Origin of the sequence: Akkermansia sp. N21169 (genome assembly GCF_029854675.1) — a bacterium.
GTDB lineage: Bacteria > Verrucomicrobiota > Verrucomicrobiia > Verrucomicrobiales > Akkermansiaceae > Akkermansia.
This window is the reverse complement of record NZ_JARWNC010000039.1, coordinates 57,672-115,342: the sequence shown is the minus strand read 5'-3', so window position 1 is coordinate 115,342 and position 57,671 is coordinate 57,672. Positions and strand designations below refer to the sequence as shown.

55 protein-coding genes and 1 tRNA gene (2 of these 56 cut by a window edge) are annotated in these 57,671 nt (G+C 52.7%); 39 read left to right on the top strand and 17 right to left on the bottom strand.

Annotation, left to right across the window (positions count from 1 at the left end):
- The 4 genes from QET40_RS08265 to QET40_RS08250 form a co-directional block, all read left to right on the top strand.
- Positions 1–585 carry the 3' portion of a hypothetical protein gene (locus tag QET40_RS08265; RefSeq protein WP_280126698.1) on the top strand. Its footprint begins 27 nt before the window's first position, so only the last 585 of its 612 coding nucleotides appear in the window; the start codon falls outside the window, past its left edge; the stop codon is at positions 583–585.
- Between the two features lie 240 nt (positions 586–825).
- Positions 826–1,656 carry a hypothetical protein gene (locus QET40_RS08260; protein ID WP_280126697.1) on the top strand — a complete coding sequence of 277 codons (831 nt, stop codon included), beginning with the start codon at positions 826–828 and terminating at the stop codon, positions 1,654–1,656.
- Between the two features lie 33 nt (positions 1,657–1,689).
- Entirely contained in the window at positions 1,690–1,971 is a 282-nt protein-coding gene (locus tag QET40_RS08255) for a hypothetical protein (protein ID WP_280126696.1), read from the top strand.
- Between the two features lie 299 nt (positions 1,972–2,270).
- Positions 2,271–2,474, top strand: a complete 204-nt coding sequence (locus tag QET40_RS08250) for a hypothetical protein (RefSeq protein WP_280126695.1) — start codon at positions 2,271–2,273, stop codon at positions 2,472–2,474.
- Between the two features lie 37 nt (positions 2,475–2,511).
- Here the strand turns inward: QET40_RS08250 and dinB are convergent, their stop codons facing one another.
- Together dinB and QET40_RS08240 are read right to left on the bottom strand one after the other, a co-directional pair.
- Positions 2,512–3,606 (bottom strand): DNA polymerase IV, encoded by a 1,095-nt coding sequence (gene dinB / locus QET40_RS08245; protein WP_280126694.1) that lies wholly within the window; start codon positions 3,604–3,606, stop codon positions 2,512–2,514.
- 86 nt (positions 3,607–3,692) lie between these two features.
- A tRNA-Arg gene (locus tag QET40_RS08240) sits at positions 3,693–3,767 on the bottom strand.
- 353 nt (positions 3,768–4,120) lie between these two features.
- Between QET40_RS08240 and pyrF the strand changes: the two genes are divergently transcribed.
- From pyrF to QET40_RS08155, 17 genes are all read left to right on the top strand, one after another.
- Entirely contained in the window at positions 4,121–4,900 is a 780-nt protein-coding gene (gene pyrF, locus QET40_RS08235; protein WP_280126693.1) for an orotidine-5'-phosphate decarboxylase, read from the top strand.
- Positions 4,901–5,039: 139 nt separating this feature from the next.
- Positions 5,040–5,162, top strand: coding sequence for a hypothetical protein (locus tag QET40_RS08230; RefSeq protein ID WP_280126692.1), 123 nt, complete (start codon positions 5,040–5,042; stop codon positions 5,160–5,162).
- An 82-nt stretch (positions 5,163–5,244) separates the two neighbouring features.
- Entirely contained in the window at positions 5,245–6,474 is a 1,230-nt protein-coding gene (locus QET40_RS08225) for an RtcB family protein (RefSeq protein ID WP_280126691.1), read from the top strand.
- 77 nt (positions 6,475–6,551) lie between these two features.
- Positions 6,552–7,601, top strand: coding sequence for a quinone-dependent dihydroorotate dehydrogenase (locus QET40_RS08220; RefSeq protein ID WP_280126690.1), 1,050 nt, complete (start codon positions 6,552–6,554; stop codon positions 7,599–7,601).
- Positions 7,602–7,614: 13 nt separating this feature from the next.
- Positions 7,615–11,085 (top strand): DNA polymerase III subunit alpha, encoded by a 3,471-nt coding sequence (gene dnaE, locus QET40_RS08215; protein ID WP_280126689.1) that lies wholly within the window; start codon positions 7,615–7,617, stop codon positions 11,083–11,085.
- Between the two features lie 14 nt (positions 11,086–11,099).
- Positions 11,100–11,489, top strand: a complete 390-nt coding sequence (locus QET40_RS08210) for a hypothetical protein (RefSeq protein ID WP_280126688.1) — start codon at positions 11,100–11,102, stop codon at positions 11,487–11,489.
- Between the two features lie 39 nt (positions 11,490–11,528).
- On the top strand, positions 11,529–12,410 hold the full coding sequence (gene dapA, locus QET40_RS08205) for a 4-hydroxy-tetrahydrodipicolinate synthase (RefSeq protein WP_280126687.1): 882 nt from the start codon (positions 11,529–11,531) through the stop codon (positions 12,408–12,410).
- Positions 12,411–12,417: 7 nt separating this feature from the next.
- Positions 12,418–13,158, top strand: coding sequence for a 4-hydroxy-tetrahydrodipicolinate reductase (gene dapB, locus QET40_RS08200; RefSeq protein WP_280126686.1), 741 nt, complete (start codon positions 12,418–12,420; stop codon positions 13,156–13,158).
- A gap of 19 nt (positions 13,159–13,177) precedes the next feature.
- Positions 13,178–13,684, top strand: a complete 507-nt coding sequence (gene folK / locus QET40_RS08195; RefSeq protein WP_280126685.1) for a 2-amino-4-hydroxy-6-hydroxymethyldihydropteridine diphosphokinase — start codon at positions 13,178–13,180, stop codon at positions 13,682–13,684.
- Between the two features lie 35 nt (positions 13,685–13,719).
- Entirely contained in the window at positions 13,720–14,505 is a 786-nt protein-coding gene (gene panB, locus QET40_RS08190) for a 3-methyl-2-oxobutanoate hydroxymethyltransferase (RefSeq protein WP_280126684.1), read from the top strand.
- 13 nt (positions 14,506–14,518) lie between these two features.
- A complete protein-coding gene (locus QET40_RS08185) occupies positions 14,519–15,328 on the top strand; it encodes a M23 family metallopeptidase (RefSeq protein ID WP_280126683.1) in 810 nt (269 codons plus the stop codon).
- Between the two features lie 90 nt (positions 15,329–15,418).
- Positions 15,419–16,429 (top strand): polyprenyl synthetase family protein, encoded by a 1,011-nt coding sequence (locus tag QET40_RS08180; protein WP_280126682.1) that lies wholly within the window; start codon positions 15,419–15,421, stop codon positions 16,427–16,429.
- 53 nt (positions 16,430–16,482) lie between these two features.
- Positions 16,483–17,562 (top strand): alanine--glyoxylate aminotransferase family protein, encoded by a 1,080-nt coding sequence (locus tag QET40_RS08175; protein WP_280126681.1) that lies wholly within the window; start codon positions 16,483–16,485, stop codon positions 17,560–17,562.
- Positions 17,563–17,725: 163 nt separating this feature from the next.
- Positions 17,726–19,003 carry a Gfo/Idh/MocA family oxidoreductase gene (locus QET40_RS08170; RefSeq protein WP_280126680.1) on the top strand — a complete coding sequence of 426 codons (1,278 nt, stop codon included), beginning with the start codon at positions 17,726–17,728 and terminating at the stop codon, positions 19,001–19,003.
- On the top strand, positions 19,000–19,275 hold the full coding sequence (locus QET40_RS08165) for a hypothetical protein (RefSeq protein ID WP_280126679.1): 276 nt from the start codon (positions 19,000–19,002) through the stop codon (positions 19,273–19,275). The genes QET40_RS08170 and QET40_RS08165 overlap by 4 nt, the downstream gene beginning before the upstream one ends.
- A 53-nt stretch (positions 19,276–19,328) precedes the next feature.
- On the top strand, positions 19,329–20,693 hold the full coding sequence (locus QET40_RS08160) for a DUF1080 domain-containing protein (protein WP_280126678.1): 1,365 nt from the start codon (positions 19,329–19,331) through the stop codon (positions 20,691–20,693).
- 79 nt (positions 20,694–20,772) lie between these two features.
- Entirely contained in the window at positions 20,773–21,606 is an 834-nt protein-coding gene (locus tag QET40_RS08155; protein WP_280126677.1) for an FAD:protein FMN transferase, read from the top strand.
- A gap of 33 nt (positions 21,607–21,639) precedes the next feature.
- Here the strand turns inward: QET40_RS08155 and QET40_RS08150 are convergent, their stop codons facing one another.
- A complete protein-coding gene (locus QET40_RS08150; RefSeq protein ID WP_280126676.1) occupies positions 21,640–22,437 on the bottom strand; it encodes a glycosyltransferase family 25 protein in 798 nt (265 codons plus the stop codon).
- A 220-nt stretch (positions 22,438–22,657) separates the two neighbouring features.
- Here QET40_RS08150 and QET40_RS08145 point away from each other — a divergent pair, with 220 nt between their 5' ends.
- Positions 22,658–23,971, top strand: coding sequence for a malic enzyme-like NAD(P)-binding protein (locus tag QET40_RS08145; protein WP_280126675.1), 1,314 nt, complete (start codon positions 22,658–22,660; stop codon positions 23,969–23,971).
- Between the two features lie 99 nt (positions 23,972–24,070).
- On the opposite strand, the gene QET40_RS08140 is transcribed toward QET40_RS08145, so the two are convergent.
- Positions 24,071–24,982, bottom strand: a complete 912-nt coding sequence (locus QET40_RS08140) for a LysR family transcriptional regulator (RefSeq protein WP_280126674.1) — start codon at positions 24,980–24,982, stop codon at positions 24,071–24,073.
- Positions 24,983–25,087: 105 nt separating this feature from the next.
- Here QET40_RS08140 and thiE point away from each other — a divergent pair, with 105 nt between their 5' ends.
- Genes thiE through tilS form a run of 3 tightly spaced genes read left to right on the top strand, consistent with a single transcriptional unit; the run spans position 25,088 to position 27,602 of the window.
- Positions 25,088–25,768 carry a thiamine phosphate synthase gene (gene thiE, locus QET40_RS08135; protein ID WP_280126673.1) on the top strand — a complete coding sequence of 227 codons (681 nt, stop codon included), beginning with the start codon at positions 25,088–25,090 and terminating at the stop codon, positions 25,766–25,768.
- A gap of 59 nt (positions 25,769–25,827) precedes the next feature.
- Complete coding sequence (locus tag QET40_RS08130; protein WP_280126672.1) at positions 25,828–26,541, top strand: type I 3-dehydroquinate dehydratase; 714 nt, start codon at positions 25,828–25,830, stop codon at positions 26,539–26,541.
- 35 nt (positions 26,542–26,576) lie between these two features.
- Positions 26,577–27,602 carry a tRNA lysidine(34) synthetase TilS gene (gene tilS, locus QET40_RS08125; RefSeq protein ID WP_280126671.1) on the top strand — a complete coding sequence of 342 codons (1,026 nt, stop codon included), beginning with the start codon at positions 26,577–26,579 and terminating at the stop codon, positions 27,600–27,602.
- Here tilS and QET40_RS08120 read toward each other — a convergent pair.
- Positions 27,596–28,681, bottom strand: a complete 1,086-nt coding sequence (locus QET40_RS08120; RefSeq protein ID WP_280126670.1) for a phosphate acyltransferase — start codon at positions 28,679–28,681, stop codon at positions 27,596–27,598. The genes tilS and QET40_RS08120 overlap by 7 nt on opposite strands.
- Positions 28,682–28,772: 91 nt before the next feature.
- On the opposite strand from QET40_RS08120, the gene QET40_RS08115 reads away from it, so the two are divergent.
- Entirely contained in the window at positions 28,773–29,612 is an 840-nt protein-coding gene (locus QET40_RS08115; protein WP_280126669.1) for a histidinol-phosphatase, read from the top strand.
- Here the strand turns inward: QET40_RS08115 and QET40_RS08110 are convergent.
- On the bottom strand, positions 29,569–30,537 hold the full coding sequence (locus QET40_RS08110) for a hypothetical protein (protein ID WP_280126668.1): 969 nt from the start codon (positions 30,535–30,537) through the stop codon (positions 29,569–29,571). The two genes, QET40_RS08115 and QET40_RS08110, sit on opposite strands and share 44 nt — an antisense overlap.
- A gap of 181 nt (positions 30,538–30,718) precedes the next feature.
- Between QET40_RS08110 and QET40_RS08105 the strand changes: the two genes are divergently transcribed.
- The 5 genes from QET40_RS08105 to mfd all read left to right on the top strand — a co-directional run bounded on the left by QET40_RS08105 (position 30,719) and on the right by mfd (position 39,170).
- Complete coding sequence (locus tag QET40_RS08105) at positions 30,719–31,864, top strand: hypothetical protein (RefSeq protein ID WP_280126667.1); 1,146 nt, start codon at positions 30,719–30,721, stop codon at positions 31,862–31,864.
- Between the two features lie 18 nt (positions 31,865–31,882).
- Positions 31,883–33,325 carry an MFS transporter gene (locus tag QET40_RS08100; protein WP_280126666.1) on the top strand — a complete coding sequence of 481 codons (1,443 nt, stop codon included), beginning with the start codon at positions 31,883–31,885 and terminating at the stop codon, positions 33,323–33,325.
- A 209-nt stretch (positions 33,326–33,534) separates the two neighbouring features.
- On the top strand, positions 33,535–34,689 hold the full coding sequence (locus tag QET40_RS08095) for a hypothetical protein (RefSeq protein WP_280126665.1): 1,155 nt from the start codon (positions 33,535–33,537) through the stop codon (positions 34,687–34,689).
- Positions 34,690–34,706: 17 nt separating this feature from the next.
- Positions 34,707–35,870 (top strand): hypothetical protein, encoded by a 1,164-nt coding sequence (locus tag QET40_RS08090; RefSeq protein WP_280126664.1) that lies wholly within the window; start codon positions 34,707–34,709, stop codon positions 35,868–35,870.
- Between the two features lie 120 nt (positions 35,871–35,990).
- Complete coding sequence (gene mfd, locus QET40_RS08085; protein ID WP_280126663.1) at positions 35,991–39,170, top strand: transcription-repair coupling factor; 3,180 nt, start codon at positions 35,991–35,993, stop codon at positions 39,168–39,170.
- A gap of 11 nt (positions 39,171–39,181) precedes the next feature.
- On the opposite strand, the gene QET40_RS08080 is transcribed toward mfd, so the two are convergent.
- The 3 genes from QET40_RS08080 to rph all read right to left on the bottom strand — a co-directional run bounded on the left by QET40_RS08080 (position 39,182) and on the right by rph (position 42,265).
- Positions 39,182–40,489: a hypothetical protein gene (locus QET40_RS08080; protein ID WP_280126662.1), complete on the bottom strand. Its 1,308-nt coding sequence runs from the start codon at positions 40,487–40,489 to the stop codon at positions 39,182–39,184.
- 168 nt (positions 40,490–40,657) lie between these two features.
- Positions 40,658–41,392 (bottom strand): prepilin-type N-terminal cleavage/methylation domain-containing protein, encoded by a 735-nt coding sequence (locus QET40_RS08075; RefSeq protein WP_280126661.1) that lies wholly within the window; start codon positions 41,390–41,392, stop codon positions 40,658–40,660.
- Positions 41,393–41,479: 87 nt separating this feature from the next.
- Positions 41,480–42,265 (bottom strand): ribonuclease PH, encoded by a 786-nt coding sequence (gene rph / locus QET40_RS08070; RefSeq protein ID WP_280126660.1) that lies wholly within the window; start codon positions 42,263–42,265, stop codon positions 41,480–41,482.
- 80 nt (positions 42,266–42,345) lie between these two features.
- Here rph and QET40_RS08065 point away from each other — a divergent pair, with 80 nt between their 5' ends.
- The gene (locus tag QET40_RS08065) at positions 42,346–43,719 is read left to right on the top strand and encodes an alkaline phosphatase family protein (protein WP_280126659.1); all 1,374 of its coding nucleotides are present in this window, start codon (positions 42,346–42,348) and stop codon (positions 43,717–43,719) included.
- Between the two features lie 31 nt (positions 43,720–43,750).
- On the opposite strand, the gene hisH is transcribed toward QET40_RS08065, so the two are convergent.
- The 5 genes from hisH to QET40_RS08040 form a co-directional block, all read right to left on the bottom strand.
- Positions 43,751–44,359, bottom strand: coding sequence for an imidazole glycerol phosphate synthase subunit HisH (hisH, locus tag QET40_RS08060; RefSeq protein ID WP_280126658.1), 609 nt, complete (start codon positions 44,357–44,359; stop codon positions 43,751–43,753).
- Positions 44,360–44,370: 11 nt separating this feature from the next.
- The gene (gene hisB, locus QET40_RS08055) at positions 44,371–44,961 is read right to left on the bottom strand and encodes an imidazoleglycerol-phosphate dehydratase HisB (protein ID WP_280126657.1); all 591 of its coding nucleotides are present in this window, start codon (positions 44,959–44,961) and stop codon (positions 44,371–44,373) included.
- Positions 44,962–45,080: 119 nt separating this feature from the next.
- Positions 45,081–46,388 carry a hypothetical protein gene (locus QET40_RS08050; protein WP_280126656.1) on the bottom strand — a complete coding sequence of 436 codons (1,308 nt, stop codon included), beginning with the start codon at positions 46,386–46,388 and terminating at the stop codon, positions 45,081–45,083.
- A gap of 126 nt (positions 46,389–46,514) precedes the next feature.
- Entirely contained in the window at positions 46,515–47,111 is a 597-nt protein-coding gene (locus tag QET40_RS08045) for a 50S ribosomal protein L25 (RefSeq protein ID WP_280126655.1), read from the bottom strand.
- A gap of 129 nt (positions 47,112–47,240) precedes the next feature.
- Positions 47,241–48,173, bottom strand: a complete 933-nt coding sequence (locus tag QET40_RS08040; protein WP_280126654.1) for a ribose-phosphate pyrophosphokinase — start codon at positions 48,171–48,173, stop codon at positions 47,241–47,243.
- Positions 48,174–48,278: 105 nt separating this feature from the next.
- Between QET40_RS08040 and QET40_RS08035 the strand changes: the two genes are divergently transcribed.
- Positions 48,279–48,608 (top strand): CD225/dispanin family protein, encoded by a 330-nt coding sequence (locus QET40_RS08035; RefSeq protein ID WP_280126653.1) that lies wholly within the window; start codon positions 48,279–48,281, stop codon positions 48,606–48,608.
- Here the strand turns inward: QET40_RS08035 and QET40_RS08030 are convergent.
- Together QET40_RS08030 and QET40_RS08025 are read right to left on the bottom strand one after the other, a co-directional pair.
- Positions 48,592–49,344, bottom strand: coding sequence for an alpha/beta hydrolase (locus QET40_RS08030; protein WP_280126652.1), 753 nt, complete (start codon positions 49,342–49,344; stop codon positions 48,592–48,594). The two genes, QET40_RS08035 and QET40_RS08030, sit on opposite strands and share 17 nt — an antisense overlap.
- A 30-nt stretch (positions 49,345–49,374) precedes the next feature.
- A complete protein-coding gene (locus QET40_RS08025) occupies positions 49,375–50,007 on the bottom strand; it encodes an alpha/beta hydrolase (RefSeq protein WP_280126651.1) in 633 nt (210 codons plus the stop codon).
- 139 nt (positions 50,008–50,146) lie between these two features.
- Here QET40_RS08025 and QET40_RS08020 point away from each other — a divergent pair, with 139 nt between their 5' ends.
- From QET40_RS08020 to QET40_RS07995, 6 genes are all read left to right on the top strand, one after another.
- Positions 50,147–50,731, top strand: a complete 585-nt coding sequence (locus QET40_RS08020) for a hypothetical protein (RefSeq protein ID WP_280126650.1) — start codon at positions 50,147–50,149, stop codon at positions 50,729–50,731.
- Positions 50,732–50,750: 19 nt separating this feature from the next.
- Positions 50,751–52,127 carry an FAD-linked oxidase C-terminal domain-containing protein gene (locus QET40_RS08015; RefSeq protein WP_280126649.1) on the top strand — a complete coding sequence of 459 codons (1,377 nt, stop codon included), beginning with the start codon at positions 50,751–50,753 and terminating at the stop codon, positions 52,125–52,127.
- Between the two features lie 48 nt (positions 52,128–52,175).
- Positions 52,176–53,390 (top strand): signal peptidase I, encoded by a 1,215-nt coding sequence (gene lepB, locus QET40_RS08010; RefSeq protein ID WP_280126648.1) that lies wholly within the window; start codon positions 52,176–52,178, stop codon positions 53,388–53,390.
- An 11-nt stretch (positions 53,391–53,401) separates the two neighbouring features.
- A complete protein-coding gene (locus tag QET40_RS08005; RefSeq protein WP_280126647.1) occupies positions 53,402–54,259 on the top strand; it encodes a phytoene/squalene synthase family protein in 858 nt (285 codons plus the stop codon).
- The gene (locus QET40_RS08000) at positions 54,213–56,249 is read left to right on the top strand and encodes a phosphoenolpyruvate carboxykinase (GTP) (RefSeq protein ID WP_280126646.1); all 2,037 of its coding nucleotides are present in this window, start codon (positions 54,213–54,215) and stop codon (positions 56,247–56,249) included. Before QET40_RS08005 ends, QET40_RS08000 begins: the two co-directional genes overlap by 47 nt.
- A gap of 131 nt (positions 56,250–56,380) precedes the next feature.
- On the top strand, positions 56,381–57,253 hold the full coding sequence (locus QET40_RS07995) for an ankyrin repeat domain-containing protein (protein ID WP_280126645.1): 873 nt from the start codon (positions 56,381–56,383) through the stop codon (positions 57,251–57,253).
- Between the two features lie 12 nt (positions 57,254–57,265).
- Here the strand turns inward: QET40_RS07995 and QET40_RS07990 are convergent, their stop codons facing one another.
- A protein-coding gene (locus tag QET40_RS07990) for a hypothetical protein (RefSeq protein ID WP_280126644.1) crosses the window boundary here: on the bottom strand, positions 57,266–57,671 show its final stretch. It continues 1,229 nt past the right edge of the window; 406 of the gene's 1,635 nt are visible here — the last part of the coding sequence; the start codon falls outside the window, past its right edge — the gene reads right to left on this strand; its stop codon occupies positions 57,266–57,268.

The following is a 57,671-nucleotide window of genomic DNA, read 5'->3' as shown; positions in this document are numbered from 1 at the left end:
GATGTCGACATCTGGGGAGCCATCAGTTCTCTCCTTGTTTTGGGCGGCGTTATGCTAATCAGCTGGTTGATAGACTATTTGAAGGAAAAACTCTTCCGACCCAATCCTTCCAAGCAGCACGAAACGGCTGAAGAACGGAAAATCAGGAAAGTCATCGAAAACGCCCGTACCCATGGAAAAATCCCGCCGGGAAGAACAGCCGCCAGTATCCCCCAAGCTTCCCACCATCAGCCGAACAATAACCGGGTACAACATTCCCACCCCATCCCAGTTACCCGGCAGGAATCTACAAACCGCACCGTTTCTTCCCCTTCCCCGGTTGCCGCTGCCACCAGTGAAGAACAGGCAGCCGCCTCCATCCAATCCCTCTCCAATGCGGAACAGGAAGCTCTCGCGAGTCTCCAAAACAAACATGCTACCACCCCGGCGGCAAAACATCAGACGATCCACCACGCCAGCCAACCCGCTGTCACATCAGCCACGGATCTACGGCACGACCTGAACAACATCCAGGCACTCCGCACCGCCATCCTCTACCGGGAAATACTCGACAAACCTGTCGCCCTGCGCGACACCTCCCGATAAAGCTCCTCTCATGACATCCCGCAGTTTCGCTGTTAACAGGTAGCACTCACTAGCAGACAATCAATCTGTTTCCTCTGCTCCATCTGCTCTGGCATTCTGTCCTGATGGCTGTTCTCGGAAAAATTGAGGGAATCATCTACCTTTCTCAATTTATATTGACATTGTATATACACAGTGATTTATATATTGGATTGAAGATAACCCCACTTCTTCATTCAGTCCCTTTCGCCAAATTCTGCTATGAAAACCTACAATTTACTGCACAAATCACTCTTGCAGAACATCGTACAAGCCTCCTGTCTTTCTCTCCTGGTTCTTCTTACCTTACCATCAAGTCTCGCTGACTCGACAACCGACCAACCTCCCTCCGATATCCATGTCGGCCTCAAAAGCTTCCAAATACACTATGGCAGCAAAGATCCTGCTAAAAAAATGGATCTGAATTTACTCTTCGAATCATCCCAGTACGACATTGTTTCCTCACAATGGAATCCGGACACCAGTTCGCCCTTCTACAGAAAGTTGCAATGTTCCGATTCGACAGGAGCCCGATGGTCACTGTACAGCATGGGGAGCTGGAAAGGGAAATGCTGTGCAACCGAACCTTTCACCTATCTGGAAAACCTTGTTAGTGGAAAACTGGCCTCTCCTAACGCCAAGTGGCTCCGTATTGAGGGCTCCATGGATGTGCAAATAGCCAAACGTAGCAAGATCAGAGAAACACAAGCCATAACCGTAGATGTCGACTCTCATTCATCAGCCAATTTAGAGCACTTCACTATCTCCCCTCAACTCATTCCATCCCATCCTAAAGGAGAAATAAATCGCATTGAGCTCAACATCAAAGGAGAGCACAAAGAACTTATCCGTAGAATCATCATTTCATCGGAGACCGGCGAGCAACTTCTCTCTATCCTGTGCTCCAAATTATTTTTGAGTAACAGGGAGGCCATTGAGATTGATGCCAAACATCAGAGAATACAAATCCTATTCGAACTTTGGGATCAAATCGAAACAGTCTCCGTTCCTATCGACATCAAATTCAACCTCGGCCAGGAATCCCACTCCTGAACATACTGCAAGGGCTTCATCAACTTCACCGTCATGAACAGCAATACAAAGTTTCTCCTTTCACTCCTCATCGGCAGCCTGCTCGCCCCCATCACCCCGGCACAGGAAAAAACCACGGAAGAAACCATCCAGGCATCCGTCCAGGAACTGGAGATCGTTTTGATACCCACCATTGATCAAGAAGGGAAAAAAATTAACGAGGACCATCGGTTCTCAATCCAATTCCTCTTCACCTCCCAGCAATACCAGCACATGAAGCTGGCTCTGGATCAGAGTATCAAACTGACACGCCTGGACTCCAATAACAAAACCTGAACCATTACAGGAAACACCCCAAAAGTGTATAGCAACCTCCAAAATCCTACCCTCCAATTATTCTCAGCACAAATCCCATCTCAAGGTTCCACATGGGTTCACATTAAGGGGAAAGTCCCCATGGCTATCGCACAAAAAACGCAAACAACTCTGATCAAGGGATTCCGGCTCGACAGGCCTCTCCAATCGGGTCCATTTTCATTATCTAAGGCAAAAAAATACAGACGGAATATCCGATTGAAATACCCATATCCGGTGTTTCTATCGACATTACCTCTTCGCAAGTTGTTCCAATACAAATGAAAATTTCCAATAAAGAACTCGACCTTCCCTCGGGAACCTGGACCGCAAATAAGAAAAATACCTATTGCCAAAACATCTATTTGCCACATTCCTTCGATAAAAGTACTCCTCTCGATCTCGAAATCAGCTACTGGACACCTCAAATCATCAACGTACCCATCGACTTCACCATCACGCTTGGCAACGCCACACCCCAGTAGGAGGGCAAACGAGAATTGCTCAAGCAAAAGCGACGCATCAATACTCCCCGAAGTCCAGCCAAAGTTGCTCCCAATCCTCCCCGTTCCTATCATCCACAGGATTGGAAACCGATAACCCGAGCAAACGGAACGGACGAGTTCCCGTCTCCAGGCCGTCCAGCAGTTGATGTGCCAAAGGAAGAATATCTTCATACCCCATCAGGCAATCCGTCACCGTCATACAACGAGTCCGCTGCGTAAAATCCGGGAACTTCACCTTGATCGTCAGAGTATTGCCGCGAAACATCGAACGCTCCAGCCTCTTGGTCAATTCCCGGGCCACCTGAAGCAACTCCCTGTGACGGGCAGTATCCGCCGTCACATCCTCCGGAAACGTATGTTCACAACCGACAGACTTCCGCACGCGAACCGCCTCCACCGGACGATCATCAATCCCCCGGGCACATTTGTAATACAGCACCCCGGCCTTGCCGAATTGACGAATCAGGAAATCGAGATCCCGTTCCCTTAAATCCCGTCCATTCGTAATCGACAACGCATGCATCCGCGATGCCGTCGCCTTCCCCACCCCCCAAAACATCTCAATCGGCAACTGGTCAATAAAAGCCTGGGCACGTGATGGATGAATCGTGAACAAACCGTCAGGTTTCCTGAAATCAGAAGCAATCTTAGCCAGGAACTTATTGTACGATACTCCGGCGGAAGCAGTCAGATTCAACTCTTCGGCAATCTCCGCCTTGATCCGGCGGGCAATATCCACAGCAAGCTCAATCCCCGGCTTGTTGAGCGTCACATCCAGAAACGCTTCATCCAGCGACAAAGGCTCCACCACATCCGTATAGCGGTAGAAAATCTCGCGAATCTGTCGGGAAACCGCCTTATAAACATCCATCCGGCCTTCGACAAAAATCAAATGCGGACACAGTCTCATCGCACTCATCGACGGCATAGCCGACCGTACTCCGAACTTTCGTGCCTCATAACTCGCCGTCGACACAACGCTACGCGCGCCTTCGCGTCCCACGGCAATAGGCTTCCCCCGATACTCGGGAAAATCCCTCTGCTCGATCGACGCATAAAAAGCATCCATATCGATGTGAATAATCTTTCTCTGTTCTTCAGGCTCGTCCATACACAGAGCATCTCGTCCCGAGAGCCTCTCCCTCAATTACGACACAACCAACCCCAAACGTCAATCAACCATCGCATTTATGATCTTGGTAGGCCCGGGGGGAATCGAACCCTCATCTTCGGTACCGGAAACCGACGTCCTATCCATTGAACGACGAGCCCACGAAAGCGCAAAAGCGATGCGAGTACCATAAAAATTAGGAGGTCCGGTGCAAGACTTTTCAACGCCATCGCTCAAAATGAATCAGCAAACGGAGAATCCATGCGCAGGAGCGATGCCGTTATCTTTTCATCGTATAGAACTCCTCAATGAGACCATGAAGGTTCGTATTACGGAAGGTGCCGGCTGCGGTATCACGCATGTTCTTACAGTAATTCTTTCCCAAACGGATGACGGAACTCCCGACAACGTATGAGATGGCTCCCGGCACAAGTCTACCTCAGACTCAACTTTTATCTCTGGACATCAATGGGGCTTGCCTGTCATCCCCCTCCTGTGATTCTATAAGTGCCATATGAAGTTCTCTGAAAAGCTTGCCTCACGCATCCGCGACACTCGCTCCGCCCTGTGCGTCGGTCTCGACCCGCGTCCCGAATCGGACGGAGTCGGACAAATTCCTTCTTTCCTTCGCCAAGTCATTGAAGAAACAGCCCCCTATGCCGCTGCCTTCAAACCCAATATCGCCTATTTCGAAGCCATGGGGCTGGCCGGACTTGAAATGCTGGAATCCCTGCTGGCCGATATGCCTCGGGAAATCCCCATCGTCCTCGACGTCAAGCGCGGCGATATTGGAGAAACCCAGAAATATTACGCCCAGGCCTATTTCGAACGCCTGAATGTCGATGCCGTCACCCTCAGCCCCTTCATGGGATACGACACTCTTGCCCCCTTTCTCGACTACGAAGGCAAGGGCGTCTATCTCCTTACTGTCACATCCAACCCCGGTTCCGCCGATATTGAACGCCAACAGCTGGCAGATGGCCGTAAAGTCTATGAACTTGTCGGCGACATGGTGAGCCGTTCGATTGCCGAAGGTCGCAAAACCGATGTCGGCATGGTGGTTGGCCTCACGAACGCCAACAGCGAAATCCTTACCCGGACGCCGGATGCCCCGCTGTTGATTCCCGGCCTCGGCGCCCAGGGAGGCAATCTCTCCAGCCTCACAGGAGCCGGTCGTACGGCACCTCCTCTGATCAATGTCTCCCGCGGTATTCTTTACCGGGATATGGATAAGAGCTTCGCCCAAAAAGCAGCCGCCTACGCTGAAGACATCCGCAAAGCACTCGGGTACTAATCGTCCCCCGAGAAAGCATTCTTGACTCTAGAGTCAAGTTACTTGCAAAAACACCCGGTTTACATTTCCCGAAATATGGTAGGATAGCTCCAGTTGCTCGAAACAGGCAACCTCATCCTCTCACTCGGATACAGAATTCATGAAGAACATGTTCCCCAGCCTCTCCTGTTCCCAAGAAGTCCTACGGGCTTCACTGGGCATGGGCATGTCCGAACCGATTCCGGCCCGGTTTGAAGAACTGCCTGTACAGCATCATCCATAACAATCGAATACCATATTCAAATAAACTCTGGGCCGGACATTGCAGATGCGATGTCCGGCCTTTTTTCAACCATGAAAAAAACATGATGGACAACGTTAAAATATTTACTGACAACGTCGACGAACTGGCGAAGAAACAAATTGCCAGACTGGGACAGGTTCCTGCGTTCACGAACAGCAAGATCCGTATCATGCCCGATGTTCACGCCGGAGTCGGATGCGTCATCGGTTTTACGGCCAATCTAGGCGACAAGGTGATTCCCAACATCGTCGGAGTCGATATCGGCTGCGGCATGTATACTGTCCGCCTCGGGAAGAAACTACCCGATTTTTCGGAACTCGACCGCATTATTCGCGAACGGGTTCCTTCGGGAAGCGACACTCATGAGAATCAAAAGATCGGTTTCCCTGAATTCGACGGCCTGAAGTGTTTTGACTCTTTGCACTACCAGGAGAGGTTGCTCAAGAGTCTAGGAACCCTGGGTGGAGGCAATCACTTTATCGAATTGGATGTCGCCGGGGACGGTACTGCCTATCTGGTAATCCATACGGGAAGCCGCAACCTCGGCAAGCAGGTGGCGGATCTTTATCAGAACGAGGCTATCGAACGCCATAGAACTTCCTATAGAACAACCGACACATGCCTTAAAATAATCGAAAAATACAGGGCAAACGGCCGCCAGTCCGAAATCCAGACTGCGATCGCACGCATCAAGAGGGAAGCTGAAGAACTCCACCCCGATATTCCCCCCGAACTCTGTTATCTGGAAGGTGAAGCCCGCGAACGTTACCTGCACGACATGCGCATCTGCCAGCATTTTGCTACGGTTAATCGCGAAATTATCGCCCGTGAAATTATGGAAGGCCTGCATTTGGCTCCGGAAGATGCATTCCACACCATCCACAACTACATCGACCACGATTCCGGAATCGTCCGCAAAGGCGCCATTTCCGCCCGTAAGAATGAACGCCTCCTCATCCCCATCAACATGAGAGACGGCGCCATCCTCGGAACCGGCAAAGGCAATGATGACTGGAACCAGTCCGCACCGCATGGTGCCGGTCGCATCATGAGCCGTACCGTGGCGCGGAAGACACTCGATATCGACGATTTCCGCACATCCATGAAGGGTATCTATTCTACCTCCATCTCGGAAGAGACCCTGGACGAGGCCCCCATGGTATACAAGGGAATCGAGGAAATCCTCGGACTGATCAGCGATACGGTCGATGTCCGGGACATCATCCGGCCCGTGTACAATTTCAAGGCCCAGGAGAACGGAACTCCTTTTTGGAAAAAGGAGAGAAAATGACGACGGCACCGCGCGGGAAGTCCCATGACATTCCCTTCCTTGACCCGGTGTAGCGGCTTTGTTACACTCCCCGCGCAGTGCATCCCATTCTCTATCATACAGCCAGAAAGTGTCTCTTCCGCCTCAATGCGGAAACCGCCCATGAAGTAACTCTGGTCGGATTGCGCATCGCAGAAAAACTGGGTATCCTGGCCACTCTCGCTGGAGAATTCCCGGAAGATCCCGTTGAAATTCTAGGGTTGAAATTCCCCAATCGCGTCGGTTTGGCTGCCGGAATGGATAAGGAAGCCGACACAATCGACGCTTTCGGCAGACTTGGTTTCGGATTTGTGGAAGTCGGCACACTGACGCCGCGCCCCCAACCGGGCAACGACAAACCCCGCCTGTTCCGTCTCATTCCAAACCGTGCTATTATTAACCGCATGGGATTCAATAACTCCGGCATCGACTCCGGCGTTGAACACGTTAAAAAAGCCGAATACAAAGGGGTCATCGGCATCAACATCGGCAAGAACAAAATCACACCCAATGAAGACGCCGCCATGGATTACCTTGCCTGTCTGAGTGCGGCCTGGCCAGTCGCCGACTACATTGCCGTCAATTTTTCCTCTCCGAACACACCAGGCCTGCGCGATCTGCAACAGGCGGATTCCGCAGCAAGCCTCCTGGCCTCCCTCAAGGCAGAAGCATCCAACCTCTGCCAGGAAACGGGGCGCAACGTTCCTCTCTTCATGAAAGTGGCACCTGATCTGACGGACAGTCAAATCACGGAACTCAGCCACGTGTTCCTTGATGAAGGTCTGGACGGACTCATCGCCACCAATACCACACTCGCACGCACCGGAGTAGAAGAACACCGCTGGAGCAACCAGGCAGGAGGCCTTTCCGGCGCGCCTCTCACCCGCCGTTCCACGGAAGTCATCCAGGCTTTTGCCGCTGAACTCGGAGGAAAGATACCGATCATCGGCGTAGGAGGTATTATGTGTGCCCAAGATGCCGTCGATAAGATCAAGGCCGGAGCCAGTCTCGTCCAGCTCTACACGGGGTTCGTCTACAACGGTCCCCCCCTGATCGTCGATTGTGTCCGGGCCATGCGCGAACAATGTCCGGTAATGACAGCCCACTAACGGTCAGCCAGCCATGGGAACAACTCTGGAAAACTCGTTCGTCCACTTGCACGTCCATACGGAATTCTCCCTTCTGGACGGTCTCATTCTGACGAATGAAATGTGCAATTTCTGTTCCGAATCCGGCATGCCGGCCATTGCCATGACGGATCATGGCAACATGTTCGGCACCATTGAGTTTTACCAAAATGCCACCAAGGCGAAGATCAAACCCATCATCGGCTGTGAAATCTATCTGGCGCCCTTCTCCCTTCAGGATAAAAAACGCTATCCCGGACGCCGCAATGCGACCCATCTGGTACTTCTTGCCGAAAATGACCTCGGCTATCACAACCTCGCCAAAATTGTCACGCGCGGCAATCTGGAAGGCATGTATTACAAGCCTCGCGTCGATTTAGAAACCCTGGAGGAATTTCACGAAGGCATTATCTGCCTGAGCGGTTGCGTCGCCGGCCCCATCAACGAATGGCTTCTACTGGACGACTACCAGAAGGCCAGTGAAATGACGGCTCGCCTTGCCGGTATTTTCGGCAAGGACAATTTCTTCATCGAACTTCAGGATCACGGTATTGCCGAGGAAAAAAAGGTCTTCCCTCAACTCATCAAACTCGCACGGGAGCACAACCTTCCGATCGTCGCTACCAACGACGCACACTTCCTGACACGGGACGACCACGAAGCACATGATGTTCATATCTGCATCGGCATGGGTAAAATGCTCGCGGATCCCACTCGCATGCGCTATTCTCCGGAAGTCTATCTCAAATCCCCTGAAGAAATGAGGGAACTCTTCAAGGATTATCCCGAAGCCTGCGACAACACTCTCCGTATCGCCGAACGCTGCAACGTTACGATCAAACTGGATTCCACCGCCACGGATAAGTATCCTCAGTTCGCCACTCCGGACGGTTCCCCCCGGGAAGAATACCTCCGCAAGGTCTGCGAGGAAGGTCTTGTCATGCGCTACGGTCAGGAACGCGTAGACAACGACCCCGCCCTGAAGGAACGTCTCGACTACGAACTGGGTATTATTAATTCTCTCCGTTTTGCTTCCTACTTCCTCATTACCGCCGACTTCATCAACTGGGCCAAGGAACACGATATCCCCGTGGGACCGGGCCGCGGTTCCGCCGCCGGTTCTATCGTAGCCTATGCGATGAAGATCACGGATATCGACCCTCTCCGCTTCGGTTTGATCTTTGAACGCTTCCTGAATCCGGAACGCGTCAGTCCTCCCGACGTCGATATCGACTTCTGCCAGGCACGGCGCCAGGAAGTCATCGAATACGTTCGCCGAAAGTACGGAGAACGTTCCGTCTCCAATATCATCACCTATGGCACCATGGGCGCCAAGTCGGTCATCCGCGACGTAGCTCGCGTCATGGATATCCCGTACGGCGAGGCAGACCGCATTTCCAAAATCATCGAACCCGGTCCGGGAGTCACCCTCAAGAAGGAATACGAAAGCAAGGAAGAGCTGCGGGCCCTGATCGAAAGTAACGAAACCTACATGGAACTCTGGAAATATGCCACCCGGCTGGAAGGCAAGGTGCGCAATGTCGGCGTCCATGCAGCCGGTGTCGTCATCGGCGACTGTCCCCTTGACGAACACGTCCCGCTGACGCGGGATAATGAAGGAGGCGTCGTCACTCAATACGACATGGGAGCCGTTACCGAGGTCGGTCTGCTGAAGATGGACTTCCTCGGCCTCAAAACTATGACGATGATCAACGACTGCGTCAAATACATCCGCATGGTCGAAGATCCCGAATTCGACATCTACAAGGTTCCCCTCGACGACAAACCTACTCTCGACCTCCTCAACCGAGGTGATACGATGGGCGTCTTCCAGCTTGAATCGAGCGGATTCGTCGAAACTTGTAAACGCTACGGCATCCAGAAGATTGAGGATATCATCGACCTCCTGGCATTGTACCGCCCCGGCGCCATGCAGTTCATGGACGACATGATCAATGTCAAGAAAGGCGTCAAGGAGGCGGAATATGAACACCCTCTCCTTGAAAAGGTCTGTTCGGAAACATACGGCATCATGATCTACCAGGAACAAGTTCAGAATGCCGCCAAACTCCTCGCTGGCTACACGCTCGGGGGCGCTGACCTTCTCCGCCGAGCCATGGGTAAAAAAGACCCGGCAAAAATGGCGAAAGAACGAGCACACTTCATCGAAGGCTGCGAAAAAACCAATGGGATCGAACCCGAACTGGCCGGCAAGATCTTCGACAAGATTGAAAAATTCGCCGGATACGGTTTCAACAAATCGCATTCGGCCTGTTACGGACACATCTCCTACTGGACGGCCTACCTAAAAGCCAACCACCCCGTCGAATTCATTGCAGGATTGCTGTCCAACGAAATGAATAACACGGACAAACTGGGAGTCTTCATTACGGAAGCCAACAAAATGGGCATAGAGGTCCTTCCGCCCAATATCAACCATTCCCAGATCAAGTTCGCCCCGGAACAACTGCCCTCCGGCAAATGGGCCGTACGTTACGGTCTGGCCGCCATCAAAAATGTCGGGGGCGGAGCCATGGAACAGCTAATTGAGGAGCGTAGCCAGAACGGTCCCTTTCAAAGTATGGAGGACGTCTGCAACCGATTGGACTCCAAAAGCGTCAACAAGAAAATTCTGGAATCCCTCATCCGAGCAGGCGCCCTGGACTGGACACATGAGCCGCGCCGCGCCCTTTTCGACCGGGTGGATCTAGCCTTGAGCGGCGCCTCCTCCCTGCATAAAGACCGCGCCATCGGCCAGGGTTCCCTGTTCGACATGGCTTTCGAAGCACCGCCCCCCGCAAAAAAACAAATCCTGGCAGACTGGCCCAAGACACAAAAGATGACCGATGAAAAAGAACTCCTCGGCTACTACTTTTGCGGGCATCCCCTGGATTCCATGCGCGGTGTCATCGACGCCGACCGCTATACGAAAATCGGACTTCTGGACGACCTCGAAACCGAAGACTTGCAGAGGTCCCACCAAATGGCCGGTATGGTTCGGGCTCTCGTCCCCAAAATGAGCAAAGCCGGACGCAAGTTCGCAATCATGATGCTGGAAGACTTCACCGGAGTCACGGAAGTCCTCGTCTGGGGAGACACTTACGATAAAATGATGGCTGCCGACCCGCCTGTCGAGACAGGCGGCTTCATCAAGGCCCGCGTCCGTATCAGCCTGGATGACCGCTCCGGAAGTAAACGAGTATCCGCCAACGCAGTCATACCGATCAGCGGGCGCAAGCGTTCCCTCAGCGACTCCGGCCCATTGAACGTCATTATGTCCCCCACTCGCCACGATTACGGCGATCTGGAAAACCTCCGGGACATCCTCACGCGCTACCCCGGTTCTTCCCCCGTCATTCTGACCGTCAAAGACACCCTCGGACACCTGGCCCAACTGGAACTCGGGGAACGCTTCCGCATCCGTAAATGTCCGGAACTGGATGCCGAACTCTCTATCTACAATTAACCGCTCCGCCTGCCATGTCTCCGTTCGCCTGCGGCAACATGATGGATTCCCTGCCGGACTTTCCTTTGTCAGACGAAGTGTTCACGACTCTTTGTCCAATCGGCAAGGGAAAGATAGAACGCATCGTCTCGGACGGGCAAGCATCTCCTGACGGATTCTGGTACGACCAGGACGAGGACGAGTGGATCATGGTCCTGGCGGGAGAGGCCGACCTGGAGTGGGAATCCCCTCCAATTATCCAGACACTGCGCCCACTGGACTGGGTCCTTATCCCGGCCCATACGCGCCACCGGGTATCCCGAACTCTTCCGCAAACTATCTGGCTAGCCGTCTGGGGAGAAAAAAGCGTTCCGGATACCGACCAATTTCCCGGAGATGACAAGGAGCCTGTCATTCAGTCGTGACAAGAAGGAGGGCTTTTGTTAAGGAGGAGCCGTAAACCCATGAAATTCCAAGGCCTTTATACTGCACTCGTAACTCCCTTTCGCGACGGCCGGGTCGATGAACCCGCTTTCGAAGCTCTCATTGAATCCCAAGTAGCTGCAGGCGTCGCAGGCATTGTTCCCGTAGGAACAACCGGAGAATCCCCCACCCTGTCCGTAACGGAACATCTGGAAGTCATCGATTCCGCCGTCCGCTATGCTGCCGGCCGTGTCCAGGTCATTGCCGGAGCCGGAGCCAACAGCACGACAGAAGCCATCGAACTGGTTAAGGAAGCGGAAAGCGTCGGAGTCGACGGCACTTTACAGGTCTGTCCCTATTACAACAAACCTTCCCAGGAAGGCGTCTATCGCCACTTCCGTACCATTGCCGAAGCATCCGAACTTCCCATGATGCTCTACAGTATCCCGGGGCGTTGCGGTATTGAAATCGCCGTCGAAACTGTAGCCCGCCTGGCCCGCGACTGCAAAAACATCCTTGCTGTTAAAGAAGCAGGCGGCAGCGTCGACCGCGTCAACCAGCTCATCCAGGCAGTACCGGATGGTTTTTCCATTCTCTGCGGAGACGACGGACTTTGCCTTCCCTTTATGTCTTGCGGTGCCTTGGGACTCGTCTCCGTGACATCAAATCTCGTCCCAGCCGCCATGAACAAACTGGTCAATGCCTGCTTGGAAGGCAACTACGGAGAAGCACTCTCCCTCCAGAAAAAGTACTACCCGTTGATGAAGACCCTGATGACTCTCGATGGCAACCCCGTTACCATCAAGGCAGCCATGGCCATCAAAGGCAGCATGACGGGTGAAATCCGCCTGCCTCTCGTTGAGCTGTCAGAGGACAAAAAGAAGATCCTCTCCGGTGTACTCTCCCAGTTCGAACTCAACTAATCCTCTCATGTTATCCATCCTCGTTACCGGCCTTACCGGCCGAATGGGTCAGGCAGTCAAAGCCGCCGTCGAACAAAATCCGGACACCCGTGTCGGCGGAACGCATGACATCGGCCAGGAATTGTCCGATTCTCTGCCTTCCTGCGATGCTATCATCGACTTTTCCCATCACACTTTTACCACGTGCATGCTGGAAAAAGCAGTCGCCTTCGGCAAAAACGTCGTCATCGGCACAACGGCTCACACTCCGGAAGAACGTGCCGCCATCGTGGAAGCGTCCAAGAAAATCCCGGTCGTGTTCGCCTCCAATTTTTCTGTCGGCGTCAACACTCTGTTCTGGTTGACCCGCAAGGCAGCCGGCATCCTCCAGGACGGCTTTGACATGGAAATTGTGGAAATGCATCACCACAACAAAATCGACGCTCCCTCCGGCACCGCCCGATCCCTCGCTGAAATCCTCTGTGACGTTACGGGAATGGACTATGAAAAAGACGTTTCCCATGGCCGCTTGGGCAACATCGGAGCCCGTCCGGAGCGGGAAATTGGCATGCATTCCCTGCGTGGGGGCGATGTGGTCGGAGACCATACAGTCATCTTTGCCGGCGACGGAGAACGCCTGGAACTGACGCATAAGGCCTCCAGCCGCATGACCTTCGCCCAGGGAGCAGTAAGGGCGGCTCTTTGGCTTCAGAACAAGCCAGCCGGTCTTTACGACATGGAAGACGTCCTGGGGCTGAAGAACATGTAATCTCTCCACCAAACTCATCATGAGAAGGGCCGGCATCGCTCTCGGCTCCAACTTGGGAGCCAAGGTAACTTCGTTGAAAACCGCACGCGACTTTTTCAGCGGAATAAATGTTCAAGGCAACTTGTTCCTTCAGTCCCGCTTGTACTCAACGGCTCCTGTCGGTTGTCCGGAAGGTTCCGAAGACTACGTCAATGCCGTTCTTGAATTCACATGGCCCGGTACGGCGGAAGAACTCCTGCTCCACTGTCAAGACATTGAACAAAAGCTGGGCAGGGTACGTTCCCACGTTCGCAATGAACCCCGTACCGCCGATGTCGATATCATCTATCTGGGGGATCTGCTCATCGCATCACCATCCCTCACCATCCCCCACCCCAGGGTGCACTGTCGCAAATTTGTCCTTTGTCCGCTGGCGGATATCCGGCCCGACCTCATCCTGCCGGGACAGGTTCTCACCGTCGTGGATTTACTCAACAATCTGGATACCGACGAGCCAGCCCCCATCCCCATGCAGGATGCCTGGTAAAGAACACTATACCAATAATACTTATGAACCAAGCCATGGAAAAAGCAGAAGCCATCCGCAACAGCAAAGGGGGAACCCCGTTGACGATGCTGACGGCTTACGACTACCCTACAGCCAAAATCCTTGATGCAGCCGGAGTTGACATGATCCTCGTCGGAGATTCCGTCGGAATGACTCTCCTCGGGTTTCCCGATACAACACACGTTACTCTCGCCCACATGGCCCATCATGTCGGAGCCGTCGCAAGGGGAACCAGCCGGGCTTTCCTCATCTGCGACTTGCCCATCAACACCTACACGACAGTAGAACAGGCTCTGGAAAGTGCCAGGACACTCGTCAAGGCCGGGGCGGAAGCAGTCAAACTGGAAGGCGGCGTAGCTATTGAAGCCCAAATCGCCGCCATCGTGGCAGACGGCATCCCCGTCGTTGCCCATGTCGGCCTCCTCCCTCAGAAGGTGTTGGAAGAAGGCGGCTACAAAATCAAAGGCAAAACCGACGACGAAATTACTGCCTTGATGGATGACATTGATGCAGTCAACCGCGCAGGGGCCTGCTGCTGCGTCGTGGAAGGGACCCGTCCCCATGCCGCACGGATGGCCACGGAGCGTTCCGTTATCCCAACCATCGCCATCGGTTCCGGCGAAGCCACATGCAACGGCAGTGTCGCCGTCATTACCGACCTGATAGGAGGTTTTCCATGGTTCGTCCCCGGATTTATCAAACCCAAGGGCAATGTTGCCGGCATCATTGAACAATGCGCCCGTGAGTGGATGTCTGAAATCCGCGCTTGGAAACTTCCCCAGGACAGCCTGCCCAGCTAACCCATCTCTCGTCATGCCGGACCGTACAACCACCCGTGTCGTTTTTGGATTCCTCCTTTTGGCAGGTATCCTCATCCTTGGATTTGCCTGGCTCATGGCCCGCCGTGACGCCACTCCGAAGTTAACGGCTCAAAGGAACATTTACGATGCCGACATCCCGGTTCACGCTCAAGTGCCATTCGATCCGCGCATGATCCTTCTGACACCCTACGACTGTGTCAAAGCCCCCCTCGCGGATGTCTTCACGTCTCCGCTCGGCAGTGAAAGCGGAGCATTCACCTACGATGCCCAGACATGGGGAGAACCGAACAACAAGCGCGGCGGCCCTCACTGGGGCGTCGACCTCAACGGCATCGGCGGAGAAAACACCGATCTGGGGGATCCCGTTTATGCAGCAGCCCGGGGCAGGGTCATCTTCTGCGGAGAACCTAGTGAAAACTGGGGCAACGTCATCGTCCTTCTTCACCGCATGCCGGATGGTTCCCTGATGCAAACGCTCTACGCCCACTTGGACAAAACCCTTGTCCGGGTCGGAGATACCGTCCCCCGCGGCAAAATCATCGGACGAGTCGGCAACGCCCATGGCAATTACATGGCTCATCTGCATTTTGAAACCATCCCATCCATCGCCATCGAAGCCGGCATGCCCGCATACGGAGCCACCCTGGGAGGAAGGCTCAACCCTCATGACATCCTGAAACGTTATGCTCCTGCTTCCGAGGTTTCCATCCCGGATCCCCTGCCCTTGATGGAAGAAATCCAGAACGAGCTGGACATGGAAAACATGACCATCAGCATCACGCCTCCCGCGACTGCCAAGTAAGGAGTGAATTCTTCATCTTCATCATTGCCAATCGGCGTACTACGTGCATAATGAATCCGCGCTATCGCGCCTGTATCGCTACAAGATTCCATGCCCATTCCGTTTTTCTCAAAACTTCGCAACCACAAGCATTACTATGATCTTGTGCGGCCAGCCCTGAAACAAGTCGAGGAACTTATCGAAGCCCAGACGGAAAGTTTCGAACCCACAGTAGCCGACTACATGGAAACAATCTGCAAGTCGCGCGGAAAGCTTCTAAGGCCGGCTCTAGCCCTCTTAATGGGGGGAGCTACCGGAGGCATCAAACCGGAACACATCCGGTTGGGCGCGATTCTGGAAATGGTCCATCTGGCATCCCTTGTCCATGACGACGTCATTGACCGGGCCGATACACGCCGAAACGAACCCACGGCAAATGCCCTATGGGGTAATAATCTCGCCGTTCTACTCGGAGACGCCCTTTTCTCCCATGCCATGGTTTTAGGAACGGATTTCGGCAGTGTGGACTTTTGTAAAAGGCTTGCGGTCATCGTCCGTGACGTCTGCCAAGGCGAAGTGGAGCAGTCCAGCCGTCTGTTCGATCTGGACATGACTCGTGAAGACTATTTTGAAATCATCCGCAAAAAGACGGCATCTCTGTTCTCCGCGGCCACGGGTGGGGCATCCTGGATCTCCGGGGTCAACGAAGAACTTGAAAGCACCATGTACCGCCTCGGCGTACTGATCGGCTCCGCCTATCAAATTTACGACGATTGCCTGGATATGGTCGGCGACGAAGACGATGCCGGCAAAACCCTGCATACGGACGCAGAAAAAGGTAAATTGACTCTGCCTATCTTCAACCTTCTGGACAGCGATGATGAGGCCATTGGAGAAATGGTGCACGATGCCCTTGAACGTCGTCAAGCTCCCGACTACGAACATATTTCCCGGACGGAAGCCTACCGCGAAGCTATCGGCAAAGCCGTTCAGGACGCCCTCCGCATGACGGAGGAAGCCCGTGAAATCCTCTGGCTTCTGCCCCAGACTCCCTACCGGGAAGCCTTGGCAGAAATGACCTTCTACATGGACGAACTCCTGGAAGACTGTTGCGGACACTGACACACTGCCCGAAGCAGACGGAGGAGCCAGGCCAATCTCCCAACCTCCCCTCCATGGATCAAAGAACCTTGTTTATCCCCGGACCAACGTGGGTTGACCCTGCGGCTCGCCTCGCCATGTCGGCAGACATGATCGGTCACCGTTCGCCGGCCTTCTCCGAGCTTGTAGCGATTTCCCAGCCGATTTTGAAGGAAATGGCAGGTACGATCCGGCCCATGTATCTAGCCACCTGCTCCTCCTGGGGCATGATGGAAGCCTGTCTTCGCAATTTGGTACGCCCAGGGAAACGGGTACTTAACTGCTGCAACGGGGCTTTTTCCGATCGATGGCACGATGTCTCCCTGCGCTGCGGCCTCCAGGCGGACGCCCTACGTACCGATTGGGGGACCCCTATTGATCCTGCTTCTGTCACTCAGGCACTGGCCTCCCATACCTACGATCTGGTCACTCTCGTTCATGCAGAGACATCCACGGGTGTTCTGAATCCCCTCAAAAAGATAGCGGAAATAGTCAATCGTTATCCAGGAACCCTGCTGGCAGTCGACACCGTTTCATCCTATTCGGCCACACCTCTTATGATGGATGCCTGGGGCATAGATGTCATGCTGGCCGGTACCCAGAAAGCCTTAGCCCTCCCCCCAGGCCTGACCGTGTGCGCCGTTTCGGAACGGGCGCTCTCCCGGGCGGGAGAAGTTCCGGGGCGCGGTTTTTATATGGATTTCCTGGAATATGAAAAAAATGCGTGCAGAGACATGACCATTTCCACACCTGCTATCCCTCTGATTATGGGACTTGCCCACCGGGCTCGCGAAATCAACGCAGAGGGAGTGAAAACACGCTTTGAACGCCACCGCCGATGCCGCCGTTTCGTCTCCGCCTGGGCAGAGAAACACGGTTTTACTCCCGTTCCACCGCGAGGATTCCGGGCAGATACCCTTAATTGCCTCATCCCCCCGGAAGAAATGGATACGGTCGTCTTCGCCCAACGCCTCAAGCAAAATTACGGCTGGGTCATTGACGCCGGATATGGCAAATGGAAAAGCCGCCGTATCCGCATTTCCAACATGGGAGTCCTGTCTACGGAAGATATCATCCCCCTCCTGAATGACATGGAGGAATGTCTCATCCTCTGAATTTTCGGTATCCCCAACCGATATACATCCTGCCTTCTTTCTCTATTTTTCACAATTCTCAACGATTTGTGAAAATAATTCCTGATTTATTCCGTATATAGGTTATATATCTACCGTGCATCAGGGAATATCCGGTAGACTCAAGCAATTTTTCAAAATAACTATGATGAATCGAAGAGAATTCGTCCAAGGAATGGGTAAAACAGCGCTAGGGGCCTCCCTCCTGGCATCCTGCCCATGGTTTGGCGCATTTGCACAGGAGGTGGAAACCGTTGGCGAAAAAGCCCGTCTCGGTATTATAGGACCAGGATCTCGCGGCCAGTATCTGATGAGGTTTCTGGCTGCCAATCCCAAAGCCAACATCGTAGCTCTGTGTGACAACTATGCCCCTAGCATGAAGGGAGCCCTTGGCATCGCGCCCAATGCCCGCCAGTACACGGATTACCGCCAATTACTGGAAGACAAGAATGTTGATGCAGTCGTCATTGCAACGCCCCCCTACCTCCATGCCAGAATGTTGCTGGATGCTTTCGCTGCCGGAAAACACGCCTTCGTCGAAAAGGCATTCTCCATTGATCAGGAAGAAACGTATTCCATGTACCAAGCCTACAAGAACTGTGACCGGGTCATGTTTGTCGGCCACCAGCGTATGTTCGATCCTCGCTATATCAATGCCATGGACAGAATCCATGCCGGAGAGTTCGGAGCAGTACAATGCATCAGAACCTACTGGGATCGCAATACGGACTGGAAGCGTCCCGTCCCCTCGCCGGATCTGGAGCGTAAAATCAACTGGCGTCTTTACAAGGAATATTCCCGAGGACTCATGACGGAACTCGCCAGCCACCAAATCCAGGTCGGCAACTGGGCGTTACAAGCTATCCCCAACAAAATTACCGGATTTGGCGCTATTGCGGATCGTAAGGACGGCCGGGAAGTATACGATAATGTCCATGTCGTCTTCGGTTATGACAACGGCGCCAACATGAGTTTCGGCTGTACCAATTCCAATCGTTTTTATGGTTTGGAGGAACAAATCCTCTGTTCCCACGGGACGCTTGAAATGGAAAAACAGAAATACTACCCGGAAAGCGTTCCTCCCGCTCCTGCCATGCTGCGCATGATTAACAAGATGGAGAATGACCTTTTCGAGGCCGTTCCCTTTGCCAGCGGTAGTTGGGCTCCCGAAACGGCGAAGGCCAACAAGGGTGAGTATATACTCGGTAAAAAATCCCATGGAGACGGTACCCAGATGCTTCTGGAAGCCTTCGTAGAAGCTGTCATCACAGGAAAACGCGTTCCCAAGCTCATTGAGGAAGGGTACTACTCCAGCATGCTTTGCCTCCTCGGCCATCAAGCCATGGAAGAACAGCGAGTCATCGATTTCCCGGATAAATACAAGATCGACTACCTGAACCACAAAGCTCCTACCCTGGCATGAAAGAAACCGTCATCACCGGAAAACGCAAAATCCTGGAACTTTGTATCCTGGCCTGTTGCTTCATCGCGGCATTTTCCTTCAATGTTTACAGCATCACAAACTTGAACGCATCCTGGTCGGAACTGTTTACCATGTTTCCCATGGTGCTTATGCTCACCGTCGGGCTCTATGTAGCCATAATCGTCATACGTCTCATCATCAAGTCTATTATCTTTCTTCTCTTCTTTCCCTTCCGTGACAAAAAAGGGGTAAATGAAGGCCAAAACTCTTGACTCCCAAGAACCTGCAATCTGCTTTCAACAGATTGTACCTATCCACAAAAAACATGAAATTAAATAACATACTCACTGTAGCCTGTGCTCTGGCCAGCATGGGCGTAGCCTGGGCCGGAGAATGGCAGCCCCTCTTTAATGGAAAGGACCTCTCCAATTGGGAACCTCTGAACGGAAAAGCGGAATTCAAAGCTCAGGATGGTAAAATTATCGGTGTCAGCACATTGCATACCCCCAATTCCTTCCTGGCTACCAAAAACACCTACAAGGACTTCATCCTGGAATTCGAATATAAGGTTGACGACGGTCTCAATTCCGGAGTCCAGATCCGCAGCGAAAGCAAACCGGATTATAACAATGGCCGAGTCCACGGATACCAGTGCGAAATCGATACATCTCCCCGGGCCTGGAGCTGCGGCATTTACGACGAAGCCCGCCGCGGCTGGCTCTACCCGCTGGATAAAAACCCGGCCGCCAAAAAAGCTTTCAAACACGGGGAATGGAACAAGGTCCGCATCGAAGCAATCGGCGACACAATCCGTACCTGGCTCAACGGAATCCCCTGTGCCAATCTCGTCGATAACATGACGCCGGAAGGCATCATTGCGCTGCAAGTCCATGGCATTGGAGGCAACAAGGATCTGGCCGGAAAAACCATCGAATGGAAAAATATCCGCATCATGACGGATGATCTGGACAAGGAAGCGACTCCCGACAAGGGCGATATCCCTCAGCTCAACAATATCGACAATCACATTTCCGCCCGGGAAGCAGCAGACGGCTGGAAACTGCTCTGGGATGGCAAAACGACAACCGGATGGAGAGGCGCCAAATTGGCCCAATTCCCCGATCATGGTTGGAAGATAGACCCGGAAAAAGGCACGCTCACCGTCCTCAAGTCCGGTGGGGCCGAATCCGCCAATGGCGGAGATATTGTCACGGAAAAGAAATACAAGAATTTCGAATTGCTCGTAGATTTCAAAATCACCAAAGGAGCCAACAGCGGTATCAAATACTTCGTCGATACCAACCTGAATAAAGGTGAAGGTTCCTCCATCGGATGCGAATTCCAAATCCTTGACGATCAAAACCATCCCGATGCCAAACTCGGCAAGAACGGCAATCGCAAACTCGGTTCACTCTACGATCTCATTCCCGCTCCGGAGAACAAGCCCTTCCAAAAGGACAAGTTTAACACAGCCCGCATTGTCGTCAAAGGCAACCATGTGGAACACTGGCTCAATGGAGAGAAACTCATCGAATACAAGCGAGGAGACCAAGCCTGGAAGGATCTTGTTGCCGGAAGCAAATACAAAAACTGGCCCAAGTTCGGAGAACTTGAAGAAGGCAACATTCTCCTTCAGGACCATGGAGACGAAGTCACCTTCAAAAATATCAAGATCAAAGAACTGGACTAAACGTCCGGTTTGATGATATGGATCAATGACAATACAGGGTGGATGTCTCCAGCAGGCATCCGCTCTTTTTGCTCCTGCCATGTACCCCCTGATTCATAAAACACTTCCGAACGGGACATCGGTTTCCTACGCATGGTTCGAGGCCATGCACTCCCGCATGGATATTCTGATCTGCGGAATAGACGAATGGAATGCGGGCCGTTTGGCTTTCCTCCTATCCCAGGAGACAGAGAGATTGGCGGATCTGATGAATCGTTTCGATCCCGGCAGCCTTCTATCACAAATCAATACCGCCCCTCCCGGGACTCCTGTCTCCATCTCACGCGAGCTGGCAACGATTCTATCTACTTGCCGGGAATGGTATCGGCGTACCCAGGGCCTCTTCGACATTACCATCCAGTCTCCAGCTTCCGAAAGTTCCCTGATGGATGCGTGGGAAATCACCCCGGAAGACACCATGATACGCCATCATCCGGGCATCGTGCTGGATCTGTGCGGGTTTGCCAAGGGCTATGCTGTGGATTCCTGCAAATCCGTCCTGCTCCGGGAAGGAGTCCGCGATGCCCTGGTCAATTTCGGTAACAGTTCCGTCCTCGCCATCGGCAATCATCCCCATGGAAAAGGATGGCCCGTCGGACTGGGAGTTGACGAAGCACAAATCGAAGGCGAATACAAAGAACTCACTCTGCACAACCAGTGCCTGACAACATCAGGCAACAATACAACCGGACGCCAGCATCTCATCCGCCCGGATTCCCGGCAAGTCGTCACAGGAAAGAAGCATGTCTCCGTCGTCACCGAAACCGGCACCGTGGGTGAAATCCTCTCCACGGCTTTCTTTATCGCAGAAAAGGAAGAAAAAGAGTACCTTGCCGACCAGCTCGAGTGCATCAGCATGGAAGAACATGCCTGAGTTCATGTTGGAGGATCGGAAGTCTCCACACCTTTACTTGACGGAGAGAACCCGCGCCAACTTGCGGCGCATCTTCTTTTTCTGTGTCGAAAAATTCAGGACACAACAACGGTGAATCACCCACTGAATGAAATTCCGGCGCAATTCATAACTCTTCGTTCTCTTTTTGTCGGCATCAATATTGCTCTTAACGCACAGGGCTGGGTCCGGACGAGCCGGCGCCGGCAACACTCCGCAGGCGACAATGTTACCGGCAAAGCACACCCCCGCCCATTGAGCGTCGTAGACCATCCAATACCGTTTGAACCCTTCCAACACCTTTTCCGCACCGGCCCGGGTATAGAGGATACTCGTTGCCTCCCATGGGAATTTCTTCGGAAAAGTCATTTGTATCTTCATCTCCGGATGGTGGGGCAACACATCGTAATGGCGGCCGTCAGTCCACAATTTGATACATTCCCAGCCAGAGGTCCGCGTCAGTATTTCCTCCAGCATTCCCAGGAAATCGGGGTCAAACAACACATCGTCCTCATTGATTACACAGTACTCGTAATCCGTCTCCAAAAATGTTCTAATAGCCTTTAAATGACTTTGAATGCATCCTTGCTCGTTAGGGAGAAGGTGACAACTATATTCACGCATGCGCCTCTTGCGATCATAAGCCGGCAGGGAATTACAGTCCAAATCCTTTCCTGCAATCGCCTGAACGAATTGCACGGGAAATCCCAGTTCCTCCGCCTGACGGACAATGTGCTCCCTCCTCTCAACAGCCTGTTCCAGATTGATTACAAGATGGAGAGTTTTATCCGTAGAAAAAGAATAATGGTTCATAGGCAAACAGGAAGATCCTCCCCAGAGGGGCGGGCTAAGTTCAGGCTAACTCAGAATCCTCTCTTTTTCAATGTTTTTCACACATAAAAAAATAGTTTCCTGTATGACTCCATCCTCAACCTCTCAACAGCTGTGCCAATAAATGTCAGATTCTGGACTTGTCTTTTGACGCTACTCGTGGCTTTTGGGAGGCTCAGATCAAATTTACTTCGCTAATACCATGTCATCCGACCTTAAGCTTGATGCTCTGGAGTATCACGCACAGCCACGACCCGGCAAGATGGAAACCTTGCCGTGCAAGTCCGCTTTTTCGCAGCGGGATCTGACACTTGCCTATTCCCCAGGTGTTGCCGAACCCTGTTTGCGCATAAAAAAAGATCCTTCCCTCAGTGCTCTGTACACTGGAAAATCCAATCTCGTAGGAGTCATCACCAACGGTACCGCCGTTCTGGGACTCGGCAATATTGGGCCGGATGCAGCCAAACCTGTCATGGAAGGCAAGGGACTTCTATTCAAAGTCTTTGCCGACATCGACGTTTTCGATATCGAACTGAATGTACGCGAACCCGAAAAATTGATCGAAGTCATCAAAACGATGGAACCCACTTTCGGAGCTATCAATCTGGAAGACATCAAGGCTCCCGAATGCTTCATGCTGGAAGAACGTCTCCGTGCGGAAATGAACATCCCCGTCTTTCACGATGACCAGCACGGTACGGCCGTCATTTCCGGAGCCGCTCTTCTAAACGCAGCCGAACTGACCGGCCGCCGTCTGGAAAACATGCGAGTCGTCGTCGTCGGAGCCGGAGCGGCCGGGATTGCCTGTGCCAAGTTTTACATTTCCCTCGGTATCCGCCGGGAGAATATTTTCATGTTCGACTCCAAAGGGCTCATTCAGGCAGGCCGTATGGATTTGCACTCAACCAAGGCCCAGTTTGCCCAAACGCACGACTGCTCCATGGAAGACGCTATCCGCGGGGCGGATGTATTTCTCGGGTTGTCCACAAAAGGAATCCTGAGCCAGGATATGGTTCGTTCCATGGCGGACTCCCCCATTATCTTCGCCTGTGCCAATCCGGACCCCGAAATTACCTACCGGGAAGCCAAAAAGGCCCGTCCGGACTGCATTATGGGCTCCGGGCGTTCCGACTGGCCCAACCAGGTCAACAATGTTTCCTGCTTCCCCTTCATTTTCCGCGCCGCTCTCGACGTCAATGCCCGTTGCATCAACGAGCCTATGAAGATCGCCGCCGCACGTTCCCTGGCCGATCTCGCCAAGGAACCTGTTCCTCAGGAAGTGATCGAAGCTTACGGAGGAGAGCCTCTCAGCTTTGGCATCGACTACGTCATCCCCAAACCCCTGGATCCTCGCATTATCGACTGGCAATGCCCGGCTGTTGCCCAGGCTGCCATGGTTTCCGGCGTTGCCCAGTCCCCGATCCGGGACATGGACGCCTATCGCCAAGAACTGCAAGCCCGTATCATGGGGGCCAGGGAACGTTCCAGAATGATCGTAGAAAGTTACCTCAAGTAAAAACAGGATTACGGGGTTACTCAAGAAATCACCCAGCCGCCGGCATGCATACCGCATCCGGCGGCTTTTTCGTAACCCGTCGCGGCACAACACAACGCATCAAGCCCCTATGAGATGCTTGATAAAAAAGTCGATTACCCGTTCGGCAACAGGCCTCACCTTGACTAAACGCGGATTCCACGCCAAAGAAAACTCCCGATTCAATGGAGCCAGTACCGGATCTTCTACCTTGAGTATCGAAGCATCTAGATCACACTCGGCAATATTAGGTAAAATAGCCATGTAAGCACCGGATTTCAACAGACGGGCTGCGAACGGAAACGACTGAGTACCACAAAAAGCATCTCCGTCAATACCCAGATTGCGCAAACAGTCCACCAAAGAGGCATAGAACGTCGTATCGTTGGTCAATGTTGTCAGCGGCCTGTTCTCCAACAACCATTTGAAATCCTTCTCCCGGCCTGGAGGCACCATGGGTCTCGGAACATACAAGGCATAGGACACCGTTGTAATTTTCCGACTTTCAAGCAAGTCTGACGACAAGGCACTTGAACGGACAATGCCAAAGTCGAGTTCCATGTCCAGTAAGCCTTTCGAGATCTCCGAATTGCGAAGATTCTTGAATAAAAACTGCCATGGCAAGCCTTGCCTGACCATAGAGGCCAGAACCGGAGCCGCCATCCAGGCATGCTGACTGTCCCCGGCTCCCAACGTGAACCGGTACATCGTATTCCGAGTCCTGCATTTGAAATCCTCCAAAGCACACATGGCTTCCCGGGAAATACGGACGAGTTCCTCTCCTTCAGGCGTCAGGACAAGGTATTTCCCCTTCTTTCTTGCCAGTTCGGCTCCGAAGAACTCGCCCAATTCCTTAATCTGCCGGGAATATAGGCTCTGCAATGCCGGGTCTCCATGTACTGCCCGGGCAATGCCGCCTGCCGAAGCAACCTCAACCAGAGCCCGCAACCGATCCAGGGAAAGGCCTCTCTCCGAAAAAAGATGGGGAAACATGGTCATTTGATATGAACGATCATTGGAGAGGGCCAGGTTGAAGTCAATTGGATTCTTCCTATTCAACAGGCTGCTTGCACGTATTTCATGCACGCCATCTGTACCATGCTTGAGTTTCCCGGTAAAATCGGTAGAATTACTCTCACTATGCGTTCTTCCGGAATCTTCGACAACTGCCATCTATACGGTATTCTTGATCTTGGCTATGTACCGCGGGAACATGCACTCGATGTCGCCGGACAACTTTTGGAAGGAGGATTATCCATCCTTCAACTGCGTGCTAAAAACATCGCTCAAGATCTCATCTTCGATCTTGCAACAAAACTGACACCGCTTTGTCGTCAACATGATTGCCTTTTCATCGTTAACGACTATCCAGAAATCGCCAAGGCAAGCGGTGCGGACGGAGTCCATATCGGCCAGGACACATCCGATCTCGCTTCCGTTAAAAGATTCCTTGGAAACGGCAAAATCGTGGGAAGATCCACCCACAGTCCCGAACAGGCACTGAAAGGCTGGAAGGAAGGAGCCGACTACATCGGTTTCGGTCCTTTGTTTGCAACTGTTACAAAACCGGGCCGGGCCGCCATCGGTCTTGGGGACATCCGGACTGTCCGGAAATCCCTCCCTGCCGGTTTTCCCATGTTCTGTATCGGAGGCATCAACGGTGTTACCCTCCCGGCTGTTCTGGAGGCTGGAGCAGAACGAGTTGTCATCGTTTCATGGCTCCTCCGGCAACCGGATATCCGTACGACCGTTCGCAATCTCATTGAACATCTGGCATAATCCCGTACGAATCTACGGAAGAAATTGACCTTTCCTCCGGCATTTGAGATTTTCCCTTCATGAACAAGAAATACGGAAACTCTTTCCCCCGCCCCGATACAAAGATTATCGGTACAGCTACGGTATGGGAAGAATGGGTTTCCTTGAGAGACAAAGATCTGTCGGAGATTTGCAACTGGATTGAGCTCCGCCTGGATGCTCTGCCGGAAAGCATTCTCCTTGAGGAAATACTGGAATACCGTTCCTCCCTGCCTCTCCTGTTCACGGCCCGCTCACCTGAAGAAGGCGGTATACGCCCCATGACGATTGAAGCACGCCTCGCCCTGCTTCAACAAACCCTTCCCCATGCTATCGCTATCGATGTAGAAATCGCTCACATGGAACAAGCGCAAGAGCTAATTGCAACAGCCCGGGAAGCATCAGTCAAGGTCATTGCCTCGTTCCACGATTTCCAGGAAACACCGGAGATGGAAGAACTTATCAAACGTGAACGCCAGGCGAGAGAACTCGGAGCGGACATCGTCAAATTCGCCTTTGCACTCACCCGTCCGGAAGACATCATCATTGGTACCCGGCTTCTGGCACAGAGAACGGGGGAAATGGCAGTCATGGGCATGGGACCGCTTGGCCCGACCTCGCGCCTGTTGTATGCCCAATGCGGCTCCTCTCTCATCTACGGTTATCTGGGCCAGTATGAAGCAGCGCCCGGACAGTGGCCCGCCGCCTCTTTCATGAAATCCCTGTCTTCTCTGGAAGCTGTCACGCCATCCTGAACTGCGGTTCTTTTCCACCCCCGGCCAAGCATCCCATGAACGCGGACAACATCCCCATCGCTCCGCCCGTGCCGGAGCCGTCCACCATGCCCCTGCTGCTCTCGGGAGTCCCTATTCTGGTCGGAGTCAGCGGAGGAAGGGACTCCATTGCACTACTGACGCTTTTGGCAGAACTGCCGGGATGCCGTCCCATCGCCTGCCATGTCCACCACGGGATCAGAAAATGCACGGCAGATGCCGATGCCAAGTTCACGGAAGCCTATGCACGGAAACTCGGCATCCCATTCCTGGTCGAATACATGGATGCGCCCCGTGTCGCTCACCAGGACGGGCTCTCCCTTGAAACAGCCGCCCGGAAGCTGAGACAGGAGTGCTTCGCTCTCTGGCACAGCCGGTTCCCCGAATCCATGGCAGCCCTTGCCCATCACCGGGACGATCAAGCGGAAACGGCCATTTTCCACCTCTGCCGCGGCACGAGACGTCTCCGGGCCATGACGCCGGTTTCTACCTGGCCGGGAGGCATGACCGTCCTGCGCCCTCTGCTGGATACATCCAGACAACAAATCACAAACTGGCTCACCCTCCGCAGCATCCCTTGGCAGGAAGATGAAACCAATGCGGAAACCGATATCGTCCGCAACGCCATCCGCCTGCAAATCATCCCTTCCCTCTCCTCCATTCTGAAACGGGACGTGACTCCCATCATCAACCGCAGCGCTCGTTTGGCTGAGGAACAGGAAAAAGCCCTCGACCAGGCTCTGGAACTCATGGAATTGACAGATCCTCAAGGAAGACTCTTCCTCCCCAAAATCAATGCCATGCCTGCCGAACTCAAGAAAGCAGCCGTATTCCGATTTCTCAAGAAAAACGGCGTGCCCGACCTCTCGGAAGAATGTATCGCACGCACTTTGGATATCCTCAACGTAGCAGGCCCCTCCCGCACATCCCTCCCCGGAGGCCTGATTGCCTCTCGCAAGGAACACCGGTTGGTTGTCGTCCCTTCCGGAGAAAGAAGGCAACTCCCCGACAGCAACCACTCCTCCCCGGAGAACAATCAGTAAAGCAAAGCCTGGCCGTTCGGATACAATTCGTGGAATTGGATAGCTTCGTTAGCTACCAGCAGAGATGCTCCGTAAATCTGATCAATCGTTGCCAGACGAGACACCTCCGCAATCGGAAAGAGAATATCCTGGATGACCATTCCGTATTCGCTCACCCCCGGCAGCATGGCAAGCAATTTCCGGGCGATATCTGCCGAGTCCAGAGTCGGGAAAATGAGGACATCGGACGGTTTTCTCAACACAGAATGCTGGACGCGCATATTGTAGGCAGCAGGAGAAAGAGCCGCGTCTATCTGGATTTCTCCTTCCACGGTAATGTGTTCCCCGATATTGAGTTGCTCCAACTGGCTCTGGGCCAATACGGCCGCCGCATGGGCCCGCTGGGATGGGACACCGGGAATAGATCCGTTCGTCGAAGCGCTAATCATGGACACCTGGACGGGACGCCCAAGAATATGACGAGCCATTTTGCCCGTTTCTACCGCATAGTAGGCCATATCCGACACACCAGGAACCGGGGAAACGCCGGCATCGGCAATGAAGAAAATTCCGTCGCCACCCAGCTTCTTGAGGTGTTCGCAAACGACAACGCTAATCGCAAACAAAGGATTCCCCTGCTCCGGCTCTTTCTTATAGCGGGACACCGCACGAAATACGGGAGCGCTGCCATGCAGATTACCGGCAAGAACGGCATCGGCCTGACCGTACAAAGCCATCATCGATGCAAAATTGAAGGGGGACTTCATGATTTCCCGCACATTGCCGGGATCATTGCCCTTCATCTTTTCCACTCGTGTAAAACGCTCGCAGAACAATTCGAAGTCAGAACTCTTCTCCGGTTCAATAATGCGGATAAAACGCAGGCAAATTCCAGCTTCTTTCGCCATATTGACAATCACCTCGCGACGACCAAGCAAAATGGGAATCACAGCCTCCTGGCCGACCAAATACTCGGCAACATGAAGCAAGCGAATATCCTCCCCTTCCGGGAAAACCAAACGCTTCGGATGGCGCTTCAAATGCTCCAGAAGCGACAAAGTCAATCCGTTACTCGAAAAATGTGCAGAATCTTCACTCATTGAACCTTCAAATTGTCTGATATGATTATATTACATATTTCCACAGTTGCAATTTGAATATGCATTCTTTTTTGTTATCCTGATAACGGCAATGAAACCGACCGACTACCACACCCATACACCTCTTTGCCGGCATGCCGAAGGCAGCGTCCGGGAATACGTCCAGGCAGCCCTCCAACAAGGACTGGCCGAATACGGTGTCGCCGACCATGCCCCCATGCCGAACGAACCTTTCGACGACTGGCGCATGCTTTCTTCAGAACTGCCCGCCTACTTCGACTGGATCGCAGAAGCGGAATGCCTCGCTCGCGATACGGATCTACAAATCCGCTGCGGACTGGAATGCGACTGGGTGTCAGGCATCGAGTCCTGGATCGACCACCTTCACGCATTGCGGGACTGGGACTACCTCATCGGCTCCGTCCATTATCTGGATAATAAATGGGACTTTGACAACCCGCTCAGCATGGCCTTCTGGAACCAGACAAGCGTCGAGGAAGCCTGGAGACGCTACTGGGATCTCTACCTCGACATGGTCCGATCACGCCAATTCACCATTATGGGACACGCTGATCTGATCCGTAAATTCGGACACCGCCCCTCCGGAGATTTAAAACGCTACTACATCCCCGTCATCGAAGCCATGGCGGATGCAGGCAGCGTCCTGGAAATCAACACCGCCGGATGGAGCAAACCCTGTGAGGAACAATATCCCTCACGAGAATTCCTCAGCCTTGCCTGCGAAGCCGGCATACCCCTCGTGATCAATTCGGACGCGCACGCACCTCAGGACATCGGTAAAGACTTCGAACGAGCGCTCACTCTTGCCAAGGAAACAGGATTCTCCCACCTGGCACGCATCAAACGCGGACGCATTGTGCTCATGCCTATCGACGATACTGGATCGCAGGATGAACCTGAGCAGGCTTAACACCCGCCGGATTCACCATCGCAGGCCTCACTTCCGCAGGGCGAACGAACGGAGGCCGGCTATGTGAAGAGTCGCCGGACGGACGAGGATGACTGGTGCCCGGGCCGATGGAAATCGAATTTTTCGTCGTCGTAACATTGACGGGACGAGGCGGATAAATTCGTGGCGGCCTGACAACCACCGTCTCCCGTTCCACACGCGGCACGATAATTTGCTGAGGAGTATAATACGGTTCCCTGTAGACGACGGTCCTGGTTTCCGTAGGACGTGAACTGACTTCTTTTAAATCTTTGCGAATGGAATTAATTTGTGAAGACAAGCTGGCCATCTTTTCCCGGGAATCATTCATCATCCGTTCGTAATCACTTTGCATGTTCTTCCAATACAGCTCATCTTCCTGCCGCTGTTGCTGGATTTTCTGCAAATTAGGTTCATAAGACGCAAGCTGACTCTTAAACAAATCCGCCTGTTCGCTCATGCCAACCCTCTGCGCCTCGGCCATATTCCAGCGCAACGCGGCAGCTTCGGCTTCGATAGGATCCATAGAGGTAAACACGGAAACCATCTTCAGGATATCCGCCCCTTTCAGGTACCGAGGAGTTTTTTCCGCTTCGGAAAGGGACTCCCTCACCTGGCGGTCACGTTCTTTCTGAAGACGGACTCTTTCTCTGTTTTGCTCAGCGAGCCTCTTCTTCTTCTCTGAAACTTCCTCAGGCGTCAAATGAAGCTTCTCCTTCCATCCATCCGTCATCATGGAGACATCCACGCGGGCAATACCTTCATGGTGCTCCACACGTACGTAATCGGCACCCTCTTCCAGAATGCGTATATCTTTCAAATTGCGTCCATCTTTCAGGATCATGTCTTCCGCCGCAACCAACGTACATGAACACGCCAATAGTAGAATAGTAAAATGCAATTTCATCGTTCTGGATCTGGTTCTTGAAATTCAGGCGGCAACAATTCCGGTACACAGGTTAGAGTCCCTCCGTGACAAAACCATTCAATTTCCCATTGAAGGAATAATCTGCCCTTGTCCGGTGCTTCGTTTCCATGAACCTTAGCGTCACCAAAATACAATTTTGTCCTGTAAAAATCTTTTCTTCATGACAGCCTCTCCCATCAATGATAAAAACGTGAAGACTCCTCCCATGAATTTCCCTATCGCCACACTGCTGGCTGCCCTGTCATTGCTGACAACGGCAGCGTTTTCTATAGCCGCCTCCCCGCCTCATCACACGTCAGCCCCCCTGCCCGACCACATCGGACGAGCCGGCATGGTTGCGGCAACTCTCCCATGCCGGACAGGAGAAGAAATTGTTCTTGCGGCAGGAGGAGCCAACTTCCCGTACGCCAAGCCCGGAGCCAAGACTCCTGCGGAACGAGGGGAAAAAGTATTCCATGCGGATGTTTTCCTGCTTCGTGACGGACGCTGGACAACAATCGGACGTCTTCCTCGCCCCATCGGATATGCGGCATTTACAGACATGCCCCAGGGAATGGTTATTGCCGGAGGCTGCAACGCCAACGGTCATTTGAAAGAATGCATGCTCGTGACCCCAGGACCGGACAAGCAAATTTCCATTCGAGAACTTCCTCCCCTTCCCCACCCGGTAGCCTACCCGGCTTTCGCCCGGGAAGGAACCACACTCTATGTAATTGGCGGACAGCTGGCTCCCGACTCCACGGAAGCTCTCGTTTCGGCCTACTTCCTCAATCTGGCCTCCTCCCCTCTCCAGTGGGAAAAACTCCCCGACATGCCGGGGCCCGGCCGCATTCTGGCAACCGGAGCCATCCACGACGGGAAACTTCTGATCATGGGGGGGTGTTCCCTCGCTCCCGATGCCAAAGGCCAGGCCGAACGAACCTACCTCAGCTCCGTCCGGGTACTCGATACGGCCACGCGCCAGTGGAGTACGACCCCCGTGGCAGACATCCCGGAACCCCTTGCAGCAGCAGCCAATCCGGCTCCCAGATCCGCCCAAGGTACCGTCCTACTGATCGGGGGCGATCCCGGTAACTACTACCGAGCCTCCCTGAAAAACGCAGCCCCCCTCATTCATCCCGGTCAATCGCGAGCCATATACTCCTTCGACCCTGCAAAAAACACATGGACACATGTCGGAGAATGGCCCGTAGGCATCGCAACCGCTCCGGCAGTCATCTACCGGGGCGACATCCTCACCATCAGCGGGGAAACATATCCCGGCATACGCACGGCCATAACCGGAGCAGCCTCTTCGTCACTTTAATCAACTTCCTATAAAACCATGACTTCCTCCCTTATGCATATTCTGACCACCGGCTCAATCAACCTCAGCTCCTACGCTGGCCTTGTTGACACACTTGTGCTCTCCCTCATGGCCGCCGTCATTGCTATTATTATCATCGGCGCCGTCAAAAAAGGCGTCAAAAACATCAGTTCTCTTGCCGATCCATCCACCAAACCCGGTAAATGGGCCTGGATCGCCGTCGGCCTCCTTTGGGTGGTGGTCATGCTCAACTATTTTGACCGCCAACTCCTTTCCGCCCTGCACGAGCCCGTTACCAACAGTATTGCCATGTCCGAAAGCCAGTTCGGCATGGTCACCTCCGTCTTCCTGCTTGTCTACGCCCTTCTCAGCCCGGTCGGAGGATTCATCGCAGACCGTTACAGCCGCCGCATCGTCATCCTTTGTTCTCTCGTCGTCTGGTCCTCTGTAACTTGGTGGACCGGGCATGCTCAGGATTACACTACCCTGCTAATCGCACGGGCTGCCATGGGAATCAGCGAGGCATTCTACATCCCTGCGGCTCTCGCCCTCATCACCGACTTCCACCGGGGCAACACCCGGTCCATCGCCACCGGGATTCACATGAGCGGCATTTATGCCGGCATGGCTCTGGCCGGGTATGGGGGAACCATGTCCGACTGGATCGGCTGGCGCATGACATTCGCCCTGTTCGGGCTGATCGGAGTTATATACGCCTTTGTCCTCATCGTCTTCCTCAAAGAACCGTCTTCCGCCCTCTCCGAACGGGCAACCACCTCCGAAGAAAAAGAACAGGTCGCCAGGGAATTGGCCCCCAATGAAACACTCTCCTCCTTTCAAGTCCTTTCCCAACTGCTCCGTGGCCGCGCCATGTGGATGCTCCTGGGAGTAGTCGCCTTCGCCGGTGCCGGGAACTGGTTCCTGCTGACCTGGTATCCTACCCTCCTTCAGGACACCTACAACCTTTCCGCCGGAGAGGCAGGCCCGGCGGCTACCCTGTGGAGTTCCCTGGCAAAATACGTTGCCGTCATCGCAGGAGCTTTCATCGCGGATGCATGGCACCGGCACAACCTCAAAGCCCGGGCTCTCGTTCCGGGCATCTCGTTCAGTATCGCGGGGCCTCTGATCGTCCTTGCACTGCTCCCGGGAATATTCGGCCTGGACTTCCGGGTGCCTCTCACTCTCATGCTGGCTTTCATCGCCACCCAGGGCATTGCCCAGGGGTGCATGGATGCCACGCTCATGCCCATCCTGCGTTCCCATATCAATGAACACTACTCAGCCACAGGCTACGGCCTGCTCAATCTGACCTCTGCGGGAGTAGGGGCATTAATATCCTTCTTCGGAGGATGGTTCAAAGACCAAGGGATTCCGCTGACAACAACCCTTGCGGTAGCAGGATGCCTCATGTTTATCTGCGGCATGCTCCTGATCTTCCTTCCTACTCCCAGAAAATACTAGTAGCGACAGCTACAAAAACAATTCTTCGGAGAGAAAAAGCAAAAAGATTCTTTTCCACCTTGTTCTTTCCCCGAGGTATAGCATATATTATATGGGAACTATGAATTTTTCTTTCTGCCGGATTTTGTTCTGATGTCCAGATCAATCCAATGCTATGTGATCAATCCGTCCGGCAGAAAGTCTTTCATTCATTCCATTCCCATCCTGCCATGCGCCTCCAAGCCCTCTTTTTCTGCCTTCTTGCCATATCCTGGCAAGCCTCTGCCGAATCGCGAACCTGGACTAATATTTCCGGTAAAACGATCACGGCAGAAATGATAGCCTCGGACAAAACGACAGTCTCCCTGCAATTACCCAACGGAAAAACCGCCAAAATTCCCATTAACACCCTCTCCCCGGAAGACCGCCTGTGGATTGCAGAACAAAACAAACCGGGCCGGCCAAACTTCAATGCCCCATGGCCGGACAGCGCGGAGATTGAGGATACCTTCGAAGTTACCACTATCGAAAACGGTCCCGAAAAATACATTTACGAAACACCGCACTTCCAGTTCACTTGCGATGCCCGGCTCGGTTCGCTCGTCATCAAACGGCTTGCCTTTATCTTTGAAGCGACTTACGAAGCCAACCGCCGTCTTCCCATCAATAACGCTCCCGTCTCAGATCCCGATTACAAATTCCAGGCCTACCTCTTTGAAAAGCGCTCAGACTATCACAGGGCCGGAGGTACCCCGGAAACAGCCGGCATGCAAATATGGCGGCCTTCCATGGGAAAATTCGGCAGGGTAATCGTTCCTTTTGAATCTCTCGGCGTCAAAAAAGTCGGTAAAGCATACGCCATCGACTATAAAGACGACGACATCAAAACTCTCATCCACGAAATCACCCACCTTCTCATGACCAATGAGACCAAGCAAGAAGCATGGTTTTGCGAAGGATCCGCCGAATACGTCGGACTCAGCCCGTACAGAACAGGCAAATTCAATTTCAAAGCCAACCGCCGCCCTATCATGCTGGCAGTCACCGCATTCGGAGTAGAAAAAAAACGCGGGCGCAACCTCGGCAAAAATATCAAGGCCACCTCGCTCAAGCGGCTCATGACCATGAGCTATCGCGATTTCGTGACAGGTCCTTCTACAAACCAGCACTATGGGCTCGCGCCTTTGCTCGTTTACTTTTTCTACCATGTCGACGGCAAGGGCGACGGTGCCCGTATCAAAAAATATGTCGAAGCCCTGCAAAAAGGAGCATCCCCCGACATGGCCAGGGAACTCCTGCTCGATGGCAGGGACTGGAACAAACTGGCCGATGAAATCTCTTCATTCTGGAAACGCAACGGTGTAACCATCGAATTCGAATCCTAATTCCTTCCTACTCCATTATGTTTACAAAGCCACTATATCTCTACTTTTTTCTATTCCTCTGTATTACCGTTCCATTATCTCAAGCCTCCATGCAAAGAGAATGGAACACATCACAAGGTAAAATTAAAGCTTCACTTATTGAAATAACACCTGAAGGAGTATGCGTCCTTACTTCTGATGGGAACAGTAAATTATTGAAAAATGAAACACTCTCTCAAATTGACCGTCATTATTTGAAAGAGGGAATCTTGGAAGGCAATAATTTCAATGATCCCTGGCCAACTGAATCGAAAATAAATCTGGATTTTCCCATTGAAATCATTACAGAAAAACCTGGCAAATATACATACGGAACCCCACATTTCAATTTCATTTGCGATGCAAAAATAACAAAACAGGTCATTAAACGATTCGCTCAAATTTTTGAATCAACATATGAAGCAAACCGTAATCTCCCTTTGAACAATGCTCCCGTCTCCGATAAAGACGAAAAATTCAAGATTTACCTTTTTGAAAAGAGGGAATCTTTCATCCAGGCCGGAGGACTTCCAGATTGTGACGGATGTCAAATATGGGGGGAAGAGCCATCAAAATATGGCTACGTCATTGCTCCATTTGAATCCTTGGGTATCAAAAAAAACGGAAAGTCTTTCAGCATTAATTACAGAGACGATGACATCACAACCCTGATCCACGAAACTACTCATATGCTCATGCGGATGGAAGTTACAGATCAACCGTGGTTTAGCGAAGGAGCAGCCCAATATGTTGAATGCACACCATACAGGAATGGGCGTTTCAATTTCAAAGGAAACAAGCGCTCTATTATTTCCTCTATTACTGCAGATGGACTCAATGGAAAAACAGGAAGAGCTCTTACCAAAAACATCAAGCTACCCAAGCTTCAAGATCTCATGACTATAAACTATGATCAATTCAATACGGATCAAGATATTGATATGAAATATGGGGCAGCCTTATTGCTCACCTATTACTTTTATCACGGGGATGGTAAGGGCGATGCCTCTCGCATTAAAAAATTCATCCGAGCTCTTCAAACCGGAGCCAGCTTAGAGGAATCCCATCAGATTCTATTGGATGGACGTTCTTGGAAACAGCTTTCAGACGAGTTCGTGAAATTCTGGGGAAAATCAGGGATCAAAATATCATTGAACGCATAAAAAATCATTCTCTTCCGTTGCTATCCAGAGTAAATACGGAAGCCTAATGACGCAGTCCATCTTTGATACGGCGCACATTCGCGCCTAAGAATCACACGTTTGGACCGCTGTCGCCCTGCCATGGACATTTCTTCTCTCATCCAACGCGTTCAACAAGCCCCCGGCTTCCGGGAGGTTTTCGATCAGTTGCGCGACAGGGATAAAAACGATCCCCCAGTCCTGCTGGATCACACCGACCAATGCGGCGTAGCCTTTGCGACAGCGCTCGCTATCCATGCCATCCCCGCCGGGAAAAGAATCTGGGTTGTCACCCCTCATCTCAAAGCCCAGGAGGCCATTCATTCCCAACTCTATACGTGGGGCGTCAAGCGACCACTCTTCCTGCCCGATCAGGAGGAAATCGTCCCGGGTAATCTGCCCGATCCCGACTTGACCGCGGAGAGGCTCAACATCTTGCAAATGATCGCTTCGACTTCCGGAACCCAGGTGATCGTCCTGACTCGGCAGGCTCTGGACAGCAAAACGCCCTCCCTTGATGCCGAAGACAGCGATTCCATGGTGTTGACGACAGGCATGAAAATCACTCCCGACGAACTGATTGCCCGGTGCATGGACAATGGCTTCGAACAAGTTGCCCAGGTTATCTCGCGCGGTCAATGGTCCAAACGCGGTGGTATCGTCGATCTATTTCCCCTTCAGACGTCCAATCCGATCCGCGTCGAATTCTTCGACGACGAAATCGAATCCCTACGCGAATTCGACATTGATACCCAGGTTTCCTTCCGCAAACCGCCCCGGGTTCTTCTCATGTTCCGGGAAAAGCCCTCCGAGACAACTCTGCGCTCCTGGATCACCCAGGACGACATCGTGATCACGACACCCGCCAGTGCAGAACCCGGAGACCTCGCCATCCTCAATGCCCCCCCGGACGATGCCGAAGGAGCAGAGGACTTTTCCAACGCTATTCTTGACAACCCGCTGGGTACTTTCGAAGCCGGCGACTTCGTCATGCAGGAATTGAAGCGTGAGCTGGCGGCACGCCAACTAACCGAGTGGAAGGAGAAGGATTGGAGCGTCGCCATCTTCTTCCCCAATGCCGGAGAAGAAGAACGATTCCGGGAAATCAGCGGCCAGCACGCCGTACTCCTCGAAGCAGATTTCCTCCGCGGCGACCTTCCGCACGGTTTCATCGTCCCCTCCGCCCGTCTCGCCGTTCTCTCTTCCTCGGAACTCTTCGGCAGATACCAGGCGGCCTCAGCCCGCAAACGCGCCGACCGCGAAGAACAGGCACGCAAGGTCAGGTCCCAGGCATCCCTCCGGGAAATCAACCCTGGAGACCTTGTGGTCCACACCACCCACGGCATAGGCAAATTCATTCGCATCGCCTCATCGGACGATACCGGCGACGAGGAAATGCAGATCCTGTACAAGGACAATGCCATCCTTCATGTTCCACTCAGCCAGGCCCATCTCGTCTGCCGCTATATCGGACTCGGCAACAAGTCCCCCGATCTCAACAAACTCGGCGACACCCGGTGGCAGAAAGCCCGCAAGTCCGCTGAAAAAGCCGTTGCCGACTATGCGGCCCATCTGCTTGAAATCCAGGCAAAGCGCAACACCGATACCGGCTACGCCCACCCGCCGGACAACCATTGGATGTGGGAGTTCGAAAACTCTTTTCCCTACCGCGAAACGCCGGATCAACTCCGGGCTATCTCCCAGACCAAGGCCGATATGGAATCCGCCAAAGCCATGGACAGGCTCATCTGCGGCGACGTCGGTTTCGGTAAAACGGAAGTCGCCATCCGCGCCGCCTTCAAATGCATCACCGGGGGCAAGCAAGCAGCCGTCCTTGTTCCGACAACCGTCCTTGCCGAACAACACCTCCGCTCCTTCCGCTCGCGCATGAGCGAATACCCCGTCCGCATTGAAATGCTCAGCCGCTTCACCCCGGCCAGAAACGTCAGGACCATCATCGACGGACTCGCCAACGGTTCTGTCGACATCGTCATCGGTACTCACCGCCTTATTTCCGAAGATGTCCGCATCAAAAACCTCGGTCTTGTCGTCATCGACGAAGAACAGCGTTTCGGAGTCCGCCACAAGGAAAGATTCAAAGACCTCTTCCGTGGAATTGACGTACTCACACTCTCGGCCACCCCTATTCCCCGCACGCTTTACATCGCCCTCATGGGCGCGCGCGATATGAGTACTATCGAGACTCCGCCCGTCAACCGTCTTCCGGTCCAAACCAGCGTCTGCCCTTATGACGAGCGCATTATCCGTACCGCTATCCTCCGGGAACTTGAACGCGGCGGCCAGGTTTTCTTCCTCCACAACCGGGTGAAGACGATTGAATTGTTCCGAGACAAGCTTTTGCAGCTTGTTCCACAAGCCCGCATCGTCATCGGCCACGGTCAAATGCCCAAGGACGAGCTGGAAGACGTCATGCGCACCTTTGTCCACGGAGAAGCGGATGTCCTCCTGGCCACATCCATCATCGAGAGTGGCATCGACATCCCTAACGCCAACACGATTATCATCGACCGGGCTGATCTCTTCGGCCTTGCCGACCTCTACCAGCTTCGCGGCCGCGTCGGACGTTCAGGACATCTTGCCTACGCCTATCTCATGCTTCCCCGCAGTTCTTTGACAACGGACGACGCTCGGAAACGCGTTTCCGCTATCAAACAATACTCGGAATTGGGTTCCGGCTTTAAAGTCGCCATGCGCGATCTCGAAATTCGTGGCGCCGGCAATCTGCTTGGCACCCAGCAAAGCGGCCATATCGCCGCCATCGGCTTCGACCTTTACTGCCAGCTCCTCCGCCAATCCATCGAACAACTCCAGGGCAAACAAACCCTGCCCCGTATCGATGCCGGCCTTCGGGCGGACTTCCTCATCTTTAGCGAATCGCGCCTCGCCGACACCGGGAAACGCAACGCAGAACACATAGGAGCCTTCATCCCCATGGGGTACATGGAAGAATCCCGTCTCCGCATCGCCGCCTACAAAGACCTTTCCAACGCCCGGGAAATCCACGAGATCACCGTCCTGGAGGGGGCCTGGCGAGACCGCTTCGGTCCCATTCCCCCGGAAACGGATAATCTTCTCATCTGCCAGAAAATCAAAATCCTGGCCTCCCGTGCGCAAATTTCCCAAGTGGAAATCAGCGGGCAACGCCTCATGTTGACGCGCAACGGTGACTACATCCTGTTGAGCAACAAATTCCCCCGGCTCCTCAAGTCAAAACCCGCAGCTAAACTTCGAGAAGTCCTCGCGATGATGGAACAGCTTTAATCGGGACTTACTTACAAGGGTATCATAAATTCCATGTTCACCATAATAAACAACAACTCTTTAAGCTGTTGTTCTCTTGAAGAATTTCCTTGTTGTTTTTCTTTCAAAAGCTCCAAAATCAGCTCTCTATTCTCTCGGAATTTGAACAAATATCCCTCAATCTGTCTGCCCCGTTCAGAAAAGGCCATCAGCTCCGCCGCTTTTTCTATCGCGGCAAGGCCGTCATCCATCTCCCCTTTCATGATAAGAATCTTCCCCCTCACAAGCATGTAATTGCTCCGAATACTGTTATCGCAAGGCAATTTTTTCTCCCCTTCCTCCAATTTCTGAAGTATTTCGTCATACTTACCAGCCTTTAGCATTTCGTCCATCTCAGTAAAAATAACATAAGCCAACAGAAAGGAAGGGATTTTTCTACCCAATAGATAAGCTTCCCGGCTGCGGGGACTGATCTCCTCTATCCTCCTGACAATTTTTTCAGATACCGACATCATATCCTGTTCCGTTTTTAAAGAAAAAATATCGCCTAGTTCGCTTTTAATACCCACTAGACAATAAGCGAGCAATTTCAGCTGAGGAGACAATTGAGGATCGTTCACGATTGACGTCCACAATGCTTTCATCTTTTCATCCTTTGCTTTCTCATCCAATCCCTGTTCGTCGCAATCCATCCTGATCGAATTCGACTGTACCAGAAATTGAGCCCACTGATTGAATATCTCCCCTTGTTGTCTTGTATACTTCTTGTAACCGCTGACATCCTGTTTGTCTTTTTCTTTCAGTTCCCTCACCCAATCGATATAAGGTTGACTCACCTCAGAAACATGCGCATTGACTATTTGCAGAATTTCTCCCATGAGACGGAAACGATCATCTCCTTGCAATTCCGGCAGTTTTGAAAAGAGGGATGCCACTTTCTCTCGAACTAATTTTGAGAAACCTATTTCCTCCGATATACAGTATGCCCCTTGTTTCAAAGATGACGTATTCAAGGCATAATACGGTCTGTTATTTTCATCGGCCAGGATGAGAAGAGTCGTTGCATCGTCATCTTGACCTGCTTGAGGATGGGAAAGCTCCAGCAGGACAAATTGATCAGTCCAAGGCTTCATCACAGCTTCGCAGGAAAGCATATTCTTAATATCCCTGTCCTCCGTCTTCTCCCAATTACTACCCTTGTACACCACCATCAAATCCTTGTGCTGCGCTTTTGCCTGCCGACAGGCCTCCGGCAATCCCATACCGGCCTGAGAGGGGGTAACAAACAACCATAAAGCACAGAAGAAGCAAGCTATGAGTCCGGAATGCATTTTCATCATCTATATACCGTCATCGTTACATGGGTTTGTTTTTATTTTCAAGAAGGAATAAATTTTTGCATGATTTTCAATAATCCCTCATTCCTTCCCCTCCAGTAAAAAACAAACAAGGGATGCGGCATGGCTTTGCCGCATCCCTTGTTAAGAGATAAATGAATAATTGATTTATTAGAGTTCGGGAGCAAGCACGATGAACTTCTCACCGGTGCTGGTACCTTTTCTCTTGTTTTCCGGGAAAAGGCCGGGGATCTTGCTTCCCGTTTCATCAACTGTCTTGCGGTTCACTGACTGGTCAAGCAGAAGGACGAAAGCATTGCCACGGAAACTGTCAAAGTCGAATGTCACGTCGTCGCCGGTAGCTCCGACTTCAAACACGGGCGTCATCAAAACAGGCGTACGGGTATCCGGAACGGGAAGCCCGGTCTTGTTAGCCTTCATCACGTAGGCGAAACCACATTCCCCCTTGGTCAAGCCCTTGCCGTTTGCAATCTTTTCATCGGGTTCATGAGTACGTCCCATTTCCCCCTGAAGCTTGCAGTAGAAGTTCTTTTCGGAATCCATCTTGGTAAAGAGCTGGCGGAGGTAGTCGTTGGAATACTCACCCGTCATCGGGCCATAGTTGAGATCCGGCTGGCGTTCCTGAATCAGGGCTGCCGTTTCATCGTCGGGATATGCACCATAGTCATTGGAGAAGTCACTGAGACCGACACCGATCTGCTTCATGTTCTGCAATGCCATGTTCTGGTCACCCTTATTCAGCTGATTGAGGATCGGGCCGTAGGACACGGATGCCAACGCAGCGATAATGGCAATCACAACGAGCAATTCGATCAAGGTGAAACCCTGCCGCTTGGTTCTCGTATTGAGTGTGTTTTTCATGGGATTAGTAAGGAATGTTTTCATGTGCGGATCTTCATGGAGAAGACCCATCAATCATTTCATTTACGCTACAAAGATTTCTTCGCTTAGACAAGTCAATTCTTATCAAAATCACGCACGAGGCGAAAAACAATCCTTCAACGAAGCGAGCGCCTCAGGATCGGGGCGATCCGCCTCTGCTATCGCTTTCCTTTGCAATTCTGTCAATTCCCGGATCCCTTGACGTCCCAGCTTGAGAAGAGCTTCCATTTCTTCTTCCGTGAAGACGGCTTCTTCACCGGATCCCTGGATTTCCACAAATTCGCCGCGATCAGTCATGACGAGGTTCATATCAACGTCGGCATCCTTGTCTTCTACATAGCAGAGATCCAGCAGAGGGGTACCTTCCAGCATACCTACGGAAATAGCGGAAACGAGCCGTTTCATGGGATTTTCCGGCAGTTTACCGTCAGCGACAAGTTTGTTCAGAGCAATGGACAAAGCAACGGAAGCCCCTGTAATGGAAGCCGTACGAGTTCCGCCATCCGCCTGTAAAACATCGCAGTCGATCCAGATCGTGCGCTGTCCGATCTTAACAAGATCAACGGCTGCACGCAGGGAACGGCCGATCAGGCGCTGGATCTCGCTGGATCTGCCGTCAAGCTTGCCGGAACTAATGTCACGTTTCTTGCGATCAAGCGTCGAATAAGGAAGCATGGAGTATTCAGCGGTCAGCCATCCTCCCTCGACCTTCTGAATCTTCATCCAGCGGGGAACATCGTCCTCAATAGTCACGGCACAAATCACTTTCGTATTGCCGAAGGAAACGAGAACGGATGCCGTGGCATTCGGGGCGATGCCGGGAACGAAGGAGACGGGACGGAGCTGGTCCGTCTGGCGATTATCATGACGTTGCATGCCGGTTATGATGACTCATTTTCGCGATATTACAAATTGAAAGGTGGACTCAAGAGGCATTCGTGCCTCATATTCCTGACATGGATTCATCCCGTCCTCGCGTTGCCGTTATCGATCTGGTCGGTCTCTCCCGGCGTATTCTGCCCGGCATGCCCCGATTGTCCGCCTGGGCCGCCACGAAGAAAACGAGTTCCTTCCGTCCTTCCTTTCCCGCCGTTACCTGCACAGCGCAAAGCACATATTTGACAGGTCTCTCTCCGGAGCAACACGGAATCACGGGCAATGGATGGTACCACCGCACCATGTGCGAAGTGCAGTTCTGGAAGCAGTCCGACAAACTGGTGCAAGGTGAAAAAATATGGGAAACCCTTCGCCGGAAATTCGGAGAAAATTTCACCTGTGCCAAGTTGTTCTGGTGGTATAACATGTACTCGGACGTCAACTGGAGCATGACGCCGCGTCCGATGTATCCCGCCGATGGGCGCAAAGTGTTCGATATCTATACAACGCCCATGAACTTGAGGGAAGACGTCCAGAAGGATCTGGGCCGTTTCCCCTTCCCCTTCTTCTGGGGACCGGCGGCAGGATTACCTTCTTCGAAATGGATCTCCGAGGCAGCCATCTGGACGGAGAACCGCTACAAGCCCGACTTGAGCCTGGTTTATCTCCCCCATCTGGACTACGACTTGCAACGCTTTGGGCCCGATACTCCCGAGGCCCGTCCAGCCATCAGAGAAGCGGACAATCTGGCCGCCGACCTGATCGAATTTTACGAAACCCGGGGAGTCATCCCCATCGTTCTCAGCGAATACGGGCTCTCCCCCGTTCGCCGGGATATCGCCCTGAACCGCCTGTTCCGCAAGAAAGGCTGGATCACCGTCAGGAACGAAATGAACCGCGACATGCTGGACTGCGGAGCCTCACACGTTTTCGCCATTGCCGACCATCAAACCGCCCACATTTACATCAATGACAAATCACTGAAGGAGGAGGTCATCCGTCTGTTGAAAGAGACGTCCGGCATCGCCGACATTCGCCAAGTAAATCCGGATGCTCTTCCACAAGTCACAGCCGAACGCCATGCCGATCTCGTAGCCGTTGCCGAGGCGGACGCATGGTTTTCCTACTATTACTGGGACGACGATATCCACGCCCCGGACTTTGCCCGTTGTGTGGATATCCACCGGAAACCGGGGTATGATCCCGCCGAATTATTCCTGGATCCCTCCCTGCATTGCCCGAAACTCAATATCGGTTCATTCCTCTTGAAAAAAAAGCTGGGATTCCGTGCTCTTCTGGAAGTTATTCCTTTGAACGGCAACTTAGTACGCGGTTCCCACGGCAGTGATCTGGTCGATGAACCGGACAGGCCGCTCTGCATCGCACCTCCAGGCACTCCGGATATCGTCCGCCCGGAAGATATTCATAACGTTATCCTTTCCGCCTTTTCCTGACGTCCCGGACGGGAAAAAGAGAGGATAACGCTCAAAGGTTCATGAAGTTTTTGAGCAGCAGCATGCCGAGGCGCTGGCTCTTCTCCGGATGGAATTGGGTAGCAGTCAAACGTCCGCAGCGAATTGCGGAGGCAAAGGGAATGCCGTATGTCGTTGTCGCGGCAATCAGGTCGTGATCTTCGGGACAAGGATAATAAGAGTGGACGTAATAGAAATAGGGATTATCTCCCATACCTCGCCACAAAGGATCCCTCTTGTCGCACAGTTGAACACTGTTCCACCCCATGTGAGGAACCTTGAGCCCCATTTCCGGGAAGCGTACCACCTGTCCTTTGAAGATGCCCAGTCCGGCCACTCCCGGCGTTTCTTCACCGGATTCGAATAAAACCTGATACCCGATGCAAATACCGAGGAAAGGCTTGTCCTGCTCAATCCACGTACGAATAGGAGTAACCAGTCCCTGTGCATGGAGTTTCTCCATGCAATCTCCAAAAGCCCCGACACCGGGCAGAACCAAGTGGGTCAGTCCCGCCATGTCTTCTTCCGACCGGATCAGGGAACCTTCATAACCTGCAGCCCGGAAGCTATTGCAAACACTTCTGAGATTGCCCGCTCCATAATCGATAACGCCGAGTTTCATAGAAGGATTCTTTACAAGGTTCCCTTGGTGGACGGAACAAGATCGCGCGTCCTAGGATCGACGGACACGGCTTCCCGCAAGGCACGGGCAATGCCCTTGAAGACGGATTCCGCAATGTGGTGTCCATCCCTGCCGTAAAACACTTCGACATGCAGATTGCAGCGAAGGTTATTGGCGAATGCTCTGCAAAATTCTTCACACAGCGTCAACGGAAAGTTAGGGGCATCCGGAAGACCTGTTTCGGGGATGCGGAAGGAAAGGTAAGGACGGTTGCTCAAATCGATCACGACGCGGCAAAGAGTTTCGTCCATGGGTATGTAGGCACATCCATAACGGACAATACCCTTCTTATCACCCAGAGCCGTGCGAATACAGTCGCCGAGGACAATCGCTACATCCTCGACGGTATGGTGCGCATCGACATCCAAATCTCCCCGGGCATCGATCTTGAGATCCATCAATGAATGGCGAGCCACTAGATTGAGCATGTGATCAAAAAAGGCGTGTCCCGTAGCAATGGCCCCGCATCCGGTTCCATCAAGATTCACTTCCAGGGCAATATCGGTTTCTCCCGTCGTCCTTTTGCGTGCGTCCTGTCTCATGAGGGTTTCTTATACCATATTCTTCTCCAATAAAAGCGGAAACGGACATATCCCCCGGGAATCCGGGAAATATGTCCATGAAATGAAAGGCGGAAAGTTTCCGCAAGAGCTTTGACGGATCAATCCTTCTTGGCATCATCAGCCTTGGCAGGAGCAGGTTCTTCCCCTTTCTTGCCATCTTTCTTGTTCTTGAACTGCTCTTCAAGTTGTTTAAGCTGACTGCTCTTTTTACGGCGTTCTTCAATTTGTTTGCGGCGTTCTTCAAGCCTCTTCTTGGCTTCGGCTTCGCGGGCGGCACGAGCGTCGTCGCGTTCTTTCTGCTTGCCGGCAACAATAACATCTTCAAGAGCTTCAATGTATTCCTTATCCACACGAGTACTGCGGATGATGGAAAGCTGTTCACTAGCCTCGGTAAACTGCTTGTTATCGACGTTTTCCCAGGCAGCCTTGAAAGCATCCGTAGCCTTGCCGGCTTCCGGCATGGTTTCAGCCAAATCCATTCCAAGAGAGTCGGCATCGGCCGTCGCTACGCGAAGCAAATCTTCGAGAGAAGGAAGATAAGTCGGTACCGGTTTGAACCAGCGGATGCGTTTTTCACGAAGCTTAGTGGCAAACTCCATGTACTTCTTCTTGTTTTCCGCATCTTTGGCGCGTTTGAGGGATCTCTTCTTCTGGTAGGCTTCTTTCTGTTCCGTAGTCAGAGTTCTGGCCTTTGCATCCTGTGCGCGTTCCTTTTTATCTTCGGCATCCTTGCGGGCTTCACCTTCCTTGATCATCTTGGCCAGATTCACCTTCATTTGCTTGGCAATCTGGGCAGCTACCGGATAAGCTTCCACAAAAGCCTTCGATCCGGCATACTTCTGCTTCAGGTTGTCAAAAACCTGCATGGCGGCATAGGGATCCTGAGCCTTGACATGAGCCTTCATAGAATCCAGGAGACGATTGGCCTCGATGTCGTAACGGAATCGGAGCATTTCCTCCTCAGTCGGTTCGTTGGCCTTGGCTTCGGCTGCCGCCTTGGCTGCAGCTTCTTCATTCTTCTTGAGAATATCTCCCAGTTTGCTTTGCAACGCCTTGGCTTCTTCTAATTTCTTAGACTTGGGGTATTTTTCGACAAACTTGTCCAAGGCTTCCTTGCCTTCCTTGACGACATCGGGAGTCAAGGAGTCCGGCTGGTCGTAACGGCGTTCAAGCTTACTCAGTTCAAGCTCGTCAGGCGTACTTTTGATAATTTCCTTGATCTGATCACGGGCCACCGTCTTGGTATCCTTGATGGTTTTACTAATGGGGACCACAAATGATACTTCCTTGGGTGTTTCCAATTCAATGGTACAATCCTTGTAAACAGTACCGTCCACCATGTGGATTTCATCGGCAAAAACCAGAGGTGTCGCAAGGAGAAGTGTTGGCAGGACGAAACGTTTCATAGCGTAGATGATAATTTTGGTAGTTTGTGATAGACTACTATACAAAAAAACCGTCATGACGCCACAAGAAAAAGCCTGGAACTGTAAAAAACAGTCCCAGGCTTGTAAAATTGGAATATTTCCGATTTATTCGGCGGCCGGAGCCGGAGTTTCTTCTTCCTCACTACCGGCAGGAGCTTCCACAACGGCAACAGGGGTATCACCATGAACGGGAGTAGTCACACCCTTAGGCAGTTTGACATCGGCAAGACGGAGAACCCCGCCAAGAGCCAGGGAAGTCACGTCTACTTCGATCACTTCGGGCAAATCCTTCACTTTACAGTGGATGTGCAATTCGTGCATCGTTTGGTCGAGAAGGCCACCTTGGGCAGCTCCGGCAGCTTCGCCGACAAGGACGATCGGAACAACGGAATTGATGTCCGTATTATCATTCACGGCAAGGAAGTCGATGTGCATGTCTTCGCCGGTAAGAGCGTTGTGCTGAACTTCCTGCAGAAGAGAGAGCTTGGATGTACCGTCAATCTGAAGGTCAACCAGGAAATGGGCGGAAGAAGCTTCGGAAAGCATCTGGGCAAATTCGCGGGCATTCACCTGAATATTGACATTGTCGCATCCGACACCGTACACCACGGCCGGGACAAGACCGGACTTGCGAAGTTGGTTCAGCTTGCCGGAACCGATGGTAGTGCGCGTTTCGGCTTTGAGAGTATGAGTCGTAGCCATGTTATTATAAGATCGATCGTTGGAGTTAAGTTGTTTTCGACGTCAGGTTCGGTGCAGAATTCCGCCGATTAAATGATCCGCACCCGCAGTTGCGACCGGGCCGGGGGCAGGAATCTGCACCAGATTCGATTAAAAGTCAAACAAAGATGATACAGATTCTCCGTCATGAATGCGTCTGACAGCCTGAGCGAGCAGATTGCCAACGCTGACAGTGTCCACCTTATCCCCTTTGGCTTGAGGTACGGTGTCGGTTGTCAGCAGGCGTTCGATTTCGGAATTGGCAAGGCGTTCGCGAGCCATATCTCCAAGCACGCCGTGCGTCACACAGGCGAAAACGCGCTGGGCACCGTGTTCCTTGAGAATCTTGGCGGCGGCACAAAGAGTCCCGGCCGTTTCAGTCATGTCATCCACCAGCAGGACATTGCGGCCGGCAACATCGCCAATGACGTTCATCGCTTCCACTTGCGTTGCATTGACGCGGTTTTTAGCCACAATGGCGAGGGGAGCACCCAGAGCCATAGCATAGCTTCGGGCAGTCTTGACGCCTCCTACGTCGGGAGAGACTACGACGAGATTCTGCATATCCTGCATGAAGTGTTCGCGCAAGTGTTTGATCAAGACGGGCTTGGCATACAGATGATCGACGGGGATATCGAAAAACCCTTGAATCTGGGCAGCATGTAAATCCATCGTCAATACACGGTCTACGCCTGATGCCGTCAGCAGGTTCGCCACCAACTTGGCTGTAATGGGAACGCGGGGCTGATCCTTGCGATCCTGGCGAGCATAGCCAAAAAACGGAATAACGGCCGTAATCCGACCGGCACTAGCCCGACGAGCGGCATCAACCATGACGCAAAGTTCCATGAGGTTATGGTTGGTCTTCGGAGGGCAGGTCGGCTGGATCAGGAAGACGTCCTTCCCGCGAATGTTTTCGTTGATTTTAACCCAGCTTTCGCCATCGGGAAACGTATTGACCGTCACATCGGTCAACGGTGTCCCAGCATGCTGCGCAATGCTCTCGGAAAGTTCCCTGTGTGCAGTACCACTGATAATTTTCATATAAGGATAAGTTGGAAGGCGCGGCTATTTTTGACACAGTTTTTCCAGTTCGCAATCCTTATTTGCAAAAGAGGGATTTTTCGGATAGATATACAGGCAAACGCCATGAACAGGAATATCCATCCATCAACGATCAAGTCTCACCTGGTTCCGGCGATTTTCGTCAGCCTCTTCCTTTTTCCAACGGCCTTTTTCGCCATCCGGGAAGCGAAAAAATGCAACGAAGCCCTTGCCGATAATAACTGGGAGGCTGCGCAAAAATATTCGCGCAATGCCCGGAACTGGATCCTGATATCCGCCATTCTGGGAATTGCAATCCTGGGCGTCCTGGCATGGGTGGTTTACATGCTTTGGCCTCATTTCGTCCAGCTCTGGGACAATATCCGTTTCATCATGTCTGACATACAGAATAGGCAGCCTAGCCCACGAACCTGAGAAAACGTCGGACATGCCCCAGATAACTTTCCGAGTTCATCTGAAAGACATTGTTATGCCCTCCTCTGGCAGAAAACATGATCACCCTCTCGGAGCGTCCCTCGAACAATTGATGAAGAGCCGTGCAATGCCGAAAAGGTACTAAAGTATCTCGCAATCCATGAATCAGCAAGACAGGATTGTGATAATCCTTTACCTTCTCCGGGTAATTGAAAAAATCATCAAGTCCCTGCTTTTCGTTGTTCGTCAGCGGCCAGCGTTTGGCAATGAAGTCCGACAAGCAACTATAGGCGCTTTCAAGGATCACCCCGGAGACTCCCGGACAACAGGAGATACTCTGAATGGCCGAGAATCCACCCAGAGACCGGCCAAAAACGACAATTTTCCCGTTTCCTTCCTGCGCCACGGCCTCCATCACCTTCCCGGCATCGCTGAGCACATTGACAATATTCAACCTGCCGGTCGACATCCCGTAGCCGCGATACTCGGCAATGAAACAATTCCAGCTACCGGCTCTGGTAATCTCTTCGACTAATTCGGATTCAGCATAACTTTCGGCACATTCCCCGTTCCCGTAAAATATAACGACAGCTCTCTTTACTCCGGGGTAACAGATATATTTACAGTGCAACGTACAGGTGTCATCCACCCGAACCGGGTAGGAATTCTCCATTTCATATGTCACCGGGAAGAAAATTTTTTCATTAAGATCTTCATTGTCAAGCAATGATTTCATATCGTCATTCATCTCTTGTCCTCCTTTTATTCAATCTTCTTCGTTCACCTGCCGAGTACCGGACATCACTCTTGCCGCCAGCATTTCCACCGGGCTGGCATCGCCTACAGGAGACTCATCCATCATACTTGCGGGATCCCGGTGGGAATACAGCAACCCGCGACCGGGTACGCAAATGGTACCGTCATAGGCCAAGTTGACATCGGCCTCCTCGCATTCCCCCCATCTCCCACCTATACGGGGAACGATATCCAGCCATCCTCCTCCTCGGGATAAATACGTATTAATCCACAATCCGACACCCTGCGCCCGATCCGATGTCTGGCGACGACTCACCGCATCAATGGTCAGCACGTCCAGCCGGCATGCATCATGTTGTAAAAGCCGGGCTACCTGCATGGAAGCGCTCCCTCCGTAGCTATGGCCAATCAGGACAAGGTGCGTTTCAGGAAAACGATCCAGCAGCCGTTCCAGATCAAAGGCAATGCGATCGCATCTGTCACCAGCCAGCCCCCAGCCATCTCCATCCCAGTGGTAATATCCGGAAACCCAGCTTCCGGGGACATCAAAGCCGTCAAATCGTCGCCACAATCCATGCATAATCCCCAGCCATTTGTCGCCAAACCCGCCAATGAACACAACACCGTAGTCAGGACGTTGCATGCCGTCACTGAGAGGAATCGGATTCTGGTCATAAATTTTCATTGCCACTCTTTTTATATCAGGGTGAATGTCAGGAATCCACAACGATTTGCGCACATCATGCTTGACCTATACGCAAAGAACGCGCCATGGTAACAGCATGCAAATCATCGTGCACCAATGGGCTTTCCCCGGTTCGTTTGAACGCCTCGCCGAACTTCCCCGCCAAGAAATCGTCAACGACTGGTTCGGTTTTGACGTTGATCCCTCCGCTCAATACTGCTTTGCCACAGACGGAACCGACCTGTGGTTCCTCGCCTCCCGAGAAACACCCTGCACCGTCCATCCCGAATCCGGGCCGGGCCAATTCCAGGAAGAGCTCTGGAAATACGATGTTGCCGAATGGTTCATGGCTGCCGATGATAGCACCAATTATTGGGAGTTCAACCTCGCCCCCAATGGAGCATGGTGGGCCTGCGCCTTCTCCGACGTCCGCACGAAAAACGACAATATCCCTGCTCCTCAAGGAATAGAGACCCTCTACACCGGAGAAGACGGAGCCTGGACAACCATGGCTAAAATCCCTCTTGCATCGTTGACCGGCGTTGACATCCGCCATTGCAAACTGGCAGCCGCCTTCATCCTCAACAGTCCGGAACAACTCTTCCTGACAACTACGGACGACCTCAATGGCGAACCGGACTTCCACCGTCCCGAAAATTTCACTGCGCCTGTTCTCAAATAATCCACTCCGCCCCGGAAACATGAGCTGGATTGACGAACTCCGATCCTTGCTCGGCAACGCCGCCGTCCTCACCGACGATGACGCCCGGCAAGCCCGATCCGGAGACAAATGGTACGCTTCCCGCATGCCGGATGCAGTCGTCCTGCCCGGTAGTACGCAGGAAGTCTCTTCCATTATGCAAATCGCATCGGCGGCCTCCATTCCCGTAACAGCTCGGGGGGGAGGCGTCGGTTACGTTGGAGGATGCGTTCCCATACGAGGAGGCATCCTCCTTTCCATGGAACGCATGAACCGTATTCTGGAACTTAATCCGGAAGATGGGGTCGCCGTTGTCCAGCCCAACGTCATCACAGCCGACCTCCAGAACCAGGCCGATGCAGCCGGGTGGTTCTATCCTCCCGACCCCGCATCACGGAAAGAATGCACAATCGGCGGCAACATCGCAACAAACGCCGGTGGCCCCAGATGTCTCAAATACGGCGTCACACGTGCCTATGTCCTCGGCCTTACCGTCGTCCTCGCTAATGGGGAGATCATCCGGTGCGGAGGCCGGACGCACAAGAACAAGTCAGGCTTCGATCTTACCTCCCTGTTCATCGGTTCGGAGGGAATGCTCGGCATCATCACGGAAGCCACCCTGCGCCTCATTCCCCATCCTCAGGCACGCATGGCATTAAGCGTCAGCTTCGATTCCTTCCCCACGGCCGCACGAGCCGTCCAGGATATTCTCAATGCCGGTCACCTGCCATCCGCTCTGGAAATTACGGACAGCTTCACCCTCAACGCCGCACGAGAGTACCTCCGTTCCGACGCCCTGCCCTCCGCAGCCCGGGGGCATCTCATTGTAGAAATCGACGGACGGCAAGCCGGACTCGAACAGGAACTCCGTGAAATCCGGCAACTCGTCCACAATCTCGGCGCCATCAAAATCGACCAAGCCATTTCGGAAGAAGCCGTTGAAAACATCTGGCAGCTGCGCAGGGAATTCTCTTACAGTCTGAAAGCTACCGGAATGACGAAACTCAATGAAGACATTGTCATCCCGCGTTCCCGCCTCGTCGAATTGGTCGAATTCTGCCAAAGCCTTCAACGGGAAACCGGTATGCAAATAGCTTGTTTCGGCCACTCCGGCGACGGCAACATCCACACCAATATCATGGTGGAAAACTACAAAGAACCCGAACAAAAAAAACAGGCGGATTCCTGCGTCGACCGCCTTTTCCAATGGGTGCTTGCCCATGAAGGCACCATTACAGGGGAACATGGCATTGGATTGGCCAAAGCCAAATGGTTTCCGGAAGCAGTCGGTTCCCCGGTCTTTGAACTCCATAGCCGACTAAAACGCGCTCTCGATCCTCAAAATATTCTCAATCCGGGAAAGATGGGATTGCCTTGACGGAAATTTGTGCTTTTATCTTTCTCCAGCATCCCACATCATCGCATCGTGACCTTTCTCCGTCAAATCATCAACTTTATCCTCGACTATTGCCTGGCATGGTTTTTACCGAAATGGAGAAGGAAGGCTTTGCTTATTTGCAACGGAGCAACCAAATACGTCAACTACAAGAGGGATATTCTGCCTGCCGAAAAAATCCGGCATATTGAAGGGATGATTTCCAAGCTGAAAGCCAGCCTCCTCGTCTGGAACAAGGAAGAGTCCATCACTGATGCCAACAAACTTGAAACAGTCATCGACGCTCTGCCCGGATCCTCCACATCCTCTTTGGCGGAAAACGTGGAAGTCCTGTTTGTCATTCTCGTCATCTTCCTCGGCATCAAAGATTACATCGTCCAACCCTTCCGCATCCCGACCGGATCCATGTATCCTTCGCTCAACGGCATCCGCGTAATCTCCTGCGATGAAGAACCGGGCATCCTGACTCGCCTTGCCGATGCCGTCACTCTGGGAAGTTCCTACGTTGACGAAAAAGCCGATACGCACCAAACCATTGTCGGTTACCGCCAGTCCACCAAATGGCTTCTCTTCACACGTACGACAATCGTTTTTAACACTGGGGCAACCATTGATATCCCATCGGCTCAAAATGAAGTCTCCGAATACTTTGTCCGCACCAAAGGCACCAAATTCGCATCTTTCACTCCTGGCGAAACTATCATCAAGGCCCGCATTGATGCGGGGGATCTCATCCTGGTGGACAAAATATCCTATCATTTCCGCAAACCGAAACTGGGAGAAGTCTTCGTCTTTAACACCAACGGAATCATTCCCCTGAAGTCCTATACCGGAGACCAGGCCAATGCCACCCACTACGTCAAGCGCCTCTGCGGTCTGCCCGGACAAACCCTTACCATTAACCGTCCAAATCTCCTGATCAACGGTAAAAATCCCGATTCATGGACCATCCGCCGAGTCGAAGCCTGCAAACCTCCCTATAATCCTGTCGGTTACAATCCCGTCATTCAGATCATTGACGCCAGAACCAACCTGCCCATTCGATGCTTCCTGGCAGAAGGGCAATCTCTCCGCCTGAAGGAAAACCGGCAAAATCCTCTCCTCAATCAATATGCAGCCCTCGGTGACAACACAACGAGTTCACTCGACTCACGTTACTGGGGACCTGTATCACAATACAATATCGTCGGCCCGGCTGCCTTTGCCCTGTGGCCCTTTACAAGCCATTGGGGACTTATCCCCTGAGTCCTTCGTCCATGTCCCAAGCCGCAGAAATTACCCGCAAGGCCCAATCCAACCTGGCCTTCGCCCTGATTGACCTCCCAGAAACCGAACGCCGCCACATGGCGGAATTCTACGCCTTTTGCCGCACTGTCGATGACATTGTGGACGAACCTGGCATGACGCCGGAAGAACGCCATGCCGCCCTGGACCGCTGGGAGCAGGTCGTCAATGGTAACGCCTCTGATCTCAATGAACTGGAAGGAGACGTTGCCCGCCTCATCTCCGAACTGGATCTGGACATCACCCCGATGATGAAACTCATCGCGGGATGCCGTGCCGACATCAATCCCGTCCAGCCCAAAACCCGGGAGGAACTGCTTGAATATACCTACTGCGTCGCTTCTTGCGTCGGGTTGACAAGCGCACGCATTCTGGGAGCCACCGAAGCCGCTTTCCCCTATGCCATCGCCATGGGACATGCCTTGCAGATGGTTAATATTATCCGCGACATCTCCGAAGATTATAATCGGCACGGCAGGATTTATCTTCCGGAAGAAGACCTGAAACGATTCCAATACACCATCCAGGACATCGCCAACGGTATCCACTCCCCCAACCTCCAGGCTCTTCTCCAATACGAGGCAGAACTTGCCGGACAATTTTTCCAGAAGGCGGAAGACCTTTACAACCACCTGTCTCTACAGGATCGTAACGCCCTCATTCCGGCACAAGCCATGGCTCTCATCTACGGCAATATCCTCGCCAAGATGCAAACAGACGGCTTCCACATCTATGCCAAAAGGTACCGTCTGAACACTTTCCAAAAACTCTGGTACCTCTTCCGTGCCAGATTGGGCATCTCAGACCGGAAAAACAAGCCTGTTGCCTGAATCCGTCCCGGAGGAAAAACTCCGGGCAGCCATCTCTTACTCTTCTGCTGCAAGACAATACACATCGGACGGCATAGCGTCCCGGTATGATGCCACAATAGGTCAACAGCGCAAGCTTGCCAAAACCGAAAAAAAGGTTTATCCTTGGTTTGCCATGAAATTGACTGGTACCACTCACGAAGCTGCTAAGAAGTGGGTCGAAGAAATCGCCCAACTTTGTACGCCCGACTCCATCTATTGGTGCAACGGTTCTCAAGAAGAAAATGATGAACTTTGCGAAATGATGGTCCAAAAGGGCACATTTATCAAACTGAATCAGGAAAAACGCCCCGGCTGCTTCCTGGCTCGTTCCACCCCTTCCGACGTCGCTCGCGTCGAAGATCGGACGTTCATCTGCTCCGAAAAGGAAGAAGACGCCGGCCCGACCAACCACTGGGCAGACCCCGTCAAGATGAAGGAAACTCTCCGCGGCCTCTTCAAAGGCTGCATGAAGGGTCGTACCATGTACATCATCCCCTTCTGCATGGGCCCGCTTGATTCCCCCCTCGCCAAAATCGGCATCGAAATCACCGACAGCCCCTACGTTGTCGTGAACATGCGCATTATGGCCAAGGTTGGCGCTGAAGTTCTCAAGCGCCTCGAAGACGAAACCCAAGGCGGCGGCAACCCGAAGCGCGACGGCTACGGTACGTTCGTTCCCTGCCTCCACACAGTCGGTTCCCCGCTGGAACCCGGTAAAGTTGACGTTTCCTGGCCCTGCAACGAAGAAAAATACATCTGCCACTTCCCTGAAACCCAGGAAATCTGGTCCTTCGGTTCCGGTTACGGCGGCAACGCTTTGCTCGGCAAGAAGTGCCTTGCTCTCCGCATCGCTTCTTCCATTGCTCGTAAGAACAAGTGGATGGCCGAACACATGCTGCTCCTGGGCATCGAATCCCCCACGGGTGAAAAAGTTTATGTCGGCGGTGCTTTCCCGTCTGCCTGCGGCAAAACCAACCTTGCCATGCTTGTTCCCCCCGCTTCCTATCGTGAAGCCGGTTGGAAAACCTCTATCGTCGGTGACGACATCGCTTGGATCTGGCCTCATGAAGACGGCACATTCCACGCCATCAATCCTGAAAACGGCTACTTCGGCGTAGCTCCGGGCACGTCTTACAAGACCAACCCGATCGCCATGGAAACCATCAAGAAGAACGTCATCTTCACGAACGTCGGCCTGACCGATGACGGCGATGTCTGGTGGGAAGGTATGGACGGAGAAGCTCCCGCTCACGCCATCGACTGGCAGGGTAATGACTGGACTCCGGACTGCGGACGCAAGTGCGCTCACCCGAACGCCCGATTCACCGCTCCCGCCTACCAGTGCCCGACGATTGATCCCGAATGGCAGAATCCGGAAGGCGTTTCCCTGTCCGCCATTCTGTTCGGCGGTCGCCGCGCCACCACGATGCCTCTGATCTTCCAGAGCCGTAGCTGGGAACACGGTGTCTATGTCGGAGCCACGATGGGTTCCGAAATGACCGCAGCAGCCTTTGGCCAGATCGGTCAGGTTCGTCGCGACCCGATGGCCATGCTTCCCTTCATCGGCTACCATGTCGGTGACTACTGGCAACACTGGCTTGACATGGGCAAGACCGTTAAAAACCCGCCTTTGATTTTCAACGTCAACTGGTTCCGCAAGGATAAGGACGGCAACTTCATCTGGCCGGGCTTCGGCGACAACATGCGCGTTCTCGACTGGATCCTTCGCCGCGCCAAGGGCCAGGCAACAGGAACGGAAACCACCCTCGGTGTTTCCCCTTCCTATGCCGAACTCGACAAGACCGGCCTCGATTACTCCGAAGAAACGTTCGCCACCAACATGCAGCTCAACAAGAGCGAATGGCAGGCTGAACTGGCAAGCCAAACCGAACTTTTCGACAAGGTCGGTTCCAAGCTGCCCAAGGAACTCGAAGCCATGCGCCAGTCCCTGATCAAGGCTTTCGCCTAAAATCGAGACAAAAGCATCAGTATCATTCCCACAGGGTTGCCTTTTCAGGCAACCCTGTTTTTTATTATAGCTTGGTTCTGCTCTACTGTTTCCACTTGAGAATCCGGAGAAACCCGTTATGATCCAGCGCTATGCGCCCCAGCAATGCTTCCACTAGCTCTCTTCTTGAAGAAATATCCGATCGCCTTGAAAGCATCCAGAAAAACGCTTGGGGAGATTACGACAATTACCCGGAATACAAGAAGCACGATATGGACGCCCTGACCCAGCTGAAAAACAGCCTCCAGGTACATGCACCACGCTGTAATTCCCGGGGACAAATCCGCAACCTTCACATTGCCGCGGCAATGGATCTTCCGCAAACCGCCCTTTACCTTCTGAAAATAGGAGTTCCCTTGAATAGCCCGGATTCGTGCGGATACACGCCTCTGATCCTTGCGGCATCCAAAAATGCCTTCATGATTGTCGGCGAACTGCTCAAATACGGAGCCGATATCAAACACCGGGCCGATGAAGAAGGCGTTATGGCCCTGCATATGACCGGGGGAGCCGAATCGACCCAACTTCTTCTAGCTGCCGGAGCCGATCCCAATAGCCTTGATTTCGGGAAAAACACGCCATTGCACTGGGTAGCCGGTACGCCGGACGACAATGCCCTTCTTTCCGCTCAGCTTCTCTTGGAAGCCGGAGCCAAAGTCAATGCGATCAACAAAGCGGGGGAGACACCTCTCTTCCGCGCCACATGGACGGACGTCAACCCGGAAATGGTCCGCCTCCTCATTGCGGCAGGAGCGGATATCAACCACACCACTCCGTCCGGAGACACTCCCCTATGGGCAGCCGTTTACAGTGCCAACCCGGCAGTCATCAAGATTCTGCTGGGGCACGGGGCAGATCCCAATGTCCGTCAGGAAAAGGGGATTTCCCCCCTGCAATTCGCCATGGAACAATCTATGCCTGAAGAGATCATCCAGACACTGGCTGCCTACGGCGCCCAAGTCTGAGATCCCCGGACTTTATTCCACGTAATCGTAAAAATAACTCACGGTCACCGGTTTTCCGTCCGAAGGAATCTTCAGGTTCCATTTGATTGTTCCATTCGGATTGATACTGCCGGTCCAGTTGGGTTCCGTCGTACAAACGCCTCCTTCAGAAGCGGATTGAGGCACGCCGAGTACCTTCTTGGTAATTTCCAAGGGGACATCTTTGCCGGACAAATTCCTGATTTTCAATGTACCGTAAACGACATTGAGCATGCGATCCTTGTTATTCGGTGCCTCACGGCGCTCCATGATCTTCTCGGAACGCTCAGTCACAATATCCATCGACCTATTAAGACGTACCGTTGCCGTTTCTTTGGACGGAGTGAACATAATGATCCCTTGTCCGGCAAAGCGATTGCCCGTCGTCAGCTCAATGACG

Excerpts from the sequence above, each read along its gene's own strand:
- QET40_RS08260 (WP_280126697.1), top strand. The coding sequence starts at position 826 with ATGAAAACCTACAATTTACTGCACAAATCACTCTTGCAGAACATCGTA.
- QET40_RS08255 (WP_280126696.1), top strand. The coding sequence starts at position 1,690 with ATGAACAGCAATACAAAGTTTCTCCTTTCACTCCTCATCGGCAGCCTG.
- QET40_RS08250 (WP_280126695.1), top strand. The coding sequence starts at position 2,271 with ATGAAAATTTCCAATAAAGAACTCGACCTTCCCTCGGGAACCTGGACC.
- dinB (WP_280126694.1), bottom strand. The coding sequence starts at position 3,606 with ATGGACGAGCCTGAAGAACAGAGAAAGATTATTCACATCGATATGGAT.
- pyrF (WP_280126693.1), top strand. The coding sequence starts at position 4,121 with ATGAAGTTCTCTGAAAAGCTTGCCTCACGCATCCGCGACACTCGCTCC.
- QET40_RS08230 (WP_280126692.1), top strand. The coding sequence starts at position 5,040 with ATGAAGAACATGTTCCCCAGCCTCTCCTGTTCCCAAGAAGTCCTACGG.
- QET40_RS08225 (WP_280126691.1), top strand. The coding sequence starts at position 5,245 with ATGATGGACAACGTTAAAATATTTACTGACAACGTCGACGAACTGGCG.
- dnaE (WP_280126689.1), top strand. The coding sequence starts at position 7,615 with ATGGGAACAACTCTGGAAAACTCGTTCGTCCACTTGCACGTCCATACG.
- QET40_RS08210 (WP_280126688.1), top strand. The coding sequence starts at position 11,100 with ATGTCTCCGTTCGCCTGCGGCAACATGATGGATTCCCTGCCGGACTTT.
- dapA (WP_280126687.1), top strand. The coding sequence starts at position 11,529 with ATGAAATTCCAAGGCCTTTATACTGCACTCGTAACTCCCTTTCGCGAC.
- dapB (WP_280126686.1), top strand. The coding sequence starts at position 12,418 with ATGTTATCCATCCTCGTTACCGGCCTTACCGGCCGAATGGGTCAGGCA.
- folK (WP_280126685.1), top strand. The coding sequence starts at position 13,178 with ATGAGAAGGGCCGGCATCGCTCTCGGCTCCAACTTGGGAGCCAAGGTA.
- panB (WP_280126684.1), top strand. The coding sequence starts at position 13,720 with ATGGAAAAAGCAGAAGCCATCCGCAACAGCAAAGGGGGAACCCCGTTG.
- QET40_RS08185 (WP_280126683.1), top strand. The coding sequence starts at position 14,519 with ATGCCGGACCGTACAACCACCCGTGTCGTTTTTGGATTCCTCCTTTTG.
- QET40_RS08180 (WP_280126682.1), top strand. The coding sequence starts at position 15,419 with ATGCCCATTCCGTTTTTCTCAAAACTTCGCAACCACAAGCATTACTAT.
- QET40_RS08175 (WP_280126681.1), top strand. The coding sequence starts at position 16,483 with ATGGATCAAAGAACCTTGTTTATCCCCGGACCAACGTGGGTTGACCCT.
- QET40_RS08170 (WP_280126680.1), top strand. The coding sequence starts at position 17,726 with ATGATGAATCGAAGAGAATTCGTCCAAGGAATGGGTAAAACAGCGCTA.
- QET40_RS08165 (WP_280126679.1), top strand. The coding sequence starts at position 19,000 with ATGAAAGAAACCGTCATCACCGGAAAACGCAAAATCCTGGAACTTTGT.
- QET40_RS08160 (WP_280126678.1), top strand. The coding sequence starts at position 19,329 with ATGAAATTAAATAACATACTCACTGTAGCCTGTGCTCTGGCCAGCATG.
- QET40_RS08155 (WP_280126677.1), top strand. The coding sequence starts at position 20,773 with ATGTACCCCCTGATTCATAAAACACTTCCGAACGGGACATCGGTTTCC.
- QET40_RS08150 (WP_280126676.1), bottom strand. The coding sequence starts at position 22,437 with ATGAACCATTATTCTTTTTCTACGGATAAAACTCTCCATCTTGTAATC.
- QET40_RS08145 (WP_280126675.1), top strand. The coding sequence starts at position 22,658 with ATGTCATCCGACCTTAAGCTTGATGCTCTGGAGTATCACGCACAGCCA.
- QET40_RS08140 (WP_280126674.1), bottom strand. The coding sequence starts at position 24,982 with ATGTTTCCCCATCTTTTTTCGGAGAGAGGCCTTTCCCTGGATCGGTTG.
- thiE (WP_280126673.1), top strand. The coding sequence starts at position 25,088 with ATGCTTGAGTTTCCCGGTAAAATCGGTAGAATTACTCTCACTATGCGT.
- QET40_RS08130 (WP_280126672.1), top strand. The coding sequence starts at position 25,828 with ATGAACAAGAAATACGGAAACTCTTTCCCCCGCCCCGATACAAAGATT.
- tilS (WP_280126671.1), top strand. The coding sequence starts at position 26,577 with ATGAACGCGGACAACATCCCCATCGCTCCGCCCGTGCCGGAGCCGTCC.
- QET40_RS08120 (WP_280126670.1), bottom strand. The coding sequence starts at position 28,681 with ATGAGTGAAGATTCTGCACATTTTTCGAGTAACGGATTGACTTTGTCG.
- QET40_RS08115 (WP_280126669.1), top strand. The coding sequence starts at position 28,773 with ATGAAACCGACCGACTACCACACCCATACACCTCTTTGCCGGCATGCC.
- QET40_RS08110 (WP_280126668.1), bottom strand. The coding sequence starts at position 30,537 with ATGAAATTGCATTTTACTATTCTACTATTGGCGTGTTCATGTACGTTG.
- QET40_RS08105 (WP_280126667.1), top strand. The coding sequence starts at position 30,719 with ATGACAGCCTCTCCCATCAATGATAAAAACGTGAAGACTCCTCCCATG.
- QET40_RS08100 (WP_280126666.1), top strand. The coding sequence starts at position 31,883 with ATGACTTCCTCCCTTATGCATATTCTGACCACCGGCTCAATCAACCTC.
- QET40_RS08095 (WP_280126665.1), top strand. The coding sequence starts at position 33,535 with ATGCGCCTCCAAGCCCTCTTTTTCTGCCTTCTTGCCATATCCTGGCAA.
- QET40_RS08090 (WP_280126664.1), top strand. The coding sequence starts at position 34,707 with ATGTTTACAAAGCCACTATATCTCTACTTTTTTCTATTCCTCTGTATT.
- mfd (WP_280126663.1), top strand. The coding sequence starts at position 35,991 with ATGGACATTTCTTCTCTCATCCAACGCGTTCAACAAGCCCCCGGCTTC.
- QET40_RS08080 (WP_280126662.1), bottom strand. The coding sequence starts at position 40,489 with ATGATGAAAATGCATTCCGGACTCATAGCTTGCTTCTTCTGTGCTTTA.
- QET40_RS08075 (WP_280126661.1), bottom strand. The coding sequence starts at position 41,392 with ATGAAAACATTCCTTACTAATCCCATGAAAAACACACTCAATACGAGA.
- rph (WP_280126660.1), bottom strand. The coding sequence starts at position 42,265 with ATGCAACGTCATGATAATCGCCAGACGGACCAGCTCCGTCCCGTCTCC.
- QET40_RS08065 (WP_280126659.1), top strand. The coding sequence starts at position 42,346 with ATGGATTCATCCCGTCCTCGCGTTGCCGTTATCGATCTGGTCGGTCTC.
- hisH (WP_280126658.1), bottom strand. The coding sequence starts at position 44,359 with ATGAAACTCGGCGTTATCGATTATGGAGCGGGCAATCTCAGAAGTGTT.
- hisB (WP_280126657.1), bottom strand. The coding sequence starts at position 44,961 with ATGAGACAGGACGCACGCAAAAGGACGACGGGAGAAACCGATATTGCC.
- QET40_RS08050 (WP_280126656.1), bottom strand. The coding sequence starts at position 46,388 with ATGAAACGTTTCGTCCTGCCAACACTTCTCCTTGCGACACCTCTGGTT.
- QET40_RS08045 (WP_280126655.1), bottom strand. The coding sequence starts at position 47,111 with ATGGCTACGACTCATACTCTCAAAGCCGAAACGCGCACTACCATCGGT.
- QET40_RS08040 (WP_280126654.1), bottom strand. The coding sequence starts at position 48,173 with ATGAAAATTATCAGTGGTACTGCACACAGGGAACTTTCCGAGAGCATT.
- QET40_RS08035 (WP_280126653.1), top strand. The coding sequence starts at position 48,279 with ATGAACAGGAATATCCATCCATCAACGATCAAGTCTCACCTGGTTCCG.
- QET40_RS08030 (WP_280126652.1), bottom strand. The coding sequence starts at position 49,344 with ATGAAATCATTGCTTGACAATGAAGATCTTAATGAAAAAATTTTCTTC.
- QET40_RS08025 (WP_280126651.1), bottom strand. The coding sequence starts at position 50,007 with ATGCAACGTCCTGACTACGGTGTTGTGTTCATTGGCGGGTTTGGCGAC.
- QET40_RS08020 (WP_280126650.1), top strand. The coding sequence starts at position 50,147 with ATGCAAATCATCGTGCACCAATGGGCTTTCCCCGGTTCGTTTGAACGC.
- QET40_RS08015 (WP_280126649.1), top strand. The coding sequence starts at position 50,751 with ATGAGCTGGATTGACGAACTCCGATCCTTGCTCGGCAACGCCGCCGTC.
- QET40_RS08005 (WP_280126647.1), top strand. The coding sequence starts at position 53,402 with ATGTCCCAAGCCGCAGAAATTACCCGCAAGGCCCAATCCAACCTGGCC.
- QET40_RS07995 (WP_280126645.1), top strand. The coding sequence starts at position 56,381 with ATGCGCCCCAGCAATGCTTCCACTAGCTCTCTTCTTGAAGAAATATCC.